This window comes from Xenococcus sp. PCC 7305, from assembly GCF_000332055.1.
GTDB lineage: Bacteria > Cyanobacteriota > Cyanobacteriia > Cyanobacteriales > Xenococcaceae > Xenococcus.
Genome location: NZ_ALVZ01000213.1, coordinates 1 through 57,671, shown reverse-complemented (window position 1 = coordinate 57,671; position 57,671 = coordinate 1). Strand labels below are relative to the sequence as shown.

Annotated in this window: 43 protein-coding genes, 1 tRNA gene and 1 other annotated feature (1 of these 45 running past the window's edge); of the genes, 25 read left to right on the top strand and 19 right to left on the bottom strand. The window is 40.8% G+C overall.

Features of this window, described 5'->3' with window-relative positions; all coding sequences use genetic code 11:
• Positions 1 to 1,018 carry the final stretch of a tetratricopeptide repeat protein gene (locus XEN7305_RS18315; protein ID WP_006510981.1) on the top strand. Its footprint begins 1,307 nt before the window's first position, so the window shows 1,018 of its 2,325 coding nt (coding positions 1,308-2,325); the start codon falls outside the window, past its left edge; the stop codon is at positions 1,016 to 1,018.
• A gap of 56 nt (positions 1,019 to 1,074) precedes the next feature.
• Positions 1,075 to 1,860, top strand: coding sequence for a hypothetical protein (locus tag XEN7305_RS18310; protein WP_006510980.1), 786 nt, complete (start codon positions 1,075 to 1,077; stop codon positions 1,858 to 1,860).
• Positions 1,861 to 1,966: 106 nt separating this feature from the next.
• On the opposite strand, the gene XEN7305_RS18305 is transcribed toward XEN7305_RS18310, so the two are convergent.
• Together XEN7305_RS18305 and XEN7305_RS26895 are read right to left on the bottom strand one after the other, a co-directional pair.
• Entirely contained in the window at positions 1,967 to 2,602 is a 636-nt protein-coding gene (locus tag XEN7305_RS18305) for a transposase (RefSeq protein ID WP_006510979.1), read from the bottom strand.
• Between the two features lie 282 nt (positions 2,603 to 2,884).
• A complete protein-coding gene (locus tag XEN7305_RS26895; RefSeq protein ID WP_006510978.1) occupies positions 2,885 to 12,112 on the bottom strand; it encodes an SdrD B-like domain-containing protein in 9,228 nt (3,075 codons plus the stop codon).
• A 554-nt stretch (positions 12,113 to 12,666) separates the two neighbouring features.
• On the opposite strand from XEN7305_RS26895, the gene XEN7305_RS18295 reads away from it, so the two are divergent.
• From XEN7305_RS18295 to grrM, 4 genes are all read left to right on the top strand, one after another.
• On the top strand, positions 12,667 to 14,925 hold the full coding sequence (locus tag XEN7305_RS18295) for an FdhF/YdeP family oxidoreductase (RefSeq protein ID WP_006510977.1): 2,259 nt from the start codon (positions 12,667 to 12,669) through the stop codon (positions 14,923 to 14,925).
• Between the two features lie 141 nt (positions 14,926 to 15,066).
• Positions 15,067 to 15,960: an extracellular substrate binding-like orphan protein GrrP gene (grrP, locus tag XEN7305_RS18290; protein ID WP_006510976.1), complete on the top strand. Its 894-nt coding sequence runs from the start codon at positions 15,067 to 15,069 to the stop codon at positions 15,958 to 15,960.
• 61 nt (positions 15,961 to 16,021) lie between these two features.
• Complete coding sequence (gene grrA / locus XEN7305_RS18285) at positions 16,022 to 16,342, top strand: GrrA/OscA1 family cyclophane-containing rSAM-modified RiPP (protein WP_006510975.1); 321 nt, start codon at positions 16,022 to 16,024, stop codon at positions 16,340 to 16,342.
• Between the two features lie 31 nt (positions 16,343 to 16,373).
• Positions 16,374 to 17,552 (top strand): cyclophane-forming radical SAM/SPASM peptide maturase GrrM/OscB, encoded by a 1,179-nt coding sequence (grrM, locus tag XEN7305_RS18280; RefSeq protein ID WP_006510974.1) that lies wholly within the window; start codon positions 16,374 to 16,376, stop codon positions 17,550 to 17,552.
• Positions 17,553 to 17,786: 234 nt separating this feature from the next.
• Here the strand turns inward: grrM and rplL are convergent, their stop codons facing one another.
• The 8 genes from rplL to rplS all read right to left on the bottom strand — a co-directional run bounded on the left by rplL (position 17,787) and on the right by rplS (position 21,951).
• Positions 17,787 to 18,170, bottom strand: a complete 384-nt coding sequence (rplL, locus tag XEN7305_RS18275) for a 50S ribosomal protein L7/L12 (protein ID WP_006510973.1) — start codon at positions 18,168 to 18,170, stop codon at positions 17,787 to 17,789.
• 68 nt (positions 18,171 to 18,238) lie between these two features.
• Positions 18,239 to 18,772 (bottom strand): 50S ribosomal protein L10, encoded by a 534-nt coding sequence (gene rplJ / locus XEN7305_RS18270; RefSeq protein ID WP_006510972.1) that lies wholly within the window; start codon positions 18,770 to 18,772, stop codon positions 18,239 to 18,241.
• A 36-nt stretch (positions 18,773 to 18,808) separates the two neighbouring features.
• Positions 18,809 to 18,978: a sequence feature (ribosomal protein L10 leader region), on the bottom strand.
• A gap of 23 nt (positions 18,979 to 19,001) precedes the next feature.
• Positions 19,002 to 19,727 (bottom strand): 50S ribosomal protein L1, encoded by a 726-nt coding sequence (gene rplA / locus XEN7305_RS18265; protein WP_006510971.1) that lies wholly within the window; start codon positions 19,725 to 19,727, stop codon positions 19,002 to 19,004.
• A gap of 136 nt (positions 19,728 to 19,863) precedes the next feature.
• Positions 19,864 to 20,289, bottom strand: coding sequence for a 50S ribosomal protein L11 (gene rplK, locus XEN7305_RS18260; protein ID WP_006510970.1), 426 nt, complete (start codon positions 20,287 to 20,289; stop codon positions 19,864 to 19,866).
• Positions 20,290 to 20,292: 3 nt separating this feature from the next.
• Entirely contained in the window at positions 20,293 to 20,910 is a 618-nt protein-coding gene (gene nusG, locus XEN7305_RS18255; RefSeq protein ID WP_006510969.1) for a transcription termination/antitermination protein NusG, read from the bottom strand.
• Positions 20,911 to 21,135: a preprotein translocase subunit SecE gene (gene secE / locus XEN7305_RS18250; protein WP_052035198.1), complete on the bottom strand. Its 225-nt coding sequence runs from the start codon at positions 21,133 to 21,135 to the stop codon at positions 20,911 to 20,913.
• Between the two features lie 289 nt (positions 21,136 to 21,424).
• Positions 21,425 to 21,497: transfer RNA gene (locus XEN7305_RS18245), tRNA-Trp, on the bottom strand.
• 91 nt (positions 21,498 to 21,588) lie between these two features.
• Positions 21,589 to 21,951: a 50S ribosomal protein L19 gene (gene rplS / locus XEN7305_RS18240; protein ID WP_006510967.1), complete on the bottom strand. Its 363-nt coding sequence runs from the start codon at positions 21,949 to 21,951 to the stop codon at positions 21,589 to 21,591.
• Between the two features lie 142 nt (positions 21,952 to 22,093).
• Here rplS and recR point away from each other — a divergent pair, with 142 nt between their 5' ends.
• Positions 22,094 to 22,687, top strand: a complete 594-nt coding sequence (recR, locus tag XEN7305_RS18235) for a recombination mediator RecR (protein ID WP_040898517.1) — start codon at positions 22,094 to 22,096, stop codon at positions 22,685 to 22,687.
• 45 nt (positions 22,688 to 22,732) lie between these two features.
• Here recR and XEN7305_RS18230 read toward each other — a convergent pair whose 3' ends face one another.
• Complete coding sequence (locus XEN7305_RS18230; RefSeq protein ID WP_006510965.1) at positions 22,733 to 24,229, bottom strand: AAA family ATPase; 1,497 nt, start codon at positions 24,227 to 24,229, stop codon at positions 22,733 to 22,735.
• A 124-nt stretch (positions 24,230 to 24,353) separates the two neighbouring features.
• Here XEN7305_RS18230 and XEN7305_RS18225 point away from each other — a divergent pair, with 124 nt between their 5' ends.
• Positions 24,354 to 25,058 (top strand): HpsJ family protein, encoded by a 705-nt coding sequence (locus XEN7305_RS18225; protein ID WP_006510964.1) that lies wholly within the window; start codon positions 24,354 to 24,356, stop codon positions 25,056 to 25,058.
• Positions 25,059 to 25,154: 96 nt separating this feature from the next.
• Complete coding sequence (locus tag XEN7305_RS18220) at positions 25,155 to 26,729, top strand: type II CAAX prenyl endopeptidase Rce1 family protein (protein ID WP_006510963.1); 1,575 nt, start codon at positions 25,155 to 25,157, stop codon at positions 26,727 to 26,729.
• 96 nt (positions 26,730 to 26,825) lie between these two features.
• On the opposite strand, the gene hemJ is transcribed toward XEN7305_RS18220, so the two are convergent.
• A complete protein-coding gene (hemJ, locus tag XEN7305_RS18215) occupies positions 26,826 to 27,410 on the bottom strand; it encodes a protoporphyrinogen oxidase HemJ (RefSeq protein ID WP_006510962.1) in 585 nt (194 codons plus the stop codon).
• A 222-nt stretch (positions 27,411 to 27,632) separates the two neighbouring features.
• Between hemJ and XEN7305_RS30140 the strand changes: the two genes are divergently transcribed.
• The 8 genes from XEN7305_RS30140 to XEN7305_RS18175 all read left to right on the top strand — a co-directional run bounded on the left by XEN7305_RS30140 (position 27,633) and on the right by XEN7305_RS18175 (position 38,202).
• Positions 27,633 to 29,042 carry a hypothetical protein gene (locus XEN7305_RS30140; protein ID WP_006510961.1) on the top strand — a complete coding sequence of 470 codons (1,410 nt, stop codon included), beginning with the start codon at positions 27,633 to 27,635 and terminating at the stop codon, positions 29,040 to 29,042.
• Positions 29,043 to 29,582: 540 nt separating this feature from the next.
• The gene (locus XEN7305_RS26890; protein ID WP_006510960.1) at positions 29,583 to 32,318 is read left to right on the top strand and encodes a carbohydrate-binding protein; all 2,736 of its coding nucleotides are present in this window, start codon (positions 29,583 to 29,585) and stop codon (positions 32,316 to 32,318) included.
• A 110-nt stretch (positions 32,319 to 32,428) separates the two neighbouring features.
• The gene (gene leuC / locus XEN7305_RS18200; protein WP_006510959.1) at positions 32,429 to 33,832 is read left to right on the top strand and encodes a 3-isopropylmalate dehydratase large subunit; all 1,404 of its coding nucleotides are present in this window, start codon (positions 32,429 to 32,431) and stop codon (positions 33,830 to 33,832) included.
• Positions 33,833 to 33,943: 111 nt separating this feature from the next.
• Complete coding sequence (gene rpsN / locus XEN7305_RS18195; protein WP_040898515.1) at positions 33,944 to 34,246, top strand: 30S ribosomal protein S14; 303 nt, start codon at positions 33,944 to 33,946, stop codon at positions 34,244 to 34,246.
• 194 nt (positions 34,247 to 34,440) lie between these two features.
• Positions 34,441 to 34,995 carry a hypothetical protein gene (locus XEN7305_RS18190; protein WP_006510957.1) on the top strand — a complete coding sequence of 185 codons (555 nt, stop codon included), beginning with the start codon at positions 34,441 to 34,443 and terminating at the stop codon, positions 34,993 to 34,995.
• A gap of 85 nt (positions 34,996 to 35,080) precedes the next feature.
• A complete protein-coding gene (locus XEN7305_RS18185; protein WP_006510956.1) occupies positions 35,081 to 35,854 on the top strand; it encodes an ABC transporter ATP-binding protein in 774 nt (257 codons plus the stop codon).
• 68 nt (positions 35,855 to 35,922) lie between these two features.
• Positions 35,923 to 37,137 (top strand): MlaD family protein, encoded by a 1,215-nt coding sequence (locus XEN7305_RS18180; protein ID WP_006510955.1) that lies wholly within the window; start codon positions 35,923 to 35,925, stop codon positions 37,135 to 37,137.
• A gap of 24 nt (positions 37,138 to 37,161) precedes the next feature.
• Positions 37,162 to 38,202, top strand: coding sequence for a WD40 repeat domain-containing protein (locus tag XEN7305_RS18175; protein WP_006510954.1), 1,041 nt, complete (start codon positions 37,162 to 37,164; stop codon positions 38,200 to 38,202).
• Positions 38,203 to 38,231: 29 nt separating this feature from the next.
• Here the strand turns inward: XEN7305_RS18175 and XEN7305_RS18170 are convergent, their stop codons facing one another.
• The gene (locus XEN7305_RS18170) at positions 38,232 to 39,707 is read right to left on the bottom strand and encodes a mechanosensitive ion channel domain-containing protein (RefSeq protein WP_006510953.1); all 1,476 of its coding nucleotides are present in this window, start codon (positions 39,705 to 39,707) and stop codon (positions 38,232 to 38,234) included.
• Positions 39,708 to 39,806: 99 nt separating this feature from the next.
• Between XEN7305_RS18170 and XEN7305_RS26885 the strand changes: the two genes are divergently transcribed.
• Positions 39,807 to 43,478 (top strand): PAS domain S-box protein, encoded by a 3,672-nt coding sequence (locus tag XEN7305_RS26885; RefSeq protein ID WP_006510952.1) that lies wholly within the window; start codon positions 39,807 to 39,809, stop codon positions 43,476 to 43,478.
• 12 nt (positions 43,479 to 43,490) lie between these two features.
• Here the strand turns inward: XEN7305_RS26885 and XEN7305_RS18160 are convergent, their stop codons facing one another.
• Positions 43,491 to 44,108 (bottom strand): Uma2 family endonuclease, encoded by a 618-nt coding sequence (locus XEN7305_RS18160; protein ID WP_040898513.1) that lies wholly within the window; start codon positions 44,106 to 44,108, stop codon positions 43,491 to 43,493.
• 179 nt (positions 44,109 to 44,287) lie between these two features.
• Positions 44,288 to 44,581: a hypothetical protein gene (locus tag XEN7305_RS18155; protein ID WP_006510950.1), complete on the bottom strand. Its 294-nt coding sequence runs from the start codon at positions 44,579 to 44,581 to the stop codon at positions 44,288 to 44,290.
• A gap of 269 nt (positions 44,582 to 44,850) precedes the next feature.
• Here XEN7305_RS18155 and argH point away from each other — a divergent pair, with 269 nt between their 5' ends.
• Both argH and XEN7305_RS18145 read left to right on the top strand, forming a co-directional pair.
• Complete coding sequence (gene argH, locus XEN7305_RS18150; RefSeq protein ID WP_006510949.1) at positions 44,851 to 46,236, top strand: argininosuccinate lyase; 1,386 nt, start codon at positions 44,851 to 44,853, stop codon at positions 46,234 to 46,236.
• 116 nt (positions 46,237 to 46,352) lie between these two features.
• Positions 46,353 to 46,808 carry an NUDIX domain-containing protein gene (locus XEN7305_RS18145; protein ID WP_006510948.1) on the top strand — a complete coding sequence of 152 codons (456 nt, stop codon included), beginning with the start codon at positions 46,353 to 46,355 and terminating at the stop codon, positions 46,806 to 46,808.
• An 87-nt stretch (positions 46,809 to 46,895) separates the two neighbouring features.
• On the opposite strand, the gene XEN7305_RS18140 is transcribed toward XEN7305_RS18145, so the two are convergent.
• Both XEN7305_RS18140 and XEN7305_RS18135 read right to left on the bottom strand, forming a co-directional pair.
• Positions 46,896 to 47,315 carry an FHA domain-containing protein gene (locus XEN7305_RS18140; protein WP_006510947.1) on the bottom strand — a complete coding sequence of 140 codons (420 nt, stop codon included), beginning with the start codon at positions 47,313 to 47,315 and terminating at the stop codon, positions 46,896 to 46,898.
• A gap of 219 nt (positions 47,316 to 47,534) precedes the next feature.
• Positions 47,535 to 47,858 (bottom strand): phasin family protein, encoded by a 324-nt coding sequence (locus tag XEN7305_RS18135; protein WP_006510946.1) that lies wholly within the window; start codon positions 47,856 to 47,858, stop codon positions 47,535 to 47,537.
• Positions 47,859 to 47,931: 73 nt separating this feature from the next.
• Here XEN7305_RS18135 and XEN7305_RS18130 point away from each other — a divergent pair, with 73 nt between their 5' ends.
• Positions 47,932 to 48,246, top strand: coding sequence for a TIGR03792 family protein (locus tag XEN7305_RS18130; protein WP_040898532.1), 315 nt, complete (start codon positions 47,932 to 47,934; stop codon positions 48,244 to 48,246).
• A gap of 10 nt (positions 48,247 to 48,256) precedes the next feature.
• The gene (locus tag XEN7305_RS18125; protein ID WP_006510944.1) at positions 48,257 to 48,616 is read left to right on the top strand and encodes a hypothetical protein; all 360 of its coding nucleotides are present in this window, start codon (positions 48,257 to 48,259) and stop codon (positions 48,614 to 48,616) included.
• A 13-nt stretch (positions 48,617 to 48,629) separates the two neighbouring features.
• Here the strand turns inward: XEN7305_RS18125 and XEN7305_RS18120 are convergent, their stop codons facing one another.
• Complete coding sequence (locus XEN7305_RS18120; protein ID WP_006510943.1) at positions 48,630 to 50,282, bottom strand: aminotransferase class I/II-fold pyridoxal phosphate-dependent enzyme; 1,653 nt, start codon at positions 50,280 to 50,282, stop codon at positions 48,630 to 48,632.
• Positions 50,283 to 50,986: 704 nt separating this feature from the next.
• Here XEN7305_RS18120 and XEN7305_RS18115 point away from each other — a divergent pair.
• Complete coding sequence (locus XEN7305_RS18115; RefSeq protein ID WP_006510942.1) at positions 50,987 to 51,319, top strand: hypothetical protein; 333 nt, start codon at positions 50,987 to 50,989, stop codon at positions 51,317 to 51,319.
• A 96-nt stretch (positions 51,320 to 51,415) separates the two neighbouring features.
• Positions 51,416 to 53,287, top strand: coding sequence for a response regulator (locus XEN7305_RS18110; protein ID WP_006510941.1), 1,872 nt, complete (start codon positions 51,416 to 51,418; stop codon positions 53,285 to 53,287).
• Between the two features lie 40 nt (positions 53,288 to 53,327).
• Here the strand turns inward: XEN7305_RS18110 and XEN7305_RS18105 are convergent, their stop codons facing one another.
• Positions 53,328 to 53,729 (bottom strand): hypothetical protein, encoded by a 402-nt coding sequence (locus XEN7305_RS18105; protein WP_006510940.1) that lies wholly within the window; start codon positions 53,727 to 53,729, stop codon positions 53,328 to 53,330.
• A 228-nt stretch (positions 53,730 to 53,957) separates the two neighbouring features.
• On the opposite strand from XEN7305_RS18105, the gene XEN7305_RS26880 reads away from it, so the two are divergent.
• The gene (locus XEN7305_RS26880) at positions 53,958 to 57,641 is read left to right on the top strand and encodes a PAS domain S-box protein (protein ID WP_006510939.1); all 3,684 of its coding nucleotides are present in this window, start codon (positions 53,958 to 53,960) and stop codon (positions 57,639 to 57,641) included.
• The last annotated feature ends 30 nt before the right edge of the window (positions 57,642 to 57,671 follow it).

Sequence of the window (57,671 nt, the reverse complement as noted above, 5' to 3'; positions counted from 1 at the left end):
CGCAATGCGATCGCAAATAGACCAGAGTCGGGAACAAACCTTACAAAATCTAGAGCAACTGCAAAGCAAAACTACTTCTGAACTATCCCAAATCCAATCAGAAGCCCAAACTCAGAAAACCCAAATTCTCGAAGATTTAGCCCAAATAACTCCCCAGGAGTTTTCTGCTACTGCCCTCTCTCAAATAGAGCAAGATATCCAAACTCTTCGCGAACCCCTCGAAATTCTTCAACAAAATCAACCCCAATGGTTTCAGAAGCCTGATGATTTCATTGCCCAGGGTAATCAGCTGCTAGAGCAGGAAAATTATCAAGAAGCGATCGCCTTATTTGACCAAGCGCTAGAACTTCAGCCCGAAAATGCCCAAGCTTGGAATCAACGAGGGATTGCCCTAAGAGATCTCAAGAGATACGAAGGTGCGATCGCAGCTTTTGGCAAGGCGCTCAAAATTCAACCTAGTTTTGCAGAAGCTTGGTGTAATCGTGGCATTACCTATTCTCGGATGAAGCGTTACCAAGATGCGATCGCCAATTATGATAAAGCGGTGGCAATTCAACCCGATTATTATCAAGCCTGGGTAGATCGAGGCGTTGCTTTTGGTATGTTGCGCCGACATGAACCGGCTTTCGAATCTTTTGATCATGCGGTAGAAGTTCAACCAGGCAATGCGGTCGCTTGGATGAATCGCGGCATGTCCCTAGAAATGCTGTCTCGCGATGAAGAGTCCCTAGCTTCTTTTGATAAGGCAGTAGAACTAAATCCCAAATTAGCTAAAGCTTGGAACTATCGAGGGAATATTCTCATTAAACTAGAAGAGTATGAAGCTGCCCTGGTAAGTTGCGATCGCACTTTGGAGCTACAATCGGATTATGCTCAGGCTTACTATAATAGAGCGATTTGCTATGCAATGTTCAATCAAGTGGAATTGGCCATCAAAAATTTAAAACAAGCTGTCAAGCTTAATCCTAAATATCGACAAGAGGCCAGAGTCGATCCCTATTTTGCTAATCTTGCCTAAGCACAATAACTCGATTAATATCTTGGGATTCTAATCTCTTCAGATTTCAAATAACAATGCAATTAAAAGTACCAATCAAACCAAGTTCTATCGTCAGATATTTAGCTATCGGGGCTATTATACTAATTATTTTGAGTACCGGAATCCAAATCGGGAAATATGTGTTTGATTATCGCGAAAGTTGGACGAGAATTCTTAATCTAGACCGCGAGATGAATGTCCCTACTTGGTTGTCTGCCTGGACTTTGGCCTTTTGTGCTTTGTTATTAAAAATCATTGCCCAGGGGAAAAAACAGCAGGGCGATCGCTCTGCAACTGATTGGCAGCTATTATCAACTATTTTTGTGCTAATGGCGCTCGATGAGGTTTTAAGTGTTCACGAAATTTTGATTATTCCCGAAGTTAGTAAAGCTTTGAATTTACCTTGGTTTTTACATTCATTATGGGTAATTCCTGGAGCAATATTTGTGCTTTGGTTTGGCAAGCGTTTTTGGAAATTTACGCAAAATTTGCCTTACAAATCCCGACGACATTTTTTCCTAGCAGCCGCTTTCTATGTGGGAGGCGCCTTAATTATGGAGGCGATCGGTAGTCATGTTGCCGAAGCTCAAGGACAACAAAACCTCACCTATGCCTTAATTGCAACGGTTGAGGAGGCCATGGAGATGACGGGAATGATTGTGTTTATTTACGGATTATTATTTTATCTTCAACAATGGTCGCCAAATTTATTGTTGCAGATTGATTTTGTTGAAGGCAAGGGACCAAAGCCAGCTCTCACCTCAAAGGAAGCACATTCAGATCAGAATCCCCCTCATTCGAAGATAAGCCGCGACCCATAATCCCAAAACATAAGACGATCTCACTGGTAATCTTTTGTTGATTAAGCTGAAGTTGGTGTTTCGTTAGTCAAGGATTGATAATATAGCAATATAATAGAAACTTAATTTAAAAGGGGAAGTCAATGGATTGATGATTCTGATTTTCTGGATCTTCATGCCAACAAAGAGGGTTGTTGATAATATATCGCCGAACATTATCCAGTTGTTGCCGATCGCGAATCACCGATTCATAATAATTACGTTGCCAAAGACGTAAATTTGGTTCTTGACAAATCTGACGAACTTGTTTGGTTACAGCAGATTTAAAACCAGCCACAAAAGACGACAAAGAACGAGGTTTCCGCATCCGTAGGGGCGCAAGACTTGCGCCCAAATGCGTGTCCAAATATGTACCCGAATGTGCGCCCGAATGTGCGCCCGAATTATTGGTTTTGGGATCTGTTAATTTACGAATATTTCCGTCATCATGGTTCTGATTGATAACCACAATCCCATGAAAATGATTCGGCATTACAACCCATTCATCCAATTCAATTTCCTGTCGTATTTCTGAAGATCGTAACCATTCTCGGGCTACAATTTTCCCAATTTGATTAAGACAGATTTTATCGTCACAAACTTCGCCAAACCAATTTAATTTTTGATAAGTACAAATGGTGACAAAATAAAGTCCAGATCGCGAATAATCGTATTTTGGTAACCGAATTGAACGACGATGATGATGTTGGGGATTATATTTCATTAAATTCAAATCTGCGATCGCGCTACAGACGAGGCGCTGCGCGATCGCGTACAATATTTACGCATGTGCCATGTTTGACTTTGTGTAATCTTTAATCTGTTTCGATAATTATTGGGCGCAAGCCTTGCGCCCCTACCATCAATTGTGATCTGTTGTTTTCTATTAACGTAAACTCTCATTTACGCGATCGCCTCTCCACAATGATCGCTCTTCACTCCACAAAAAAGATTGCATTCAACCTCACAAAAATTGATCGACCTATTGTTTCAGAGGGAAAAAAGATTATTCAGAGGGATTCCCATCAACACAAGCATCTAGTACATTAAACCAACCAAATCCTCCCCAAAATCCAGCTCCAGTTATTATTGCAAAAAATAATAATGTATTTCTCAAAGTTAAATATGCTACTTGCCCCAAAAATTCGCTTAAATAATCTGGACCACAATTAGGAATAACTGAATCAATAAATGCGGCTTGTAAAAATGAGTAAAAGACTATTCCCTGAAGTGAAAGTCTTGCATAAGTTATGTTTACAATTTCTCCACTAGGATCAGTATAATTCGCAGGATTTGCAATAGCATACAAATAATCTTGTAAAGTTGAGGGCTGATCATTAAACCCGTCAAAAAAATCCCTAGAAATAAACCTACCTGTATTAGGATCATAATATCTGGCTCTGTTGTAATTTAATCCAATTTCATTATCAAACTGCTCACCTGTAAATAAGTAGTTATTCTCTGTATCACCTACTTGATTAATCAAATTACCATAGGCATCAAAGGTATATTCAACTACTACGCCGCCATTGACATCAGTTATATTACGAGTGCTTCCTAAGCCATCTACATGATAGTAAACCCTTTCAGTACCATCGTCTTGAGAAATAAGATCCCAACCATGAACATAGGATTTATTACCCTCTCCGCTGGTGAGATATTCCTCAATCACTTGAGCAAATTGCTGTTGATGCTTATCAATTAAAAAGCGTGTTTCCGCTCCATCAATATTTATCGCTACGCGAATACTATCATGATCGTATTCATATTCAACACGTCCTGTAGAACCATTTTCAGTAGCTTCGACTGCGGTTAGTTCACCCTTGGCATTCCATTCATAAGTGGTTTGATTTTCACTATCAATCCTCTTAGTAATCAAATTACCCTCATCATCATATTCATATTGGGTAACTACATTATTGGTTGTTTCGCTAATTAAACGATCATTGTCATCATAGTTATAGGTTGTTAGACCATTAACCGAATCATCTTTCTGTAGTCGATTACCCACCGCATCATAGACATATTCAACAATGAAATTCCCATTGACGGCATCAGTAACCGATTCCTCAGTTAAACGATTAAGGACATCATATTCATATTCCACAACTCTGCCGTCCTCTTCCTCGATCCTAATCCGATTGCCGACCTCGTCTAATGTATAGCTAAAGCTGGATATCACACTACCGTTAACATTCTCCAGTTCTATCAAACGGTTGAGAGAGTCATAATCACGGTTTTCAACCACTCCATTGGGAAAAGAGGTAGTAATCAAATTACCTACCGGATCGTAATCATAGTCGGTTACTCCGTCATCAGGATCGGTTACGGTATCAATCCGATTCAGAACATCATAGGTATATTCAGTAACCCCAGAATCAGTACTTAAAGTAAGAATATTACCCGCAGCATCATAAGTATATTCAATCTTGCGACCATCAGGTTCCGTCCGAGATATCAACCTATCCCTTTCATCATATTCATGGGTTGTCGTGCCTCGATTATCTGTAACAGTTTCTAATTCTCCAGTTAAAGTATAGGTGAAGGTTTCAGTAGGCGTTCTATCAGAATAGCTACGAGCAATCAGACGATCTCGCTCATCGTAAGTGTAGGTCGTTACAACACCGTTGAAATCATTAGTTGTAGCAATATTACCCACCGCATCATAAGTAGTGGTAGCAATTTGTCCTAAGGGTAGAGTATTGGTGGCGACTTGGTTCAAATCATCATAGGTAAAGTTGATAATATTACCATTAGCATTGATTTGTTGAATAATATTAGCTTCCGTATCTCGGATATATTCAGTTTCACCACCTAAAGCGTCAATTACCTTTGTTAATGCTCCTAAAGCATCATATTCATAATTAGTGCTGACTCCAGCTTGATCGATTACCTCAATCAAATAACCGAGGGAATTATAAATTTGTTGCTCAACTGTACCATCGGCATATTCAATTTCGATTAACTGCCCTAAACCATCATAACTATATTCAGTTCGATTACCATTAGGATTAATCATAGCTTTCAGATTACCTACTGCATCATATTCAAAGATGGTTTCATTACCTAACGCATCCCTTTGAATGACTACATTACCGGCTTTGTCATATTCAAATTCAGTACGGTTACCTAACTCATCGATTTCAGCAGCCACTAAACCATCAGCATAATATTCGGTGAGGATAAAAGGATTATCGTCTAAATTATCTGGAGTGGCATCAGGATAAATAGTTTTCTCCAAACGACTGAGCGCATCATATTCATAATAAGTAAATCTTTCCAACTCATCTCTTGTCGCAATTAGACGATCTGACTCATCATATTCATTAATAATACGAGGATTATCATCAAGATTACCAGAAGTAGCATCAGGGTAAATGGTAGCAATCAATAAGCCTCTGTCATTGTAAACAAACTCAGTACGTCGCCCTAACTCATCAATTTCTGCTATTGTATCACCAAAACTATTATATTTAGTAAAACTGGTATTGCCTTCTGGATTAGTTACACTAATTCCCCTTCCTTCATTATCATAAGTAAAAGTGACGGCTTGATTTAAGTCATTAATTAGCGTTCTGACATTACCATTATTGTCATAGGTGAAAGTGAACTTAGCTCCAGAAGGATAGTTTAATTGGGTTAAATATCCTCGACCATCATAAGCAAAGGTGCCTTCATTACCTTCCGCATCAGTAATACTGGTTAATAGGCTATATAGTCCATAACCATAAGTTGTTACATTACCCTCTGCATCTTCTCTCGTTTTTAAATTACCATTAGCATCATAGGTATTAGTGGTAACATTACCTAGCGCATTTGTTTCCGTGAGGATATCGTTATTGGCATTATAGGTAAAGGTAGTAGTATTACCTTCTCCATCAGTTTCGGTTAAGACATTACCCTTATCGTCATAACTATAACTGATAGTATCTCCTTCAGGATCAGTTTCTGACTTTAAGTTGTTCTTATCGTCATAAGTAAGAGTAGTTAACCCACCTAAAGCATTAATCTCACTGATGATGTTACCACGATCGTCAAAGATAAAGGTAGTTTTATTATCAAAGGGATCGGTTATTGTTTGAGTAGAGCTGGCAGAATCATAATCAATATCTAGAGCATTACCATCAGCATCAAATATCTTGCTAATTTGACCATTTTCATCATATTCAGTACGAACTCCTATTCTTCCCAAAGGATCGATTAATTCTGTCAAATAATGCGCTCTATCAGATTCATACTTATGGGTCGTTTCATTCTCTTCGCGATCGCTTACCCCAACTAAATCATTATTCGCATCACGACGATATTCAATTGATTCTCCCTCAGGGTCAATAATCTCAGTGATTAGTCCTTGATCATCGCGAACGAATTCAATTCCCACTCCTGTAGAACTAGTAACTCCATCATCGGTAATGGTCAGTACATTGCCATTGCGATCTGTGACAGTTTGTAGCCCTACATTTTGGCTGTATTGGTACTCTGTTCCATCTTTAGCAGTTAATGTATATTCACTAGGATTATAAGTAAATCCAAATAAATAGAGACCAACTGAACCATCTCCATTGAGGCTCAAGGGGAAATCAGGCACTGTTAAAGTTTCATTGACTCCTGGATCTGGCACAAAGCTAGGAGCAAATCTTGCCCCTAAGAAACTACCTCCATTAGGCACAGGCTCGAAAGTAAAGCCCACTCTACGGCCATCGGGCGTAGTTAATTCAACCCTCGTTCCTTGGGTAAAGGAATTTCCACCAAAGAAATCATCTTGGGTGAGGTCAACTCCAGAAGGCGCAGATTCTACAATCCGAGGATCTCCTAATCCCAAAGTCCAACCAAATCCAAAATCACCAAGGATATTAGACTCCAAACTGCTGTAGTTCCGAGTTACTTCAATAGGTATGCCTGCCACTGGAATCGATAAGTCGGTGAATTCGAGGCTAAATTCTCCTGGTTTGTTCTGGGAATTAATTCCCACACCAAAGCCCTCTACATTCACATTTCCGTTGATATCCTGAACTAAAACCCTCAAGAAATAGTTGTCATTGGCATAGAGATTGGGATCTAAACAAGCTAAAACACCATTCTCAATATTGTCTGTACCTTCACCAACAGTTATGTAAGCTGGGTTTGGAGCCGCAGGATTGTTAAGGTCAATTAGACTAACAGGCGCAATTTCAACTCGATAAAATTCGAGATTTTCATCACTAACGGTACCAACAATATTAGTTTTCTCTCTAATTACTAAATCGAAAGGATCAAATTCACTCACATCGATTTCTACTTCTGGCGCTTCGGTATCATCAGGATCGAGCACCCGTATAGAAAGTGTCTCAGTATCGCTATTACCCCCAAGATCGGTAGCAGAGGCCACAATATCAAATACGCCTGGCTCAGTGAAGTTCACAGAAGAAGTATTAATTACCCCAATATCAGCAATATCTGGAGTTAGAGGTAGAGAATTACCATCAAAAGCAAGATCTAAATCTGATAAACCAGTATCATCTGTGGCGGCAATTTGCAGATTAATCGTATCCCCAATATTAAAGACCGTACCGCTAAACCCAAGGGATACATCTGGTGGTATATCATCGACTGGAGCCGCTACCACCTCTAAATTATAGGTTTGTGTAACAACTCCACCTCGACCATCATCAACTTGAACTACGACTTCATAGTTATCAACAGCGCCTGTATCCCAAGTAATCACTCCCGTATCTTCATTAATTTCCATACCGTCAGGAGCTGTAGGCAAGCTATAAGTTAGCTCATCCCGATTGCGATCTACCGCTGCTACATTATATTGATAGGGAATTCCCTCAAAAGCTGTAGTAATAGGCTCTGAAAGTATTTCTGGATCAAAATTAAGGTTGAGATCAGTCAGAACATTACCAAAATCAATATCGGTGGCAACTTCTCCTTCAGCTAGTTCGATATTGTAGAAGCCAGGATTGGCAATGCTGTTGGGCAGAACTTGGACGTTCAGCAGCTCAAACCCAGGAGTTCCACTGCCATCATTGAGGGCAACAATTTTAACTGCCCTGACAGGTTCTGTGAAGCTAATAGCAGCCAAGTCAAGAGCTGTTGTAGTGCCCCCATCGGCAATTCCCAAAGAAACAAAGTTTTCTTCATCTGAACTCACAAAAACTTCAGCTTGTTCATCCCGAGGGATCTCCTCTGCGATAAAAATATCGTCTCCTTCACCATCTACGACAACTTCATCAGTGAAGCCAACCGTAATCGATGAATCCTTGCGAAGAATCAAGAAATCTTTGTTCTCTTCATCACTGCCTAGGACAACGCTCGTATCCACAGGTGATTCGAGAGGAATATTATCGCCACCACCTATCGGTCCCTCGCCGGTGCTATCAAAGAAATCTAGAACAACATCGGCAAATCCATCTCCAATTTGCGTGCTGCTGCCAAGAGGGAACGTCTGCTCGAATCCATCAGGAACAACTTCACGAACTATATAGTTACCAGCTTCTAAATCTCTGAATTCATACTGCCCCGTCTCATCAATATTGGGAGTATCAGGATCGTCGTTGGCTGTTACTTGAATTGGTTCACCATGATCTGCTTCTAAAATACCATTATTATTAAGATCTAAATAAACTGTAACTCCGCCCAAACCAGGCTCAGCATCATCCCGTTCACCATCACCATCTAGATCTTCCCATTTCGTACCACGAATGATTCCCGAAGCAACCTGCGCATTACCAAAGTCAATATTTTCAACAACTTCTCCTTGAGCTAGGTCGACAGTATAAAAATCAGGATTAGTAATACTTTCAGGTAAACCTTGTACGCTAAGAAGATCGAAACCTGGGACTGAACCTCTATTATCTAGTCCTACAACTTTTACAGCTCTTACTGGCTCTGTAAATTCAATAGAACTCAAATCAAAAACTGAAGTATTGCCTCCATTGCCAATACCTATGAAGGTAAAATTTTCTAAATCAGAACTAACAAAGACTTCCGCTCTGTCTCCTGCTGCTCCTAACTCTGAGACAAAAATATCATTTCCAGGTCCATCAATAATAATTTCATCAGTAAAACCTACTGTCACAAAAGAGTCGGTCGGCAAAGCTAGAGATTGATTATTATTTCCCAAGACAACATCTACTGATACTGGGACATTGCCATTAACCCCGTCAAATCCATAAGGCCCAGTAATTGGTCCTGAACCACTATCAAAATATTCTAAAACTACATCAGCAAAACCATCTCCTGTAGTTCCTTCTCTATCAACAGGGAAAGTTTGCTCAAATCCCTCAGGAGCTATTTCTCGAACATCGTAAATTCCATCAGCAAGATTATTAAATTCATATTGTCCTACTTCGTCAATATTAGGAGTGGTTGGATCGTCTTCCGCTGTTATTTGTACTGGCTCTCCTGGATCTAGAACCCCATTTTTATTACTATCTAAATAAACAGTAACTCCAGCTAAACCTGGTTCTGAATCATCGCGATCGCCATTGCCATTTAGATCGTCCCATTTAATACCTCGAATAATACCCGAAGCAACCTGTGTATTACCAAAGTCAATATTTTCAACAACTTCACCTTCCTCTAGCTCGACAGTATAAAAGTCAGGATTCGCAATACTTCCAGGAAGCACTTCCACACTTACCAAGTCATAACCTGGCGCTGAACCACGATTATCCAGTCCTTCAATGCGCACAGCCACCACAGGCTCTGTAAAGTTGATGTCGGCTAAATCAACTCCTTGAGAACCTCCTTGACCAATGGTTTCAAGAACAACAAATTCATTCCCATCTGCACTAACAGAAATCTCAGCGAATTCACCCGCCGAATCAAATAAACTTTCAATGAAAATGTCATCTCCTGGCCCATCAATAACTACCTCATCAGTGAAGCCAACGGTAATAAAAGTGCCTGTAGGCAAAGACAGAAAGTCACCACTTAAATCAGTCCGAGGTCTGAAAGGAGGTCCCAGAACAACATCCGTGCTAACAGGAATATTGAAGCGTGTAGTCCCAGGAGGTGAGCCGTAGGGCCCAGGAATCGGTCCGACTCCACTATCAAAGAATTCTAAAACAACATCAGCAAAACCGTCGCCAGTAGGAGCTGTCAAGCTACTGGGGAATGTCTGCTCAAATCCTACTGGAACAACTTCCCGTACAATATAAGTGTCAGCAGGAAGATTATTAAATTCATACTGTCCCGTTTCATCAATATCGGTAGTAGTTGGATCGTCTTCTGCTGTTACTTGAGTTGGTTCTTCTAGATCTAGAACACCATTATTATTACTATCTAAATAAACTGTAACTCCTGCCAAACCAGGTTCTGAATCATCGCGATCGCCATTGCCATTTAGATCATTCCATTTAATACCTCGAATAATACCCGTACCACCAACACCAGGCACTTCAACCGCAAACTCTTGAACATCCGTACCACCACGACCATCATCCACCTGCACGGTAAATGGATATGAAGGTTGAATAGTTCCTTCAGGAGTAAAGATAATTGCCCCATTTTCATTAATACTTGCCCCATCTGGTGCATCAAGCAAAATGTAATTGAGATTATCTTCATCTGGATCGACTGCCTGAACTTGATAACGATAACTATCCTCAGTTTCCGGCTCAAACACAGTTTCAGGAGTACTAGTAATCGTTGGAGCACCATTAACCCCAACCCGAGTTATATCCTTAGTAAACCTACCCTGATTACCCGCATCATCAACCGCTATCACAGTAAAAGGTCTAGTTCCCGCAGACTGAAGTGGCACATCAGTAAAAGTGAAATCACCATTCTCATCAGCAGTGGTAATTTCTCCCGTTTGTACCAAAGTTACCTGCAAATTAGGATCAGTTTGACCCACCAGATTTACCAACCGCTCCGTGGTAATCATATCGCCAACTTCGCCAGTATCACTTTCTGGAGCCAAATCAAAAGTGATCTCTGGAGGTGTGCGATCCAAAGTGAAACTAACGATAAATTCTGGTGTATCTTCCCCTGAAACATTAGTCGCCTTTAGACCTAACGTGTAATCCCCATCAGGTAAGTTGCCATCACTTAAAGCCTCAAACTCTTCAAAGATTTTAAAAGTACCGTCGCCAATTAAGGCCGTACTAATATCAATATATTCCCCACCATTAAGTCGTCCCATCAACGAGACAATTTCTTCTGGGGGAATCACCTCGCCATCTTCTGAGCTAATAATTTCTCCCGCCACCGTGGGATCAATAGTAATTCCATCACCATCAATTCCCGTATCATTCATCAAAGCCGCAGTCACTTCTGCTTCATTAACATCCGTAACTGTGATAGTGATATCCTGAACATCCTTTAAACCACCATAATCAGTAACCTTGCCCCGAATATGATAATTATTATCCCCATCGGCATCTCCAGGATTTTCAAAATCGGGAGCCTCTTTAAAACTAACTTCTCCCGTACGAGAATCAATCTCGAACTGCTCTTTATCAGTTCCCCCAGTCAAACTAAAAGTTAATCCAGAACCTTCTCCATCAAAATCGTCGATCGCATTAACATCTATTGCAGCTGTCTCATTTTCGGGGACTTCATTAAAATTTTCACTGGTAATCGTTGGGCCTTGATTGAAAATAAAATCATCGATATCTAGCAAATGTGGATCGACATTCCGTAGTAAAGCTAAAGTCTCGCCATCAAAATGTGAACCTGGATCATCGACACTAATCAATGTCCCCTTATGACCCAAGGGAGAAATCTCCAACTGATGGAAATTCAACTGATTAATCTGAATCTTATCCTGTCCATCGTGATAGTCGAGAACAATATCAAATCCATTCCCCGGACCCAGAACTACAGTATCAGAGCCACCCTTTAGCAATAGGTAATCATTACCTATACCACCATTAACAAAATCATCACCGGGTCCAGCATTGAGGATGTCAGTGCCCTTTCCTCCACTGAGATCGTCATCACCATCTTCGCCCCATAAAACATCGTCGCCCAGACGACCAAATAGCCAATCACTATTAGGCCCCCCCAACAAATTGTCATTTCCCTGACCACCGTCTAACTTATCGCCCCCGTCCAAGCCATACAAGGCATCATTGCCAATAGCTCCCAGTAATAAATCCTGACCATTTTGCCCGACTAAGGCATCATTGCCACCTAGGCCAAAAAGTTGATCGTTAAACTCCGTTCCCACCAGAATATTACTGTTTTTATTTCCAGCTAGAACTGTGCCATCAACTAGGGGATGAAAATCATTTGTGGACATAAGCTAAACAAAAAAGAATTACAGAATGACAAACTGTCTTATCTCAAGACAAAAAAACAGCCCAAAAAAAGAGGCGTGGCTGATCACCATAAATGGTAGAAATGCATTAGATAAAATTTTTGATAACAATTATCATTTTCAAGCAATCTATAGTAAAATTGACTAAGAAGCTTTCTACAGACTACAAGCAAGACTAAATGCATCTATAAATGATAATTCCCCAATAATATTGGCAAATATCATAGTAATTAAGAATAATTGAGCCGACAAATGACGACACTTCATTTATAGCAATCAGAAAAATGAATTGGGGTTTCGTAAATTAATATTAAGACTTTCATGATACAAGATTAAGGGGGTTTTATTAATTGCAATTAGGGGAGGATGATTTTTAGAGCCATTTTTTCTAATTTCCATAATCCAATAAGTTCAGACCGGGGTCAAAGTACAGTTTTTCTGTACCTTCAGATGAGACAATAGATACAGCAATAGATAAAGATATACATCTAAAATTTTCCTCAAACTCACCTTAATCAAGAAAGAGAGGTAGCAATGTGGATGAGAAGCTGATTCAACCCACTTCAGAAGAATTAGATTCCGAGCAAAAGATTCCCACCGCAGGAGGAGGCTTGCCAGTAATAAAATACTGGGCAAAACAGACCCTATCGCCAGAAGGCCCGAAAATCTGGCAGACCTTATTACATAAAAGTGCTTGTTTATCTTGTGCCTGGGGAACCGGTGGGCAGCTAGGAGGCTTCACCAACGAAGAGGGAGAAAAGCTCCAACGCTGTATGAAAAGTGTTGAGGCCATCGCTGCCGAGATTCAACCACCAATTAAGAAGAATTTCTTTGAGCAACAAAGCATTGAACAACTTCAGCAGCTCACCTCTTTAGAAGCCGATAAATTGGGTAGGTGGAGTTTCCCCGTAATTTTTTCCAAAGGAAATAGTCACTATCAGAAAATAAGTTGGGATGAAATTTATCGGCTGGCAGAAGCAGCATTTAAAATAACCCCTGAAAGAGTAGCATCCTATAGTTCGGGTCGTTCTTCTAATGAAGCAGCCTTTTTGCTACAACTAATGATTCGTGCCTTGGGTTCCAATAATCTGGCAGACTGTTCTGATCTTTGTCATGCACCTTCGACTTGGGGACTCAAACGGATGTTTGGCACTGGGACCTCAACAGTTAGTTTGAAAAGCTTAAAAGAAACTGACTGTGTGGTGTTAGCAGGTTCTAATGCTGCCTATAATCATCCTCGTTTAATGAACGAATTGATTGAGCTGCGCGATCGCGGTGGCAAAGTGATTGTAATTAATCCAGTCAAGGAAAAAGGATTGGTTAAATTTGGCTCTCCTGCTTTTCTCAAATCTTTTCTGAGTGGCTCAGAGATTGCTTCTATCTATCTTCAGCCGATTCCCGGTAGTGATGTGGCCCTGTTTGTCGGTATCCAAAAGTCATTACTCGAACAGGAAAAAATCAACCAAGAATTTTTGCAAGAACATACCGAAGACTGGTCAGAAGTTTTGGCCCATGCTCGTTCTATATCCTGGGAGACAATTACCGAAACCTGTGGTGTTTCTCAAGCAGAAATCGAAGTTGCCGCCCAAATCATTAGTTCGTCTCCCCAAGTTGTCTTTGCCTGGGCGATGGGGATTACCCAGCAGCAAAACGGAGTGGACAATGTCAATAGTATTGCCAATACTGCTTTGATGACAGGAAATCTAGGCAAGTTGGGAGCTGGATTGATGCCGATAAGAGGGCATTCCAACGTTCAGGGTTTTGGTTCGATGGGCGTGACAGTTGACCTTAAAAAAGAAATTCAACAGTCTTTGGAACAGCTTTTAGATCGTCCTCTAAGCCGAGTACCAGGATATGATACCCATGCTTTAATTGAAGCAGCCGATGCGGGAAAGGTAGATACTCTAATCTGTTTGGGGGGAAACTTGTATGGAGCAAATCCTAATTCCCCAAAAGTCAAGCGAGCCCTGGGCAAAATCAAAACCATTATCTATCTATCTACCAAGCCCAATTTAGGTCATTTTCATGGTTTAGCACAGCAGACAATTGTGATTCCTGTTCTGAATCGTTTTGAAAACCCCCATAAAACTACAGTCGAGTCGGGGAACAATTTTGTCCGTCTTAATGATGAAGGCACAACCCATCTTGCAGATTCTGACCTGATTGCAGAGGTAGATTTTCTCACCGAACTTGCCCATCGTGTTCATGGAGAAGATCCTGTTGACTGGCGACAATTGCAAGATACCAAATATGTTCGACAGCTAATCGCTCAAACAATTCCTGGCTACGAGAAAATAGCAGAGATTGATGAAACCAAAGCAGAGTTTACTATTAGTGGGCGAATTCTGAATCAACCTCATTTCCCTACGCCCTCTGGCAAAGCATCGATGTTTGTTACGCCCCTGCCTCAGCTATCTTTGCCCCAAGCCCAAGACTTTGGTGTGACTAAATATACTCACGGTTTAGTGCTGTCATTGATGACAGGACGCGGTTATGCTCAGCATAATACTGTAGTTTATCGGACTGAGGATAAATACCGAGGACTATCCCATCGCAACTGCATTTTGATGAATCAAGTTGATGCGGAAAATGCTGGGTTGAGAGAACATCAACGGGTAACAGTCAAAGGGAACGTTAGTCAGCTGGAAAATATTGAGGTTATTTATGGCGAAATCCGTTCAGGGGCTGCGTTGATGTTTTACCCTGAAGTTAACGTAATTTTTGATGCTCCAGTAGATACTCGCTGTGGAACTCCAGCATTTAAACGAGTACCTGTATTAGTTTATACGAGTTAATGGATACTGATTTGATTAATTCTATATTTTCGTCGATAGATTGATTTGCAGAGAAAATCGTCGTAATGTCCAAATAATTTAATCCTTAACTCTGACCAACTAAGGTAAAATTCACTTTATCAAGAGGAATTACTGAATTGAATGATTAAAAAAATTTCACTCACTCTTCTTAGTGCGTTGTTGTTGGTTTTCGGAGTTAAACCAGTCGTTGCAGAAACCGTATTAGAATCTGTAGCTAAGACTGGAAGATTGGTTGTGGGAACTTCTTTTGATAGAGTGCCCTATGCTTATTACAATCAACAAGAAGAATTAGATGGTTACTCCATAGACATCGTCAAACTGATCCAAAAGCAACTAGAGCAGGAATTAGGGAAAACTATTGAAATAGATTTTGTCGAGGCAAATAGCATTACTGAAGTTTTGCCCAAACTCACCAGCGGCGAGATCGATGTTGCTTGTAATACAGTTTTTACATGGGAAAGAGACCGCCATGCAGATTTTACTATCAGATATAGTTTGTCTGGCATCAGACTTTTAGTCCCAGCAGGAAATACCTCAGATTCGGTTGCCAATAAAAAAATTGGGGTTCCCCCTGCTACCTTTGTTCAGGATGCAATGAAGTTAGCTTATCCTCAAGCTACATTAGTGACCATGTCAACTCTTGCCGAAGGGGTTGCAGCTTTTAAAGCAGGACAGGTTGATGCCCTAGCTGGAGATAGTTTGATTCTCGATGGAGTGCGCCAGGAAATCGCTCCTGATGACTATGAAATATTTCCTAAATTAACAGAAAAGCCCTATGCCCGTTACGGCGTGGCTTGCATGGTTCGGGAAAATAACTCTGGTTTTCTCAATATTGCTAATTATGCGATCGCGAAAATGATGGAAGGTTATCTTGTCGGAGACCAACAATCATTAGAGATGCTCAATAAATGGTTTGGACCTGAAGGGGTGATTGAAATTATCGACCCCGAATTGGTTAAAGAGTTTTATCAAAATACAATTACTAATCACGAACAAATTCCTTTTGACAATTAAATAATTAGTAATTTTGAAATTAGAGTGGCAATTATAAATAAGGATAAATAAGGAGCAGATATTGAAATTAACAAAAATCACTTGGATTAGTTTTATAGTTGCCCTAGCAACTTTGAATTCTCCCGCAAAAACTAAGGCTTATCCAGTTGACTCAACCTCCTCGGAAAATACCCAAATGCTGGAAAGTCGTTTGGCAAAAATTGCAGCCACCCTCAAAGAACGAGAGACGAAAGTGCCTACATCTTCTGCCTTGAAAAAAAACTTAGACATTGCCAGTTGGATAAAAGGTCGGCGGGGAGGTTTTGCTGATGGTGGTGGAGGTAGTTTCCTAAATAGAAGAAGTTGGGGTGATGGCGGTGGCTTTTTAAATCGTCGTTACTAGAAATAATGAGTCATACCCAAATAAGTGAAAAATGATATTTTCTCAAGCCGAAGTTGCAGCAAAAATTCCTGAAATCTCACAATTTGGCCCAATTAGTCTGATCGTAATTCAGCCTACTTCTTTTTGTAATCTCAATTGTGATTACTGTTATTTACCAGACCGTCATCTCAGAAACTTATTATCCCTTGATTTAATCGAACCTATCTTCGAAAAAATCTTTACCAGCAGCTTTTTTCGGGGTGATCTTAGCATTTGCTGGCATGCTGGAGAACCATTAACTGTCCCTATTTCTTTCTATAAGTCTGCGTTTGCCAAAATTCAAAAAATCAACGCTCAATATAATATACAAAACTTCGTTGTCGAGCATTCTTTCCAGACTAATGCGACCTTAATTACCCAAGCTTGGTGTGATTTCTTTAAAGAGTATCCAGTTCATGTTGGTGTTAGTTTAGACGGCCCAGCTTTTCTCCATGATGCCCATCGTGTAAATCGTCAAGGTGACTCTTCCCATGAAATGACCATGAGAGGTCTACGATATCTGCAACAAAATGAAATATCCCATAGTGTGATCTGCGTAATTACTAAGGATTCCCTTCACTATGCGGACGAGCTATTTGAATTTTTTGTCAAAAATAAAATTACAGATGTTGGCTTCAATATGGAAGAAACAGAAGGAGTCAACCAATCTTCTTCCCTAGACGGTACAGAAACTGAAGCAACTTATCGTCACTTTATCAAAAGATTTTGGGAATTAACCAGCCAAAGTAAGGGTGAGTTTCAATTAAGAGAATTTGAAACCTTGGGTAGTTTGATATATAACGAAGAGCGTTTGCAGACTACAGAAATGAATCATCCTTTTGCCATTGTTAATGTTGATTATCAGGGAAATTTCTCGACGTTCGATCCCGAATTATTATCAGTTAAAACCCAAGATTATGGAGACTTTATTTTGGGAAATTTACGGCAGGACAGTTTGGAATCTGTTTGCCTCAGCGAGAAGTTTCAACAAATTTATCAGGATTTGGCTGCTGGAGTTACATTATGCCGTAACACCTGTCCTTATTTTGGGGTTTGTGGTGGTGGTGCAGGAAGTAATAAATATTGGGAAAACGGAACATTTAACTCGGCACAAACCAATAGTTGTCGCTATCGTATTCAGATTTTAACGGATATCGTTGTGGAATCTTTGGAAAATTCCCTAGGTTTATGAATTATGGCACTATAGAGAATAGTTAGATCATGTAGGTTTTGGTGAAAGGCAACAGGGAACAGGGAACAAAAAAACGTCCTAACAAAAATGCCTAGTGCTATAACTCTTCCAAGAAATACAAAAATGTTTTGTCCTGCCCTGACAAAGAATAAAAATAGGGAATGTAACTTTTACATTCCCTATCAAAAAGGTGGAATATTATCCACCTGAATTATTCAATTACTGGCAGGAAAATTACTTAACAGCAACTTTTGCTCCAGCTTCTTCCAATTTTTTCTTGGTGTCTTCGGCGTCTTCCTTGGGAACTCCTTCTTTGATTGCTTTGGGAGTTTCTTCTACCATTGCTTTTGCTTCTTTTAGACCCAAACCAGTAATTGCACGAACCACTTTAAGGATCGCAATTTTCTTGTCTTTGGGTACATCTTCAAGAACAACGTCAAATTCAGTTTTCTCTTCAGCAGCTTCACCACCAGCAGCAGCACCAGGAGCAGCCATAACTACGCCAGCAGAAGCAGCAGCACTAACGCCAAAAGTATCTTCAATTTGCTTAACTAATTCAGCAGCCTCTAGAAGACTTAGAGACTTTAGCTTTTCGAGAATTTCATCTACAGCAGACATATTTGGTTACTCCTTAAATCACAATGAACAATTAACAATAAATATCGAACGAACAAAAACGGACAAATCTATGCCGCTTGATCGTCTTTTTCGGATACAGCTTTGATTCCTCTGGCCAAAGATGCTGGAACTTCCTTTACTCCGATCGCAATCTTGGTCGCTAAACCGTTGATTGCACCAGCAATTTGAGCATAGAGCTGATCTTTGGATGGTAAATCGCCTAAGGCTTCAACCTGTTGCTTGGTCAAAGCACGACCTTCCATCACCCCACCGCGTAATTCGGTTTTTTTGGTGGCTTTTTGGAATTCCTTATAGGCTTTGACAGCAGCACCCACTTCTTCTCCTACCAGAAGAAAAGCAGAGGTGTCACTTAGAAATTCCTGCATGGGTTTCCAGTTTTCATCGCCGTCAACCGCAATCCGCATCAAGGTGTTTTTGGCAACTTGACAAGTACCTCCAACAGGACGCAGACGGTTACGAAGATCGGTGATTTCGGATACTGATAACCCTTTATAATCAATAACAAAGGCCAATTGAACATCCTTCAAGTCTTCCTTGAGTTGCTCAATAATTACTCCTTTGTTCGCACGGGTTCTCCCCATTCGGTTGTCACCTCCTGTGTTTGACGGGTTGTATTAACCGCCATAAAATAAGACCTCCAGCTAGTTGCCAGAGGTCATGCCTTGATAAACTCTTTTCCTGCTTTTTGTGTCGCTGGGAAAAAAGATTTAAAACTCAATGGACACGAACCTCGGCAGGAAATTAAGCATTTAGCACCTGCTGTCTTCGGTATCAGTCACTTAAACCAAAAATATTTAATTGTTAGCCTTATTAGGCTTCGTCCTCTGATTGTAAATCTCTGAGGGCACTTATGTCTACCTCAATCGAAGGCCCCATGGAAGAAGATACATACATACTTCTCCAGTAACGACCTTTGGCTCCAGTTGGACGGTTACGATCTACTGTTTCCTGTAAGGCTTTGAGGTTAGTCAACAAGTCTTCAGGTTTAAAGGATGCCTTGCCAAATTTGACATGAACAATCCCTGTGCGATCGGCCCGAAACTCTAATTTCCCACCTTTGAAGTCGGCGATTCCTGCCGCCAAATTATCGGTGACAGTGCCCCCTTTAGGTGATGGCATTAAGCCTTTGGGCCCCAACATCCGACCTAAGCGAGCTACTTTAGGCATCATATCAGGGGTTGCAATCAAAACATCAAAGTCCATCATGCCCTTTTGGATATCTTCGATCAATTCTTCAGAGCCAGCAACATCAGCTCCTGCATCTTCAGCCTCTTTAACTTTCTCTCCACGAGCAATAACTGCTACCCTCACGGTTTGACCAGTTCCCTTGGGAAGGCTCACAGTAGTTCTGAGTTGTTGGTCAGTATATTTGGGGTCGATTCCCAATTTGATATGAACTTCTGCCGTTTCATCGAATTTGGCAGTGGCAGTCTCCTTGAGCAGAGTGACTGCTGCTAGGGGTTCGTAAGCTTTTTCTTCTACCTTCGCCAACAACTCTTTCATGCGGCGAGATATCTTATTCTTTTTCTTTGGCATTTATGTATCTCCTTGGGTAATTACGAAGCGATCGCCTCTCCCCTTTTCAGTTATCAGTTATCAGTTATCAGTTGTTGCAGTAATAATCAAAAAGCTAAGCAATTAATACTCATTACTTATTACTTATTACTTAAATTTAGCCTGAGATGGCAACACCCATATTTTTCGCTGTCCCAGCAACAATTTTCATTGCGGCTTCAATGTCGTTAGCATTGAGGTCAGGCATTTTGGTCTCAGCGATTTCTTTGAGTTGAGCGATCGTAATACTTGCGACAGTTTGTTTATTGGGTTCACTCGCACCTTTTTCAATTCCTGCTGCCTTTTTGATCAAAACTGATGCTGGAGGCGTCTTCAGAATAAAAGTAAAACTTCTATCTTCAAAAACAGAAATCTCAACAGGAATTACGAGTCCTGCCTTATCAGCAGTTTTGGCGTTGTATTCTTTACAAAACGCCATGATATTTACCCCGTGTTGACCTAGTGCAGGCCCGACAGGAGGTGCAGGGTTAGCCTTACCGGCAGGTAAAGCTAGTTTAATAAGGGCGACAACTTTTCTTGGCATAATTTAGTTTTGTTTCTCGACTTGGTTAAATTCCAATTCTACTGGAGTATCTCGTCCAAAAATAGATAATAAAGCTTTGAGCTTACTTCTTTCTGGGCTAACTTCAATTACTTCTCCGCTAAAGTCTTTAAAGGGGCCAGACAAAACTATAATCTTGTCTCCGATGGCCATATCGACTTCGACAACCGGCTCTTGTTCTTCTACTTGTTTAAAGATCCGCTCGACTTCGCTAGGAGAAAGGGGCAAAGGCTTAACATGACCTCTTCCTCTGCCATAATTGCGCTTTTGTTCAGCTCCCACGAAATTAATCACATGGGGAGTGTTTTTAACAGCTTGCCAAGCATCATCATCCATGATCATTTGCACTAGCACATAACCAGGGAAAACTTTCTCTTGACCATGTAAGCGCGAACCATCCTTACGGATTTTGACTGTTTGAGATTGAGGTATTTGAACCTTCAGAACGCGATCTGCCACTTCTAAAGTATGAATACGCTGTTCTAAATTGGCTTTTACCCTTTTCTCGCAGCCCGAAGCAACCTGTACGGCATACCATCGGGGACGACCTACAGTTACTTTCTTGGGCTGATTATCTTCTGGTATATCGGTAGTATTGTCCATTTAAAATACCTTGCCTGATCCCCAAGCGAAGAAATTATCCACTAAGTAAATGACAGTTGCAACTAAGATTACCATCAAGATCACAGCAGTCGATTCGCTCAGCAACTGCTGGCGGGAAGGCCAGGCCACTTTGCCTAACTCCTCTTTTGTTTCTCCCACAAAGCTGGTCAAATTAGAGCCCTTGTCGGAGCTTTTTTGCTCTGATGATTCTGGTTGTTTGCTCACTGCATTTTTTTGTTTGGCATTTTTTTGTGTCAAGGTTTTCTACCTCCAATCTGGACGCAAAATTGCGATCTCTTATTTCTTAAATAATATTGCTTGTTTTATTTTTTACACTGAAAGACTTTTACAATAGCTTGCTTTTTATTATAAGAGGTCTCAGAAACAGTCTTGACATGTATTTTGGTACTTAGAATATGATCTAAATATCACTTTGACCGCATGGGCCTCCAGAATGAAGACAACAAACCCCGCAAGACAACATTTGATGCTGAGATAGTAATTATTTAGGTGACGCGCCCTGAAGGACTTGAACCCTCGACATCCGGTTTTGGAGACCGACGTTCTACCAACTGAACTAAGGACGCATTAGCAGACTTTTTAAGCTCTGTTAAACCTTATCATACCGCATCTTTGTAATCTTTTTTCGCAACCAAGCAAAATGCTTAATTGCTCATTTTAGAGGGGCCTGTCAAAACGTTGCTTGATGCGGGTTGCCTTACCTACGCGATCGCGTAAATAGTACAATTTCGCACGACGCACCCGGCCACGACGCTCAACTTTAATGTAAGAAACCAAGGGGGAATTAAGGAGAAATACTCTCTCCACGCCTACACCTTGGAAGGTTTTTCTCACGGTAATAGTTTCGTTGATTCCTCCATTGCGCATAGCAATGACAGTACCTTTATAGGGTTGAACCCTTTCTTTGGCCCCTTCTTTGATTTTGACCCCAACTTCTACGCTGTCCCCAACGTAAATTTCGGGTAAATCTGACTTGAGGTATTCAGCCTCTATAGAACGAATAATCGCTTCAGCATTCATAGCTTTGTTAAAAACTCACGATTTATCATCATAACTTTTTTTGTAGCGGTTGCAAATATAATTCTTGGAGCTTTGTCTCCCTTTAGCTGAGAGCTTTTGATAAAATGGGCGGGTTCAAATAACCTTATAGGAACCAAGAACTATTTATACTCCTCCTTTAGCTCGACTAATAGAACAATTACAATTGTTGCCTGGAGTCGGGCCCAAAACTGCCCAGAGGCTGGCTCTCTATCTCATTAAGCGTTCGGATAAAGAAGTAGAAGATTTGGCTCAGGCAATACTTAACGCCAAAAAACAAGTTGGATTATGCAGAGTATGTTTTCACCTTTCAGCTGAGCCGGTATGTTCGATTTGTAGTAATCCCCATCGCGATCGCAACATAATATGTATCGTCTCAGATTCTCGTGACGTCATTGCCCTCGAAAAAACTCGGGAATATCGCGGTTTATACCATGTACTAGGGGGAACAATCTCTCCCATGGCGGGAATTGGCCCGGAACAACTCCATATTGAAAGTTTGGTTCGACGAGTCACTAAAGAAAAAGTTGCGGAGATTATTATCGCTATTTCCCCCAGTGTTGAAGGAGAAACCACTACACTATATATTGGTCAATTGCTCAAACCCTTTACTAAGGTCACTCGGATTGCTTTTGGTTTACCCATGGGAGGAGATTTGGAATATGCCGATGAGGTTACTTTGGCCCGAGCACTAGAAGGCAGAAGAGAATTAGAGTAGACCAAACAAGCCATGACCTACAAAGAACGGCAAGTTAATAGTGTTTCAACTCATGGACAATCCACTCTTGCGTGATGCCATCCGAGCTTTACCTGCGGCTGCCCAATTTTGTAAAAATTGAATTTGTTCTTGGGCAGTTTTGGCTAAGGGTACAGTTTGACTGGCGGCCTCTAAAATGTCGTCTGTGGTAAAATCCCGGTTTTGACTGAAGCCAATATGCATTGCTTCAATGAGGGTTTGTTCAATTTCTGCTCCTGAAAATTCGGGGGTTTCGTAAGCTAATCTTTTGAAGTCGTAATTCTTGAGGTTGTGGGGGCGTAATTTGCCTAAATGCACTTGGAAAATGGCTTCTCTTTCTTCTTGAGATGGTAAACCAACAAAAAATATTTCATCAAATCTGCCTTTGCGCAACATTTCTGGTGGGAGAGTCTGAATGTTATTGGCTGTAGCAACGACAAACACTGGTGATTGTTTTTCTGCTAACCAAGTAATGAAAGTTCCAAAAACTCGACTAGTTGTTCCAGAGTCGCCCTGAGCACTTCCCCCAGCAAAGGCTTTATCAATTTCATCAATCCATAAAATACAAGGTGCTAAGGCTTCTGCTAAGTTGATCATTTGTCTAGTGCGGGATTCGGATTCTCCGACTAGCCCGGCAAATAAGCGCCCGACATCTAGTCGCAACAGAGGTAAATGCCAGTTATGAGCGATCGCTTTGGCGGTGAGAGATTTCCCTGTGCCTTGAATTCCTGCTAACAGTAGACCACGGGGATTGGGCAAACCATAGGCTCTTGCCTGTTCACTAAAGGAGCCACCTCTTCTAACTAACCAATCTTTGAGATTATCTAATCCGCCAATATCGGAAATTTGCTCGGTTGCAGGGTAAAAATCGAGAATTTGAGTTTGTCGAATCGATTGCCGTTTCTCTTCGAGGATTAATTCCACATCTTCTGGTTTCAAGGTTCCGTGGGCTGCGATCGCCTTGGTCAAAACTCTTCTAATTCTCTCTAAAGATAAACCTTGAGCTCCACGAACCAATTCATTGAGCAATTTTGTATTCTGAATCCCAGCTGTTGCCGAGATTAATCGCGTAATTTCTTTTTTTATCTGAGCTGCCGTCGGTAAGGGAAAATCTAAGACCGTCAAGACTTCACTTAGTTCGGCAGGAATGTCTATTTGTGAAGAAATAATAATAATATTTTTGGATTGGGACTTGAGATCACGAGCTAAATTACGCAATTTACGAGAAACCGAAATATCCTCGAAAAAACGAGTGAAATCACGAAGAATAAAGACTCCTTCTGTTTTTGGAGGTAACTTTTCAATGAATTCTAAAGCCTGCAGGGGATTACGTTTGCCGAACCCTTGATTATTTGGGTTATCACCATAACCTTCGACAAAATCCCAAATATAAACATTGCGATTTCCCAAGGGACGAACAATTTCTGCGATCGCGTTTTCCAATCTTTCTTCTTCAGTTGTCGCTATATAAATCAACGGATAGCAGGCACGCAAGAGCAAAGCTAATTCTTCACTAAAGTTCATTCGTAATATTTTCTCTACTAGTACTCAAAGATTGATTTTATCTGATGTTCTATTGCCAAAATAGGATTCTTAATCGCTATACTGGACGGGTCTAATCCCCAATTTGAGTTAACTTTCCTAGTTTATGAAAGTTCCCACCGAACAACATATTTTAACTGTTTCGATTTTGCGAGTGGTTGGTTATGGACTACTAATGATGGCGGTAGTCGATTTTGTTAACCTCTTGATTCCTTTGGAATTGATGAACCCCGATTGGGAGTTTCAACTAGTGGGATCAATCATTGAGAGAATTCCCGTAACCTTTTTGGGGATTGTGTTTGTTTTTTATGAGGATACCAATTATCGCACTCCCATAGAAAAATTTCTCTTAAAAATAGTTTCTTGGTCATGTTTAGCTCTCGCCATTTTACTAATATTCACGATCCCTCTCAACATTAATAATGCTTTTCGGATCTATCGCACTTTTAATGCCAAAGTAAATTATCAACTCGTCCCTAGATTAGAAGTCATTAAAGATTTTCAAAATCAGATAGAATCTGCCAATTCCCCAGAAAGCATTACTAATATACTTCAAAAACAATCCTCGACAAGAATAGAATTGACTGATTCTCTAGATATTAATGATTTAAAAAATAATATTACGGCAAATCTTAACCAAGAATCCGATGCTTTGAGAAATAAAGCCCAAGATAGTCGTAGCAGAAAACGATATCAGATCTTTAGAAATGTTGTTAAATATAATTTGGGGGCATTAATTTCGATTTTTCTCTTGCTATTTATTTGGAAAAATACTTTCTGGGCCAGAACCGATTATTCTTGGGAGGAATAAATAATATCAAGCATTTTTGACTTCCTCATAGTTGATCTTCCCCTAGATTTAGCAGAGAATGATTCTGGAAAATGCTGAGAGGTTTTACAATTACGAATGATAGTTAAGCGGTTGGTTTTAGGTTTTTTGACGCTACTAGCGATCGCTAGAGTCTTTTTATCCCTAACAGTAAGTTTTTCAGAGCCTCAAATTCAAGGAAGGCTAGAGCTATACCAAACTAATTTGGTGCTTTATGCCTCTCAGCTCAAATTAGAGCCAGAGAATGAAGATTTAAATAAGGTAATTTCTTCGGCCTTGGGTGAAGAGCCCAACGTTGCGGCATTAGAAAAATATCAGGAAAATCGTCAAACGGCTGCGATCGCCAAGGAAAATCTGCAAACACAATTAGATCAACTAACGCAAATCATCGCGGTTGATAACCAATCAGATGTTTCTTTGGTAGAAACCCCCACCACTACAACTAATGTTTCGCCTCAAGCCCAACAATTACAAAAGCAAATTGCCGGAATCAAGACATTTATTGATGAGATCGATTTAAAACAAGGAATTCTGCTAGCAAAGGAAGGTAAAATAACCGAAGCTCTAGCTACTTGGGAGCAATTAATTACCAGTATTGATGAGCCTGATGATGAATATTCTCAAACAGCCATTGTCCTCACTAATCTTTGGCAAGAATCTTCTCAAGTCATACCCCATAGTCAAGATACTATTGAATACAACTTGGATAGTTGGTTTCGTGATCAATCCTTAGAGAAACTCTACCAAGTATCTAATGAAGAGGATAAATTGGCTCTGTTGCAAGAACAGGAACAGCTAGCTGCAACCAATGCTTTGTTTAAATTGGCTCTAATTAGTGGGATTCCTGTTTTGGGAGGATTCAGCGGTATTGTTTTATTGATTTTTCTGCTGGTTCAGTTATTTGTGAAGCAAGAAAATTCTATCTTGGCAACTAATAGTAATAAAACCTGGAATACGCCTTGGAATTGGGAAATTACTTGGCAAGTGTTAATCGTGGGATTCTTCTTTGTTGGTCAATTTGTGCTGCCTTTGTTCTTGGGAATTGTCGGTATTAATGTTGCTGGTGCCGGTTTAAGAACCAAGGCTTTATATGTTTTGTGTACTTATATTCTCATGGCGATCGGGGGCATTGGAGTTTTATATTATTCGATAAAATCCTATTTTCCTTTACCGAATGATTGGTTCAAAGTTAAGTTATTCGACAATTGGATTTTTTGGGGATTTGGCGGTTATTTATTGGCAGTTCCCGCGGTACTTTTTGTCTCTTTAATCAACCAACAAATCTGGCAAGGTCAAGGAGGCAGTAATCCTTTATTGTCTTTGGCCTTACAAGCTCAGGATCGGGTTGCTTTGCTGATATTTTTTGTGACGGCGTCGATCGCCGCCCCTGTGTTTGAGGAGATTATGTTCCGAGGGTTTCTCTTGCCCTCTTTGACTCGTTATCTCTCAGTCTCTACAGCAATTGTGATTAGTGGTTTTATCTTCGCGATCGCGCATCTCAGTTTATCGGAAGTCTTGCCTCTGACAACTTTGGGCATTATTTTGGGGGCAGTTTATACGCGATCGCGCAACATCTTGGCTCCGATGTTACTCCACAGTCTTTGGAATAGTGGTACTCTTTTGAGTCTGTTTATCTTAGGAAGCCCGATCTAAAAGGGATGAGGGATAAGGGATGAAGGATGAGGAGGTAGGGAAATAGGGCGCGCGCACTGCAAAGACCTAATGCCCCAAGTCCCCAAGTCCCAATCATTATTCAGCACCAGTCGAAGCAAGTTCTTGAGATTGTGCTAATTTCTCTTTATCCTGACGGCGTTTCTTCGCATAAAGCTGAATACTCGCAGCCATCGCAACTACTAAAGCAAAGATTACCCAAGTTGTGATATCCAAAGGGAGACTATTCTTGAACACCGCAAGTAAAACAATGATCACAAGTAAAACCGTTGGGGCTTCATTAAGAGCTCTAAATTGTTGACCTGTCCAGTTACATTCATCTTTTGCCAACTGATTCATAATTCTTTGGCAGAAAAAATGATAGCCAATCAAAATTGCCACCATGGTTAATTTGATGTGCAGCCAACCAGCTTTCATAATTCCTGGTTCAGTAGAAATCAAACCAATAGCACAGGCAACGGTGACAATCATCCCCGGAGTGGTAATAATCCCGTAGAGCCTTTTCTCCATCAATTCATATTGTTTTTTTAAAATGCTTTGAGCCGGTTCTGGCTCCAATTTCGCTTCTGCATGATATACAAAAAGACGCACCAGATAAAACAATCCTGCAAACCAAACAACCACTCCAATCAAGTGAAATGCTTTAAACCAATAATAAGCCATGAATAAATCAGTATGTCAATTTTCCAAAATATCTCTTGTTCTCTTCAGAAAAGTTTATAGTTTTATGGCACTGTAAAACCCAAGATGCAACAAAATTTAGGATTGTTCAACCTTGTGCAACTTACAATTCACTGTAAAATCACGAGTTATTTTAGACTTGACAAATCTCGAAAATATGTAATACAACTGGCGGGTGTCTAGTAAGGTTATAGCTCCTCAATCATGCCATTACGTTTTCTGGGAAAGACTTTTTCCCTTGCTTTTGTATTCCTGCTCCTCCCACAATTTGTTCCCGCAATTTCCTCTTCTCTTCTCTGCTCTTATTATCTCAAAGCTGCGGAACTTCATTCCTTTGGCAAAACCGGGGACGATTCACCCTCGGGACAAAAAGGACAAGATGGACGTGATAGCGATTCTCTAACAGTTTTTGCTGACGGTTCACCAATGACTTTAGATTTGTCTGGAGAAAATGGTCTTCCTGGAGAAGATGGTCTTCAAGGTGGGGAATCTCTTTGTGAAGAACAACCAGCAGATGCTACCAAAAATCTTCAAGCTTCCAACGGTGGCAACGGTGGTGATGGTGGTGATGGGGGAACAGGCGGAAATGGCGGTTCTCTGACAATTTACACGACAGACAAAAGCTATCTTCAACAAATATATGCGATCGCTGTTGGCGGAGAAGGTGGTGCTGGTGGAGAAGGTGGTATTGGTGGCGAAGGTTGCCAATGTTCTGTACCCTACTGGAACAAACAGACTTGCACTGGCAAACCTGGCAGCTCCAAATATAATTGCACCACTGAAGAGTTCCAATGCATTGATGGAATTTCTGGCAGAACTGGTAGAACTGGCAGAACTGGCAGAGAGGGCAGGCTAGGAACGCTAACTGTGATCAATCATGATAAATCCCTATCGCCAGATCAACCGCAAAAAACGATTAGTCTTAACGAGCTTAAAGATCGAGGTTTTACCCTTTCCCAAAACCATTGGGAAACTCGTAACGGGGCTACTGACTTGCTGGCTCCTGGATCAATCATTGCCGATCAATATCAAGAACTAGTCAAACGGCAAGAGCATACGGTCTTGTTAGTTTGGGATGCAGCTCAACCAGTGAGCGACTTTGCTAATCAAAGAGTTACTCTTGCCTTAGCAGGGGAAGATGATGTCTCAATCACTTTTTCTGAAGACTTATGGATCGAGACTAATGAGTTGAAACGCGATCAAATTACCGAAGTATTTGTCTTTAATGCCATTCTAGAAAAAGACGCTAGACAACTCAAAAGTGAAGGATTTTCTGGGGTAAGAGATAATTTGACCTTGGAATTAGTCGATAGGGCTAATAGATCAGATATTATCAACACTAGTTTTTCCCTAAAATATCGTGTGAGTAAGTCCACTGATGATGCTCGGTTCCGTCGAGTTACTGACTATAGAACCAAATACGAAGGGGAAATTCCTGCCAGCGCTATTGTTCAGGATCGCGATCGCTTTTCTCTGAACTTGGGCCAATTACCAATTCCCGCTCAAGATCTCGAAGCTGGGACCGCCGTTGAATTACAGTTAACCGCAAACCGCTCTTTTGGCGGAAACTCTACTGTCCAAAAAATTACAGTTCGAGATATTTTGCAGAGATAATTATTTTGATTGGTATAGGTTTTTCGTTTTCTGGAAATTACTCATACTGGGTGAAATACGACAATAAAACATTTGAAATACAGAGAAACTTATATTCTCTGACTTTTTTCCGTTATGTGCGATCTCACAGTGCTAGGTTTTGCCTGATTACCTTTAGTCCAAAAGTAAACTTATGATAACATCGTAAAATTTTCAACCAAAAAAGATAATTTTAAGACACAATAAAGGTAGGTAGATAAGCAGCCATTGTGTTTAATCTTCAATCTCTAAATCCAATGAACTCCCCACCTCATTAACCCAGTGATTGTTGTTAAGCATAAGGCCAATAAATGGCAGCTTAACTGAGATAATTGGATTTTTTATCACTTCTACCATTAACACTTTATATTGTAAAAAAGCGCGGATTCAGTTTAGTATTGCCAAGGGTGAATAGATAATTGGAAATCAGAAAAAACATGATTCAGATACTTTGTAATCTGGTCTTGCTTTGATTTGAACTATGACTTAGGCTGTCCTAGCGCAATCCGCCAGGAGGCTATAATGGCTATTTTTTCTCTGACGAATAATAATTTTGGTGACTCTGGTGCCGAAATATCTGGTAATAATGTAGTCTGGTCTGGTTATGACGGTAACGATAATGAAATTTATCTGTATAACTACCATAATGGTTCGGTTGTTCAACTAACAGATAATGATACCTATGACTCCAGCCCTCAAATATCAGGAAATAATGTGGTTTGGTCTGGTTATGACGGGAATGATAATGAAATTTATCTTTTTGATGGTAGTAATATCGTTCAACTAACAGATAATGATACCAATGACTCCAATCCACTAATATCAGGCAACAATGTGGCTTGGATTAACTATCTTGACTATGGCAGATATGGCCCCAGTGAATCAGAGATTTATCTTTATGATGGTAATAACACTATTCAACTAACTGATACTGATAGTTATCAGTCGAGTCTTCAAATCTCAGGTAACAATGTGGTTTGGTCTGGCTTTGATGGAAAAGACTCGGAAATTTATCTCTATGACGGGAACAACGTCACAAAACTAACTACCAATGCCACTAGTGACTATAGCCCGCAAGTCTCAGGGGATAATGTGGTTTGGACTAGTTATGATGGTAATGATAATGAAATTTATCTTTATGATGGCAGTCAGACTATTCAACTAACAGATAATACTACCAGTGACTCTGGTCCTCTAATTTCTGGTGATAATGTAGTTTGGACGAGTTATGATGGTAATGATAATGAAATTTATCTTTATGATGGTAGCCAAACTATTCAACTAACAGATAATACTACCTACGATTCGCTTTCTGAGATCTCAGGGAATAATGTAGTTTGGGCTAGTGGTTATGGTGATGATCGAGAAATTTATCTCTATGATGGCAATCAGACTATTCAGTTAACCAATAATGATACTGGTGACTATAATCCTCAGATTTCAGGTGACAATGTAGTTTGGTCTGGTTATGACGGCAACGATTCGGAAATTTATCTTAATTTCGAACCTTTTTTGATTCCTGGTGAAATCCAAGGTCGTAAATGGCATGATCTTAACGGCAACGGCCAGCAAGATCCTGGGGAGCCTGGGCTAGAAGGCTGGACTATCTATCTTGACCAAAACCAAAATTCTCAGCTTGATGGGGATGAAATCTCTACTACCACTGATGTGAATGGTTTTTATTCTTTTACTAATCTCAGATTTGGTACTTACACAGTCGCTGAAATTGTCGATTCAAAATGGCAACAGACTAATCCTTTGGTCATTGAATACCAATGGACTGACAGCAGCCAACTCAATGGGCCTAGTTTCGATTGGGTAGATATTTCTGCTGTGGGGACTGAAGTGCATTTGGGCGACGACGATGGTGTCGATGTCACTTTGCCCTTCGATTTTGCTTTTTATGGGGAATCACAAAATAATGTAAAAATTTCATCCAATGGATATCTCACATTCGGTGATGACGGAGCCAATTACTATAACAATTCGATTCCTAACTCTTATGGTCTGAATAACTTTATCGCAACCTTTTGGGATGATTTAAATCCTGGTGCTGGTGGTTCAATCTACTATTACAATGATGTTGCCGAAAATCGCTTCATTGTTCAATATCAAGACGTTCCTCGTTATGAAGAGGTCGGTTCTTTGACTTTTCAAACTATTCTGAATGCTGATGGCAGCATCGTATTTCAATATGACGAGCTTAATGCAATTCTTGACAATGCCACTATTGGATTAGAAAATGCTGCGGGAACTAGTGGCGTGGAAATCGCCTATAACGAGAACTATGTAAATAATGGCTTAGCTATTAACTTTGTTCCTGTCCAGAACCCTTTCAGTTACGAAGCCCATGAGGTAGTAGTTGGGACTGGCGAAATTGCAGGAGATGTTGATTTTGGTAATCGTTTAAGGGGAATTCGAGTCGAAGCGGAAGATTACACCGATTATTTCGATACAACTTCTGGTAACTCTGGTGGAGTCTATCGTGATGACGATGTAGACATTGAAGTAACTACTGATATTGGTGGTGGCTATAATGTGGGTTGGATCAATCAAGGCGATTGGTTGAGTTATGACCTTAATGTCCCTGAAAATAGTTCCTATCAACTTGTCGCCCGTGTGGCATCTGACCTTGATCGAGATCATAGTTTGGATATCACTCTGGACGGGCAAACTCATACCGTAAACTTTAATAATACTGGTGGCTGGCAGTCTTGGAATGACGTCATCATTGGCAATTTTGACGTGCAGGCTGGTAGTCAGGAACTACGTCTCGATATGGGTAGTTCAGGTTTTAATCTCAACTATATTGACTTACTGCCTTCAACAGCAATTCGAGTTGAAGCCGAGGACTACACCAACTATTCTGATCTTACTACTGGCAATAGTGGCGGCGTTTACCGTGATGATGATGTCGATATTGAAGTTACCACTGATGTTGGCGGTGGCTTTAATGTGGGTTGGATCGATGAAGGAGAATGGTTAGTTTATGATGTCGATATTCCCCAAGGCGGTCTTTATGCGCTGGTGGCTCGTGTGGCATCAGACGTAGATGTGAATCATAGCCTAGATATTTCTCTCGATGGAGAAACTACTAGCTTAGGTTTCAGTGGCACTGGTGGCTGGCAATCTTGGGAAGATGTGACAAATGGAGGTCTTAATCTAGCAGCAGGTAGTTACGAAATGAGATTGGATATGGGCTCTAGTCTTTTTAATATCAACTACATTGACGTTGTACCCTATGTTGGTGATCTTTAGAAGATCACTTGGTATCTGATTTTAAGATATTTTTGGTTTCCTTTTATACTTGTCCTGCCCAAAAACAGTAAAATGGTCACAAATACTAAAACTCGAAATCGTAGCAACTTATGAGCAAAGGAACTTTATTTGATAAGGTTTGGGATTTACATACTGTCGGGACATTACCTTCTGGTCAAACCCAGTTATTTATCGGCTTACATCTCATTCATGAGGTTACAAGCCCTCAAGCCTTTGCCATGCTGCGAGAAAGAGGATTAAAAGTATTGTATCCCGATCGCACTGTGGCAACGGTAGATCACATTGTGCCCACAGAAGATCAAGCTCGCCCTTTTGCTGATGTTTTAGCAGAAGAGATGATGCAAGCTTTGGAAGCAAATACCAAAGATTACGGAATTCGTTTTTACAATGTCGGTTCGGGCCATCAGGGAATTGTCCATGTGATTGCACCAGAACAGGGTTTGACTCAACCAGGAATGACTGTCGCTTGCGGAGATTCTCATACTTCCACTCATGGAGCCTTCGGCGCGATCGCCTTTGGTATTGGGACCTCGCAAGTCAGAGATGTCTTAGCTTCTCAAACCTTGGCCTTGTCCAAGCTAAAAGTGCGCAAGATAGAGGTAAATGGTCAACTAGCTCCAGGAGTTTATGCCAAAGATGTGGTGCTCCATATTATTCGGACCTTAGGCGTCAAAGGTGGTGTGGGTTTTGCCTATGAATTCTCTGGGTCTACCTTTGAGCAGATGAGCATGGAAGAGCGCATGACTGTCTGTAATATGGCGATCGAAGGTGGGGCACGTTGTGGTTATGTTAATCCTGATCAAGTTACCTTTGATTATTTGAAGGGCCGCGATTTTGCGCCTCAAGATGCAGATTGGGACAAGGCTGTGGCCTGGTGGACCAGCATTCGCAGTGATGATGATGCGGAATACGATGATGTGGTGACTTTTGAGGCAGCAGATATCGAGCCGACAATTACTTGGGGGATTACTCCAGGTCAGGGTATTGGTATTAGCGAGGATATTCCCGTTGCCGAAAATTTAGCTAACAGCGATCGCGCTTTGGCAGAAGAAGCTTATAAATATATGCAGCTTACCCCAGGACATCCCATCAAAGGAACCAAGGTTGATGTTTGCTTTATTGGCAGTTGCACCAACGGTAGATTGAGTGATTTGCAAGAAGCTGCCAAATTTGCCCAAGGTCATCATGTCAGCGCTGGCATTAAAGCTTTTGTGGTTCCTGGCTCGGAGCAAGTCAAGGTCGCAGCGGAAGCTGAAGGTTTGGATAAAATCTTTACTGAAGCTGGGTTTGAATGGCGCGAACCTGGATGTTCGATGTGTTTGGCAATGAATCCTGATAAGTTACAGGGAGATCAAATTAGTGCGTCTTCTTCCAATCGTAATTTTAAAGGTCGTCAAGGTTCTTCGACTGGCAGAACTTTATTAATGAGCCCTGCAATGGTGGTTGCCGCAGCTGTTAAAGGTGAAGTTGCCGACGTCAGAGAGCTTATTTAATGCTTTCTAGCTCTTTGTCACCTCGTGAGAGTGATTAATTAAATAGATAATTATTAAATTCACGATATAATGAGGGACTGTGCATTCAAATTATTGATACAAATAAAATTTATGGCCAAGAAGAGTATGGTCGAGCGGGAAAAAAAGCGCGCTCGTCTTGTAGAAAAATATGCAGCTAAAAGAGCAGAATTAAAAGAGCAGTTTCGTACCGCAACTAGTGCTGCTGAAAAATTAGACCTTCATCGTCAGATCCAAAGATTGCCTCGTAATAGTGCGCCTAGTCGGAAGCGTAATCGTTGTCTGGTCACCGGAAGACCTAGAGCCTATTACCGTGATTTTGGTCTATCTCGCAATGTTTTGCGCGAATGGGCTCATGAAGGATTATTACCTGGAGTAGTTAAGTCCAGTTGGTAGTTAAATAAAGTATTTGCAATTAGAGATGCTGAATTCTAAAACAACTTGTTTTGGTCTTCGGCTATTTTTTTGCGATTTATTCTTTTAATTAAAACACAAAAATTAATTTAGTACGCCCAGGATACATCAGGCTGACATCATTGTTATAGAATGATAATCTAACCGTCTTGAACTTTAATTAGGTTTCATACGTTATGAATAAACTAGTATTTCCGCTTCTCGCGATCGCGTTTTTTGCGAATCCCTTACTGGCAAATGCCGCAGAAAGAGAAGAGCCCTATGGTGGCAAATGTCTTTATATTAATGAGGAAAACGAAGAGCAATCATTCCAAAACTGTAAAGTTAATGTTCACCAAGGAAATATCATCATAAACTTTGACAAGGAACAATATCAGGGTGAGAATCAAAACATCGTAGCCAAAAGCGTTGCCGAAATCGCCTCGGGAGCCTATGCGACAAAACTACTTTCTGATTCTGGGAGTCTTGTGAGTGGTATCTTGCTAGGCCCGATTAATCTTGTTGGCAAAATATTTAAGCCAGACCGCGATTATCAGCAATATATTCTGCAATATGCTGGTAATGGGGGAGCGAAAACAGCTACAATTTTGAATATTAATCGTTCAGATGCCCCGGAATTTCAGCAAGAACTATCATTACTTACAGGCAAATTAATTACCTTTCGAGAAGGTCAAACTAGAACTACAGTTGATATCGGCCCTGATATTGACGATGTCAAGCATATTAAATAAATAGACATTAAAGTTAATAAATAACGAAAGAAGCTCCAGTATAAGCTATCAAGGTATGTTGAGAAATATTTAAGAAAAAATCAATATGGTTGAACCTATAGTTGAACTCAGAGGAGTTTCTAAGTCTTTCGGCCCCAAAAAAGTTTTGGATAATGTAGACCTCAAAATTTATCCGGGGGATGCTCTTGGTGTTATTGGCCCTTCCGGTTGCGGTAAATCGACGGTTTTGCGAGTGATTGCTGGGTTGTTGAAGCCTGATTCTGGAGATGTATATATAAATGGCAAAAAAAGAGAAAGTACCGTTGAAGAAGGTGCGGACTCTTTGGGGGTGGGCATGGTCTTTCAGCAATCTGCTTTATTTGACTCTCTAACCGTGGATGAAAATGTCGGGTTTGCTCTCTATCGCTACTCCAAACTCCCGCCTAAAAAAATTCGAGAACTGGTTAATCAGAAATTGGAAATAGTAGGACTTCCTGGTACTGGGGATCTCTATCCTGCGGAACTATCAGGAGGGATGAGGAAAAAAGCGAGTTTAGCTCGTGCCATTCTTACCGATCCTAGTAATTCTGATAATGATCTTTGTATGATTCTCTATGACGAACCGACCGCTGGCCTTGACCCGATCGCCTCAACTAGAATTGAAAACCTCATTCACGATTTGCTCTTCGACCAGGGGGTATGCCAGGCCTATGCGATAGTTACCCACCAAGCTAGCACCATCCAGCTCACGACAGAACGAATTATCTTTTCTTACCAAGGTAAGATTCAATGGGATGGCAAGAGAGATGAAGCCTATTGTTCTACCCATCCTCTCCTAAAACAATTCTTCAGCGGTAGTATCGAGGGGCCGATCCCTTAAACTTAATTGCGGAAGCTAAGCCATAAGTAATGAGTAATAAGTAATAAGTAATAAGTAATAAGTAAAAAATGACAAATTCTAGCGACAACCGAATGTCACCGTCGATGCGGCAAAGTATCATCGGGTTGATGCTTCTGGCTTCTCTAGGCTTATTGGGTCTACTAATCCTCTGGTTGAAGAATTTTAGTTTTGGGAATAGTAGTTACCAGGCGACAATTGTATTTCCCAATTCAGGAGGAATGACAACTGGCACGAGGGTCGCTTATCGCGGAGTTAAAATTGGTCAGGTTACTACCGTTGAGCCCACCCCAGAAGGAGTAGATATCGGAGTCGACCTCGATGTTAATCGTCTTATTCCGAGTAATGCCAGAATTGAAGCTACTCAAGCAGGACTAGTGGGCGAAACTTCAATTGATATTACACCACTCCAATCCTTACCCCCCAAGGAAAAAATTGCCACACCTTTAGATCCCAATTGTGATCACTCAATCATTATTTGCGATGGTTCGGTTTTGCAGGGACAAGGTAAATTGGACGTGAATACTTTGATTCGTTCCCTAGTAAGAATTTCTAATATATTGGGCGACCCTTCCACAACTACGGTATTTAGATCAGTTATTCAGAACGCAACTAATTCTCTAGGTGATATTTCCGAGTTATTAGAATCTGCCAATGAAAATGGTGGTTTTGATAATCTGAATGCAACTTTGTTATCGTTAAATCAGGCAGCTGATGAGGTCACAATCTTACTCCAAGAAGTTAGAGAAACAGAAAGTGTTGACAATATAAATTCTACTTTGGCATCTATTGGCGGCGCAGCCGAAGACATTAGAGTTTTTCTGGTGACAAATGATGCTAATTTAGCCACCACTCTAGCAAGTATTACTCAAACTAGTGACGAATTAAGATTAACTTTAGGTAGTATGACTCCGCTGATTCAGAAAGTTGAACAAGGCGCAATCATAGATAATTTTGAGCTATTATCTGCCAATGCGGTGGAGTTGACAGCTAACCTACGAGATCTTGCGGCAAATCTCGATGATCCACAAAACATCTTGCTCTTAGAACAAACCCTTAATTCTGCTCGCTCGGCTTTTGAGAATATTCAGAAAATCACTTCTGATGTTGATGAGCTGACCGGAAATCCCCAATTTCGCCAAGATATGGAGAGACTAATTCGAGGGTTAAGTAATTTGACTTCTTCAACCCAAATGCTCCAACAACAAGTGGAGTATGACAACACTTTGAAAAGCATCGCCTCGGAAATGGCAAAGATTAAATAAGTATCCTTTTAAACTTATGAATTTATGAGTTTCCTGACCGTTTCTACGAAAATTTCAACTCTGTTTGCGATCGCCATGGCCTTGGTTTTGAGCGGCTGTAATTCCTCTCGAAATACTGCTCCAGCCTCCAAAATAGAAGATCCTGTGATTGTTCAACCTGAAGCTCCCAGCCCCTGGGAAGAACTTCAACTATTACGCAACCTAGAAACCGATCCCACTTCCATTGTTTCACTGGCAATTAGTCCTGATAACAAAACTGTTGCGGCTAGTAGCTTTAGTGGGGAAGTTAAGATCTGGAATCTTAATTCTGGTGAATTACTCCTGAACGCCAATATTAATACAGAAATCAGATCAATTCGCTTTAGCCCCGATGGTCAAACTATTGCTTCAGGAGATGCCAATCGCGATGTCAAGCTCTGGGATTTTAAGCAGCGCCAGCTACTGCGAACATTTGACGGTCACCAATCCGTGGTTGAATCCTTAGATTTTAGTCCTGATGGCCAGACCCTCGTTAGTGGCAGCTGGGATCAGACTGTTAGGCTATGGAACATCGCAACAGGTGAGTTACTCCAGACCTTGACGGGCAACGAAGACGTTGTAACTTCTGTCGCCTTTAGTCCCGATGGCAAATTTGTTGTTAATGGTGCTTTCGACGGCAGCATCAAATTGTGGGATTTAAGTTTATCAGGCCCTCCCCGAGCTTTTGCTGGTCACTTTGACCCCGTTCAAGAAGTTCTATTTTCCCCCGATGGCAAGCTAGTTGCCAGTTGCAGTACCGACAGCAATATCAAATTATGGGAATTATCTAGTGGGCGGGTTATCCATGCTTTGATTGGTCACGGGGATATTGTCACAGATATTGCCTTTAGTGGGGATGGCAAAATCCTAGCTAGTACAAGTCAAGATCAAACTGTCAAAATATGGAATGTAGCCGAGGGAGAATTGATCAATAGTCTGTCAGGAAATATTGTTGAGGTCATAGCGATCGCATCGAATAATCAGTTTTTGGTTACCGGCGATCAAGATGGTCAAGTCCAAGTATGGCAAGCGGGTAAAGAGTTTTAGATAAGCTAAATATCTGAATTTAAAGCAGGTTAAAGTTCAAAGAGAGTTTTAATTCGTTGACGAATCCAGATGAGCGGATTTGGTTCAGCTGCTATTTCATTAGTGAGCAACCCTAAACTACGTAATGATTCCTGACGCTGAGATAATTCCTCGCAAATTCTATCGGCTAATCCCTGATGTTTTACTAAGAGATTTTGCAAGTTATATCGATCCACAACAAACAAGATAGTCTCCTCCAAGCTACGAATGCTAGCTGTGCGAGGAATCCCCATCAGCAAAGACATTTCCCCAAAAAATTCTCCTGCTGAACGGGTGACAATATATTTGCCAGTTTGTTCTGAGAAAACTTCGACTGAACCAGAGAGAATGATATAAAAGGCATCTCCTGGATCATTTTCTCGACAGATCATCTCTCCAGGGGGAAATACTTGTCGATATCCCTCCTCGATCAACTGCCGAAGTTGCACCGTACTACATTTTTCAAAATAGCTAACCTGTCGCAATAAATCACGTAAAGTCCAATTATTAAAAGGCTTCGAAATCGGTTTTTTTCTTGTGGGTAATGAGCTACTTTGGATGGGAACTTTGTCCTTTGTAATTTCAGTTGAGATATTTTGTTGCCAGAGCCCAGCTAAAGCTTCGGGATTTTGGATATGCAAATCTCTTTGAGGAAAGGGGATTTGAATCGAGCGATAACGTAATTCCGCTTCAATCAAAAAATTCAAAGAACTAATGATGAGAAACTGCTCCCGAGGATTGTTAATCCAGACTAGAAGTTTAAACTCTAAAGCATTATCGCCAAACCCAGTAAATAATACTTTGGGGGAAGGATAGGATAGGACCTGGGGTTCTTTTCTCGCAGCCGCTAAAAGAGCTTCTGTGACCAAAACAGTATCGCTACCATAGGCAATGGTGATAGGTATATTGATACCTGATCGCGAATCTTGATAGCTCCAGTTAACAATCTCATTTTCAATGAAACGAAAATTCGGGACAATGATAAAAACGCCAGTAAGATTACGGATCACAGTTGAGCGAATAGAAATTTTTTCCACTGTGCCCAAGATGTCCCCAACTTCAACTAAGTCTCCTACTTTAATCGGCTGTTCAAATAATAATGTGATGCCACTGATAAAATTACTAACGAGATTTTTGAAGGCAAAACCGACACCGATTCCGATCGCTCCAGCAATCACAGTGAGAGAACTCAGATCAAACCCGACTTTTTGCAGGACAATTAAAAATCCGAAGATCGCCAGAATATAGCCAGTGACAGATGAGATAGCTTCCCGGCTACCGCGATCGAATCCAAAGCGTACCAAAAGCCAACGCTTAACCCATTCTTTAATGACCCGGACAATGAGCCAGGCAATCAGAGTGAAAAAAATGATTTCAATCAGCAAAAAGATTGTAATTTTTTGACCGCCCAAAAGAAATATATCAGCTGTAAATATTTCAGATAAGGCTTTGAATAAACTTTGTGCCTGTTTTACAATCCAGTCCATTAGGTGTTTAGTATTGATCAGATAATCACTTTAAAATTAATAGTACCTAATAACTATTGATGATTTAAGCGAAGCAGACCTCCGTTTGAAAATTAAATTATGAGCGATCGCCAAAAATCCCAGAAAAACAATCCTCCCAAGGTAAGCAAACAAGCGCAAGATTTAGAGCAACTGCAAACTAGAATTCAGGAATTAGAAGCCAAAAATCGAGAATTACAACAAGAATTTGACAAACGCAAACAAGCGGAGGTCGCGCTACGCCAAAGTGAGGAGAAATTTCGCAACTTAGTGGTCAATATTCCTGGGGCTGTTTATCGTTGTGCCTGTGATGAACATTGGACTATGGAGTTGCTCAGTGATGTAATCTTGGAAATCACAGGATATCCGGCCTCAGACTTTATCAATAATCAAGTGCGATCGCTGACTAGTATTATTCATCCTGAAGATCAAGAATTAGTTGCACAAATGGTCGATGATGCGATCGCAACCAAACAATCCTATCTGATTGAGTACAGAATGATTCATCTCGATGGTAGTATTCGTTGGGTCTATGAAAAGGGCCAGGGGATTTTTGATGCTGAAGGTCAACTCCTCTGGCTCAATGGAGCGATTTTTGATATCAGTGAACGAAAAAAAGCGGAAGAAGCACTCAAACAAGAACAAAACTTAATGCGCTCTTTAATTGACAATATCCCTGACTTTATATTTTATAAGGACGCCAAGGGTATTTATCAAGCTTGTAATAGCGCGATGGAAAAGTTGGTGGGACGTCACAAAGCAGACATTATCGGTGTTAGCGACTATGAGCTATTTCCCCAGGAACTAGCAGATTTCTTTAGAAAGCAAGACCATTTAATGATGAACCTAGGTAAGTTGCGACGCAATGAAGAATGGGTTGAATATGCCAATGGAGAACGCCGACTCCTCGATACACTCAAAACTCCTCTATTTAATGCCGAAGGCGACATAATGGGTATCATTGGGATTAGCCATGACATTACAGAGCAAAAAAGACAAGCAGAGACTCTTCAGAAAAAAGCTCAAAAAGATAATTTACTCCGTAGTATTTCCCAAAAATTTCTCAACCAAGATATTGATTCTGCGATCAATTTTGCACTACAAGCATTGGGCGAGTTTAGCAATAGCGATCGCATTTATGTAATTCGCTTCTCCAAATGTCAGAAATTATTATGGATGACCCACGAATGGAACCATGATGGCATTAGATCCATAACCGAAGAGTTTCAGGAATTGCCGATCGAGAATTTTCCCTGGTTCTCTCAGCAACTTTTGGGAGGTAAATATGTTCATCTTGATTCCCTTGATGATCTGCCAACAGAAGCGACAGTTGAAAAGTTGCAATTGGAATCTGATGGCACCCAGTCTATGCTAATCGTTCCGATGATCAATGTAGATAAAGCAATTGGCTATCTCGGGCTCGATGTCCTGCGCTCAACTAAAGTCTGGACAGAAGACGATATTAATCTGGTTAAATTAATTGGTGAGTTCATTGCAATCGCCCAAGCTCAACAACAAGCAGAGTTGGCCAGACAAGAATCCCAAGCTCGATTAGCTGGCATCTTAGATAATGCCAACGAAGCAATTATCTCAGTAGACGAAAAACAGCGAATTACCCTTTTCAATCATGGTGCCGAACAAACCTTTGGTTATACTGCCTCAGAAATTATCGATCAGCCCTTTGAGTTGCTTTTGCCCACTCGCTTTGCGGTGAACCATCATCAGCATATGATCGATTTTGCTCAAACTGCCGAAAAAGCTAGGAAAATGGGGGGAAGAAGTCCCGTGTTTGGTCGTCGGAAAGATGGCAGTGAATTTATGGCAGAAGTTTCCATTTCTCAACTCAATTTGGGGAGCAAGAAAATATTTACGGCAGTGGTTCGCGATATCACCGCACGCAAAGCCGCAGAAGCTGCATTATGTCGGGGAAATGCATTACTAAAAGCACAACAAGAAGCTGCTCTAGATGGCATTCTTGTCGTCGATGAGAATCGCAAAATAGCATCTTATAATCAGCGCTTTTGTGAATTATGGCAAATTCCGGAGCAGCTAATTGAGACAAGCAGCGATCTAGAATTACTGGATTTACTATTATCACAACTCAAAGAAGCGCAAGATTTTTCCGCCAAAGTAGAATATTTATCTCAAAATTCCCGGGAAATTAGCCGCGATGAAATTCTGCTGAAAGATGGACGCATTTTTGATCTTTATTCAGCTCCAGTAGAATCTGGTGAAGGAATTTACTATGGAAAAATTTGGTTTTTCCGGGATATCAGCGATCGCAAAAAAGCAGAGTCGGAACTATATAGGGCAAAAGATGCTGCCGAAACTGCCAACCGCGCCAAAAGCGAATTCCTCGCTAGTATGAGCCATGAACTACGCACACCGCTCAATGCAATTCTCGGTTTTACCCAAGTGATGAACCGAGATTACTCGCTAAGTAGGGAACAAAAACAGAATTTAGGCATTATTAGTCGCAGTGGCGAACATTTGTTGGAACTGATCAATGACATTCTAGAAATGTCAAAAATCGAAGCAGGGAGAACTACTATCAATGAGAATAGTTTTGATATTTATTGCTTACTAGATAGTTTGGAAGAAATGTTGCGGTTGAAAGCTGATGCCAAAGGTTTACAGCTCATAGTTGAGCGAACCCCAGATGTTCCCCAATATGTGAAAACTGACGAGGGCAAATTGCGTCAGGTTTTAATTAATCTAGTGGGTAATGCAATCAAATTCACCTCCGAAGGTGGTGTGATTTTGCGAGGGAAAACAATCGATAATCAACATTTACTCTTTGAAATTGAAGATACAGGCCCGGGAATTGCCGCTGATGAGATTGATAAATTATTTGAAGCTTTTGGTCAAACTGAGACAGGTCGCAAATCCCAGCAAGGAACGGGCTTAGGTTTACCAATTAGCCAAAAATTCGTGGAGCTTATGGGCGGAAATATCAGAGTTAGCAGTATTCTGGGCCAGGGAACAATGTTTGCCTTTGATTTTGAAGTAAGCGCAGCTGATGAGAGTGAGGTTAAAACAACGAATACAATTCGCAAGGTGATCGGTTTAGCTCCTGACCAGCCGGAATATCGTATCCTAGCAGTTGATGATCGCTTGGAAAGCAGGCTCTTGTTAGTTAAACTATTAACTCATCTTGGTTTTGCGGTCAGAGAAGCTGCTAATGGACAAGAAGCGATCGCGCAATGGGAAAGTTGGTCGCCACACCTCATCTGGATGGATATGCGGATGCCAGTTATGGATGGTTATGAAGCTACTAACCATATTAAATCAACTCTTAAGGGCCAGGCAACGGTAGTCATTGCCCTAACAGCTAGTGCCTTTGAAGAGGAGCGGACTGTTGTCTTGTCAGCTGGTTGTGACGACTTTATGCGCAAACCTTTTCGCGAAGAAGTGCTTTATGAAAAAATGGCAGAACATTTGGGTGTTCGCTATATCTATGACTCGGAAGGATTAGAAGTAAGTCAAGAGTCAAGAGTCAAAAGTCAAAAGTCAAGAGTCAAGAGCCAAGAGTCAAAAGTTGGAGCAGATAAGCCTTTAACAGTTTACCTTTCTCAAATGAGCGCTCAATGGAGAGAAGAGTTGCATCAAGCTGCTGTTGAATGTAGTGATGACTTGATTTTGGAGCTGAGTGAACAAATTCCCGAGGAGAATGCAACTCTCGCGATCGCGCTTCAAGAATTAGCAAATAACTTTCTTTTCGAGCAAATTCTAGAGCTCATAGCTAAAGATTAATACCTAATTGTTTCATGCGCCCGACTTAAAAATCTGGCTAACCGTTAAAGGTAATTCTGGGAAAGTGGAAGAAACAATCCTATCATTACCCCGAAACTGTTTTAGTTCATATTCTCCCTCCACTAAATTGCAAACCGTAAAAGTTGGCTGCTTAGGAGAGCCAATATAACGCCGACCACCGATACCCAAATAATCAACAACCCAATATTCTGAGATCCCAAAGGCTTCATAGTCTCCCAATTTGACAAGGTAATCATCGCGCCAATTGGTCGAGACAACTTCTACGGCAAGTTTAATCGATTGATTTAAGGTAATGATCGATTCTCGCTGCCAACGAGGTTCATTTACGAGTGATCTCTCATCTAAAACAATAATATCTGGCTCATAACCTGTATTCTCCGAGATTTTAATAATACATTCTTTGGGAATGAAATAGGGTTGATTTGCTTGTCGAAAGGCTGTACCCAAATCATAGGCCAAATCACCAGCTAACCTAGAATGCTGCCCTCTCGGTTTTGGCATTTCTATGACTACCCCTCGCCTCAATTCGTAACGATTTTCTGAATTCTCTGGATACCAATCTATGAATTCATCAAAGGAAATAGATGTTCTGTCAATTATTGCAATCATAAACATTACATCTCCTAATATAGTATTTCTGCTGCTTGTCTTAGATGTTCTTGGAGCTTCGCTTTTTCTTCTGGTGTCATGCTTAATTTAGATAATTTCTTTTTTGCTTTGACATCAATAATACTTTAAGCATTTTTACTTACTGCAAAATTGGGATGCTCCCGCCTTTATTTTTTAGCTTAATCGTCATTATTCAAAAATATTTTGTACCCAATAAAGGCAATAATACCTACTATAACTAGATGGGCAATCCAGGCTCCTAACCAAAATCCAGCTCTAATAAGGGCAATGCCAATAACTAAAAAGCCAGCAAATTTAACAAATTTTACTAATTTTTTGCTGAACCTTTGAAAAGAGCTTTCAGGGGGTTTGTGCTTTGTCAATTCAGACAAAGGTAGGGAAGAAGAATTTAATTCTCTGCGCCTTAATTCTTGCTCTTTTAACTTGTTCTCTCTATCTTCTGGAGTTATCATCTTCAATTATCAATTTTTCACGAGTATATTAGTAATTTAAGTAAAAGGTAAATACTAATCCTAAAATTCCCGAAAAATCCTTAAACACAACGTCCTAAATTAATATTTTAAACAAGAATAAGATGCGTTTTATTGCTGCTCAACTAAACATTGATCGCTATCTTGACTAATAGTCTATGATTTACTAGGTATGGTCAAAACGTCATTCATCATACATTGCCTTACCTCTACTGATAACTGATCACTGTTAACTGATAACTGAAAACCCTGTGACAAAAAAAACAACTTGGAGCGATCGCTTCGAATCTGCCTTACATCCCGCGATCGCGATTTTTAACGCTAGTATTGGTTTTGATATCGAACTAATTGAATATGACCTCACAGGTTCGATCGCCCATGCCCAAATGCTCGGCAAAACAGGTATTATTGCCACCGAAGAAGTAGATAAGTTAGTAGCAGGACTCGAACAAATCCGCACAGAATATCATCGAGGAGAATTTACCCCAGGAGTAGAAGCCGAAGATATTCATTTTGCCGTGGAGAGAAGGCTCACCGATATTGTTGGCGATGTGGGTAAAAAACTCCATACCGCGCGATCGCGAAACGACCAGGTAGGAACCGACGTTCGCCTTTATCTCCGAGAAGAAATTACTAATATTAGAGGTAAACTGCGAGAATTTCAGCTTGTTTTACTAGAATTAGCCGAAAATAATGTCGAAACCCTCATTCCTGGTTACACCCACCTCCAAAGAGCTCAGCCTTTGAGCTTGGCTCATCACTTACTTGCTTATGTGCAAATGACCCAACGCGACTGGGAAAGACTAGGCGATGTCTACAAACGCACTAATATTTCTCCTTTAGGTTGCGGCGCCTTAGCTGGAACAACTTTTCCCATTGACCGCCAATATAGTGCCCAGTTACTCAATTTTGAGGCAGTTTATGACAATAGTCTTGATGGAGTTAGCGATCGCGATTTTGCGATCGAATTTCTTTGTGCCGCTAGTCTCATCATGGTGCATTTGAGTCGTTTGAGTGAAGAAATGATTCTCTGGTCATCCGAAGAATTTAGTTTTATTAAGCTAAAAGACAGCTGTGCTACAGGTTCGAGCATTATGCCCCAAAAGAAAAACCCCGATGTTCCCGAATTAGTGCGAGGCAAAACAGGCAGAGTATTTGGTCATCTTCAAGCCTTACTGGTAATGATGAAAGGCTTACCCCTTGCCTACAATAAAGATTTGCAGGAAGATAAAGAGGGACTATTTGATGGGGTTAAAACAGTCAAAGCTTGTTTAGAAGCGATGACAATTCTTCTGGCGGAAGGGATTGAATTCAAGACGAGCAGATTAAATAGCGCTGTAGAGGAGGACTTTTCCAATGCTACTGATGTTGCGGATTATTTAGCAGCTAAGGGTGTTCCCTTTCGAGAAGCTTATAATTTAGTGGGGAAGGTTGTTAAAAAGAGTCTTACTGCTGGTAAACTCCTTAAAGATCTTAGTTTGGCAGAATGGCAACAACTTCATCCTGCTTTTGAGGAAGATATTTATCAAGAGATCGCACCGCAAACAGTAGTTTCTGCTCGCAATAGCTATGGGGGAACCGGTTTTGAACAGGTTAGATCTGCGATCGCCAGAGCCAAATCCCAACTAAGCAGTTAACAGTTCTCGATTTTCCAACTCGCGCGTTCCCTTGCGCCTGTCGGCGAAGCGGGGTTGGGACCCTTCGGGTAGAGCTCCGCAAGCGTCAATTTTCAATTTTTAATTTTCAATTAATTATGCGTGGTACTTGGCGATTTATCTCAACTGTTATCGGTATTATTTTCCGTCATCCGATCACCGGAACTACCATTATTCCTGTCTTGCCAGACGGTCGTATAGTTTTAGTCCAACGTAGTGACAACAAAAAATGGGGCTTACCTGGAGGCATAATTGACTGGGGAGAAGACATTCCCCACGCAGCCAAGAGAGAACTCAAAGAGGAAACAGGGTTAGATATGGTTAAAATCCTGCGTTTGGTGGGGGTTTACTCTGCCCCCGACCGAGATCCTCGTCTTCACTCAATTTCTGTAGTTATAGAAGCTCAAGTCACAGGAGTTCCGGTGGCAGAAGACAAGCTAGAAGTTTTACAGGTCAAAGCTTTTGCTCCAGAAGAGCTGCCCCGAGGAAATCTCTGCCACGACCACGATCTCCATCTCAACGACTATTTTAATGGCACAACAACAGTCAGTTAACAGTTAACAGTTATCAGTCAACAGTAGATTAAACTTCCTCATCCTTTATCCCTCATCCTTTATCCTTTATCCCTCATCCCTCATCCCTTACTTTTCGTCTTTAATACTAATCAAGGTATCCTTGGTGATTTTTGAATTAGTACGCTTATGTTTTATATTTTGAGACTCATCTTCTGCTGAATTTTGTCCCTCGGAAGACGAGTCTTCTGATTCGATTTTGATTAATATTTTGGGGCCAGAACTTGCGAGCCGGATGATCATGCCATCTATTGCCAAGGCCTGGTCAACCCTTGCCCCATTTATATATGTCCCATTGGCTCCTAGATTTACGACTTCCCATTCCGGCCCGGCTTTTCTGATTTCTACGTGATGACGGGAAACAACGGCACTATAAAGGACAACCTCATTACTGGTTGAGCGTCCAATTCTAATTTTGGGTTCTTCTTCAAATGTCCAGCTTTGAACTGGCACTGGTTGCAGAGGATGTAAGAGGGTTAATGTAATCACAGACTCGCCATCTTATATAAGTGTTCTAATTTTTGAGAGAAATCAGTTAATATTAAACTCAACCGCTTATTTTATCTAAAAGTTGTTTCTTTAAGAGAATCCCATAAATTTGCTTCTTTCTTTGATCTACGCAAAAGATATACATAAACAATATAGCCGATAATATAGCTAACTGGGACTATCCTTTTCTAGTTTATTAAAGTTTATTAAGTCTGTTTTTCAACGCCAGAGTTTATTTTCCAATTCCCGAACTTTTCTCTCAATTCTGTCAATGCGACCCCTTAATTCATCCATTTCTGATTGTTGAGGAACCCCTAAGTCCTCAAGTATCTTCTTCATTTGTCTTTCCATCTGCTGCTGCAAATTAACAGGTTCTGAGTTGAATTGACTCATGAAGTCATCAACAAAAGCTTTGGCTCCTTCTGGGTCTAGCTTGCCATCTTTAACCCATTGCTCGCTAACTTCTTTCATTTTCTCGGCAACTAAAGAGGTTGTGCCAATCCCAAGCATTAATAATTGTTTCAACCAGTCGTTATTATCCATTTACTTCTCTTAATTTTTGATACTAAATTATACAATGGGCGAAAATAAGTTGAAAGTTTTGCAAACATTCCTCATGATTATAGAATGGCTCGGTTTTTTGGTGAAACCTCAATTAAGAGAAAAATTTTTGGCAGAAGACCAGAAGATTTGGACTCCTATCCTAGCTGAGTCTGCTGGTTTTTTGGGGAAAGAAATTTGGCTTGACCCTGCAAGGGATGATCGCGTTTTTATTATCGTTCGTTGGCGATCGCGTGAGCAGTGGAAAGCAATATCCCCGGAACTTTTGGCGGAAATAGACCAAAAATTTGCTTTGGCGATGGGAACAGATAACTATCAAATGCTCGAATCGACAGAATATCAATCATCAAAATCTATTATATCAAGTTAATAGTTCAGAAATGTCTAAATGTCCCCGTTGTAATCAATCGGTAAAACTAGAGGCTTTGGTCTGTCCTTATTGCAAAAATCCCCTTAAGGCATTCGGACATGCAGGTATCCCTTTATATCAAGCGACCGACGAGAGTTTTTTATGCGATCGCTGTTTCTATCTTGAAGATGACAGTTGTAATTATCCCCAAAGACCCTATGCCAAATCCTGCACAATGTTTCATGACAAAGAGAAACCCTTAGTCGAAGAACCAATAAGTTCTCCTGCTAGAGGCTTCATCTCAGAAATTAAGTTTTGGCTAGGTCAGCATCAAGGACTATCGATAATCTTGATTTTGATTCTTATCAGTGTCCTACTTACTATCATTTGATCTAATAACTTACTCAAAGTTGCGCCAACTCTTGAGCTAAGGTTTGCACTGTAAAACGAATTTGTTCTTCAGTGTGATTACAAGTTACAAAGAATCTTAATCGTGCTTCATTATGAGGAACAGAGGGATGAATCATAAAGGGAACATTGATGCCTTTTTTAAAGAGATTTTGGGACAATTGAATTGATTTTAAAGAATCTCCGACAATAATTGGAATCACTGGAGAATCCTTGCTCATCCCTGTATTTAAATTATGTTCTTTTGCTAAAGCTAAAAACAACTTGGCTCGATCTTGAAGGCGAGTTACTCTTTCTGGCTCAGCTTGTAAAACCTCAATAGCTGCCAGAGTTGCTCCTGCATTAGGCGGTGACATACCCACACTAAACACAAAGCCGGGTGCTGTGTATTTGAGATATTCAACGATCGCCGCTGAACCTGCAATATAACCACCACAGCTAGCGAATGATTTACTCAGAGTTCCCATCCAAATATCGACATCGGTCGGATTTTCGCCAAAATATTCGGCAATGCCCCTGCCTGTTGTGCCGATTGTCCCCAAAGAATGGGCTTCATCGACCATTAAAAAAGTTTTATATTTCTTCTTGAGTTTAATAAAAGAGGGTAAATCTGCGATATCTCCATCGGTGCTGTAAACACCTTCGATGACAATCAGCACCTTTTGATAACGATGTCGACGCTCTAGGAGGATAGAATCTAAAGTTGCAAAATCATTATGGGGAAAAGCAACTAAACTAGCCCCAGAGAGAAAGCATCCCTGGAGAATACTGTTATGAGAGAGGGCATCATAAAGAACTAAATCATTCTTCCCGAACAAGTGCCCAATGGTCGTTACATTGGTTGCATGACCACCTACCATCACAATGCTGTCTTCTGTGCCTAGAAAAGCAGCTAGCTTGGTCTCTAATTCCCGATGGATGGGTTTTTCTCCTGAGATTAAGCGACTTGCGCAAGCAGAAGTCCCATAGCGAGCGATCGCATCTTGGGCCGATTTATCTACTAAAGGATCGCCACACATCCCTATATAGTTATAGGTTGCAAAATTAATTAGTTGGCGCTGATTGACAATTGTCGTGTCACTCGCAACTTTATCTTGGGGAATAAAGAAAGGATTGCCGTTACCCAGACTTTTGACCTGCTGCAATCTTAATTGCAATTTCTGGTATTCTGGGGTCTGGTCAAAACAATAATATTCCTTGGGAACGTCATTATTCTGTCCTGTCTCAGGGTTAAAGCTTTCCAGGGATGGTATATTTAATTCGGTCGTAGCGAAAGGAGAAATGACTTCTAATCCATCACTCTGAGAAGTATCTCGAAGATCTTCTGGATTCGTCGCGAGATACTCTGCTAGGGACGAGATATTTTGATAATCCCAAAGTAGAGTAGGAGACAAACGACACCCTAAATAATTTTCCAATTCTCCAGATACATTAATTGCCTCTACCGAATCTAAACCATAGTCACTGAACTCTTGATCAATGTCTATTTCATGGGGTTCGATTTTCAAAGATTCTGCAACCTTATCAATTAACCACCCCTCGATTACTTCTTGGCTAGGATAGGTATTAGAACTATACAGTCCATTATTCCTTACCAAAGAAGTATTTGTACTTGTTTTACCATTTAAGGTTTCATTTAATAGTGTCATTTAGTTCTCCTACACCACAATTTTGAGCCATCTTCTTGGTCTAGCTGACACTTTTCCAGACCACTTTATAGATATGATGGTTATTTTGCCATAAACCGTTGATTACAATCTACACAAAGATTTTGCGATAGACATAAAATAACGCTTAAAATACTAGTCTGCGAGCTGGGACTGCCTCTGAAATAGACTAAAAGCCAGGTTCTGGGGCTTGTTCTAAAACTCAAGCTAATAATTAATCACATAGCATAACCTTTAACTGAAAAAATATCATATATGGCAATTTTACTTTTGTGGTGAGAGCCAGATTAGAATTTTGTCCGATGCGAATGAGACTAGTGCCGCTTCGCGGAAGTAATAAGTAATGAGTAATAAGTCTTGATACATCGGCTTTTTGCTCTTCGTTGATAGATAGCTTATTTACTCCCGCATTCACTAGTCAAATAAAATTAATAATCGAAAATTAAATGATCGTATACTGCGGGAGCTCGCAAGGCTAGTCACTTTGCGATCGCGATTACAATCCTTTAGATATCATAAATGTCATAGCTCCTTTTCTTGCCAATCTAATTCGGTTGTTATGGGATCGCGATCGCCGATAATCTCTTACGGAAAATCCCCTGATAGATTACTTTGTGCCCAACTACTAAAATTGATTGCTAAGATGTCTCAGTGATAGATTGCACTCCCAGCAAAACTGATAACTGATGTTCCAACCACCAGACGACTTCGACACCAACCCTTTCGTCAATAGGGGAAAAAAACAGAAGAAATTTAATGACTTCTCCCCCGAAGAACTAGGAGATATCAATCCCGAAGATCTAGCTCGGCGCAAAAATGAGTTGAGTCGCATTTTGCTGTGGCTGGGGGGTTTTGGTTTGGGTTTAGGAATCATTGTTGCTATTATAGTTGCGATCGCATTGACTAAATTGGGTTTAACCAAAAGACCCGATGAGTTAAAGCCTAAACCTAAGAGACCGCAACCAGAACAAGTCGATCAAACTTGGATCGAAAACTGGGATGCAGTACAAAAGCGATAAGTTATCATAATTTAAGGGAATAGGAACGAGGAGAATTTCTTATGACTTTGAGTTTCCAATAACAAGTCCCGACAAACTAACTTCATTAACAGGCTAATGAGAATTTTATTAGTAGACGATGATGAACTATTAATGGAGGCTTTAGCCACAAACTTGATCGCCAATCATTATGCAGTTGATGTGGCGACCAATGGAGAAATGGGCTGGGAATTCGTCTGCTTATTTAACTATAGTTTGGTCTTGCTAGATTTAAATCTTCCTGATATTGATGGCATTTCCCTCTGCAAAAAATTGCGCACCCGGAATTATAAAATGCCAATTCTTTTATTGACAGCGAGAGATGATCAAGAAGATAAAGTCAGGGGTTTAGACGCTGGGGCCGATGACTATGTAGTTAAACCTTTTGATTTTCAGGAATTGACAGCCAGAATTCGCGCTCTGCTGCGTCGCGATAGTCAGAATATTTTGCCCATACTTAGCTGGAATAATTTGAGCCTTGACCCCAGAACTTGTGAGGTGAAGTATCAAGAACAACTTTTAGCTCTTACCCCCAAGGAATATGCTTTATTGGAGCTATTTTTGCGTTATCCTAAGCAAGTGTTTAGTCCTGGGGCAATTATTGAGAGTTTATGGGCCGGAGAAGATCCGCCTGGAGAAGAATCTGTCAGAACCCATATTAAGGGGTTGCGCCAAAAGTTCCATGCCGTCGGAATGGCCAAAGATACAGTGCAGACTGTTTATGGCCTGGGTTATCGTCTGAAAGCGGCAGAAAAAGAAAAACCTCTACCCCGCAAAAAAAAGTCTCAAAATCTTGCTTTATCTGGAGTGAACTCGTCCCCTAATGGGGATCGCTCTGGGAGCGTAGCTCATCGGCAAGCTACGACATCAGAAAGAATTGCTCAAGCATGGACAGAAAAATTCCAAGCTGTAACCCGCGAAAGAGTAGCTATTTTGGATAGTTGTGTGGCGACAGTTTTTGACAATCAAGGTAATGATGAATTCCATAGGAAAGCAAGAATGACAGCTCATAATCTGGCTGGCTCATTGGGAGGTTTTGGCTTTCCTGAAGGCTCGAAAATCGCTAAAAAAATTGAACAAATCCTGATTAACCAATCTTTTTCCAGTGAGGATAAAGAGCAATTTATCAAGTTAGTCCAAGAACTGCAACTGGAATTACAGCACCAACCTTTTCAGACTAATGGAAAGTCAAAAGTAGCTAGTGATATCTTATTGTTAACGATCAGCGATAATGTTGGGTTCACTGAGCAGTTGGCAAAACTAGCTCCTGAATGGGGAGTCAAAACTGCGATCGCAAGCACCGCTGCTGCCGCCAGAAAGTTACTACAACAAGAGCTTCCTGACGCGATCCTGCTCAGGATTGCTTTCCCCGAAGCAGAGGGCCTGGCTTTGCTCCAGGAACTACACTATCTCAAACCATCCCTGCCGATCGCAATTCTCCTCGAAGGTGGTACCTTAGAAAACCGGCTTGCCATTGTTCATGAGGGTGCGAATTTAGTCCTACCTGAGCCAGTTTCTTGTCAAAACGCATTAGCTTCAATAGTAGAGCTCGTGGCAAATTCCGGTTGGGGAGCCAAGATTATGATTGTTGACGACGACCCTCAGGCCCTACAGCTTTTGAAAATCGCTCTACAACCTTGGGGGTTTCAACTTACCCTGCTCGATGATCCAAAAAAGTGTTGGGATTTATTGGAGACTACCAATCCAGACTTATTAGTCTTGGATCTTGAGATGCCTGATTTCAATGGTATTGAGCTTTGTCAGGTATTACGCAGCGATCGCCGTTGGGGAAAATTACCGATTCTCTTCCTTTCGGCACATCAAGATAAACAAAGCCAAAACCAAGCCTTCGCGATCGGCGCGGACGACTACATCTGCAAACCAGTTAGAGGAGCCGAACTAGCCCATCGCATCCTCAACCGCCTTAAAAGGTCTAAAGTGACCACTTAAGAACTGTTAAATGGTTAATGTTAAATGGTCAATGATTGGATTAAGCCATCGTTTGGGGGCAATAACCCAGTTTAGACACTAACTGGTGGCGGAAAATTTCAATTTCTTCCTGCTCAGGCTGACCATTAGCCACAATTACTATTTTGTAGCGATTCATTACCTCTGTGGGCGACTCCCCTGCCTCTAATTGAAGCAGGGCCATCATTAGTCTTGGTGATGGCTGATGAACTATGCCCATCTCATTCAAAAAGGACTGAAAATCTTCAGCTAATTGATAATTAATATCATGCTTCAGTTTGATTTTAATCAGCCAGCGATCTATGAGATTTACAACAATCACCGAATCTACAGGGACTCTCTTTTGACTACGCAGATATTCAATAACTCTTAGAGTTAAACTGGCATTAGCAAAAGAGTAGAGATATTCTGTGTAAAGCTTCATTTGTCTTAATTATTTCCAACCAATCAACTATTTGTGTTCGTGACTTAGAGAAAAGCAATCTATACTTTAAGAAAACCATCCACAGCTAAATGAGCTATAAAATTCGGGTCTCCTGGTTTCAGTCAAGACCACTTTAAAGAATAAATCTGAAGAAGTTGTGAAGATGTAAAAAATTAATAGACAATGATTATGGGGATCAATCTTTGATTGCCTACAACTGAATTTACTATGGAGCAGGCAAAAAAATCAATTCAGACAATTGGCTGGGAAAAAATCTTGGCCCGCAATCTTTTAATTGTTGCTCCAGAAATCTCAGTCAGGAAAGCGATCGCCCTGATGAGTCCACCAAAGAATAAGGAGCATGGGATAGCGCAAAAAAGCAATCAAGGATTTGATGCTACAAAAGAGCATAGTTGCATTTTAATAGTTGAGAACAAAAAACTAGTTGGTATATTTACCAAAAGCGATTTACTAAGACTAGTGACTTCTCAAGGAGATTTCTTGACCCTCACTCTAGGGGAAGTCATGAGTCGGCCAGTGATTACCTTGCAAGAGTCGCAATTGGACAATTTAGCCCGAGTTTTATCCTATATGCAGCAACATTCTTGGAGCCATTTACCCGTTCTCGATCAGCAACAACAGATTCGGGGCATTATTACGCAAGAAAGTCTTTATCGAGTTCTGGTAAAGCAGAAAGCATTGGAGATTGCCAATCAGCAACAGAAACAGGAAGAACTAGAATCTTTTTTTGAAATTACGCCTAGTATGCTCTGTGTCGCAGGATTTGACGGGTACTTTAAACGCTTGAATAACAATTTTCAGCAAGTTCTCGGCTTCACCAAAGATGAATTATTGGCTCAACCTTTCATAAACTTTGTCCATCCCGATGATCGGGCTGCGACCCTAGCAGAACTTGACAATATTGAAAAAGGTAAAATAACAGTTTCTTTTGAGAATAGGTACCTTACTAATCACGGCTCGTATCGCTGGTTTCTCTGGAGCGCGACCGCCCATCGTCAAGAACAAAAAATTTACGCAGCGGCAAGAGATATTACCAAACGCAAACATATCGAATTGGAATTGCAAGAAAGCCAAGAAAGATGGCAATTAGCACTTCAGGGTTCCAATGATGGTATTTGGGATTGGAATGTTGTCAATAATGAGGTTTTCTTTTCCAAGCGATGGAAGGAAATGTTGGGTTACCAAGAAGATGAAATCCAGAATCATCTTGAAGAATGGTCAAAACGAGTTCATCCTGATGATATTGACTGGGTCAACGAACAAATTCAAAACCATTTTGCCAAAAAAACTCCCTCTTACATTTCTGAGCATCGAGTTTTATGCAAGGACGGCAGTTATAAATGGATTCTCGATCGCGGACAAGCTCTCTGGGATAAGGCGGGTAATCCTATTAGAATGACAGTTTCTTATGCCGATATTACAGATCGCAAACAAGCAGAATTAGAACTTAAACAGGAACGAGATTTTACAAAAGCTATCTTGGATACTGTTGGCGCATTGGTCACCGTGTTGAATCGAGAGGGGCAAATTGTTAGCTTCAATAATACCTGTGAAGAGGTTACAGGCTATGACTTCTCAGAAGTACAAGGTAAGAAAATTTGGGACTTTTTAATTATTGCCCAAGAAAAAAAATCTATTCGGGCAGTATTTGCGCAATTATTTGCAGGTCAATTGCCCAATCAATATGAAAATTATTGGTTAGCCAAAGATGGGAGTCGTCACCTGATTTCTTGGTCAAATACTGCTTTGTTTGATGATCAAGGAAAAGTGGAATTTGTGATTGCCACAGGAATTGATGTGACCCAACAGCGCCAAGTTCAAACCCAGTTAGAACATCAGTATCGACAAACTCAATTATTGGCAGAAGTTACGCGTAAGATTCGGGTTTCGATCAAACTAGATACAATCCTGCAAAATACCGTTACCGAAATCCAAAATCTTTTAGTATGCGATCGCGCTATGGTAGCGGAACTGACGGATGATAAACTTGTGAAACCAGTTAGTGAAGCTGTTCTGGAACCTTTTCCTGCCATGTTGGGTTACGAATTGGCCGAACCCTTCTTAATGAATCAATATTTGGCTGGATATCACCAAGGAAAAACCCTCGTGATTCCCGATGCCACAAGTTCGGCGATTCCCTATGATGTTCGAGAACTTTTTCAGCAATTCTCGATTAAAGCAATCTTAGTGGTTCCGATTCTTACTAAAGAGCAATTAAAAGGTTTGCTGATTGTTCATCAATGCAATAATACTCGTTATTGGAAAAAGAGTGAAATTAAACTTTTACAGCAACTAGCAGATCAAATTGGGGTCGCCCTATCTCAAGCAGAATTATTAAATAACCTGGAAGAATCAGTTAAGAAGCGAACATTAGAGCTGACCCTGACGAATCAGAGATTACAAGCAGAAATCGAAGAACGAGAACTAACCGAAATTTCTTTGCGGGAAAATCAGGAGAGGTTAGCAGGTATTCTTGACAACGCAGATGAAGCGATAATTGCGATTGATGAACGACAGCAAATTCAACTCTTTAATAAAGGTGCAGAAAGGATTTTTGGCTATAGAGCCAGTGAGGTTATGGGAGAAGAGTTGGATATTTTGCTACCAGAAATTTTTCGGGAAATTCATCGTCAACATGTCGAGGAGTTCCACAAGTCACCACAGCGATCGCGCACCATGTCAAATCGCAGTAGTCATGTTTATGGCCGCCGTAAACATGGGGAAGAATTTCCTGCAGAAGCTTCAATTTCGAAATTGCAAACCCAAGATGGTTTGATCTTTACTGTCATGCTGCAAGATATTACCGAACGCCAACAAGCGGCAGCCAAACTTCAGCGCAGTGAAAATCAACTCAAACTAATCACCGATTCTTTGCCCATTTTGATTGCCTATGTAGACCATCAACAACGTTATCGCTATATTAACCAAACCTATCAAACTTGGTTTCGCAAATCTCGCCAAGAATTTTTAGGATTGAGGATCGAAAAAATAGTGGGGAAAATCAATTATCGGAAAATATTACCCTATATAGAAAGAGCCTTATCGGGAGAAGAAGTAACTTTTGAAATTGAGCCGCTCTACGTTCCCGAAAACTCTCAAAATTCTCGCTGGATGAATGCAACTTATATTCCTGACATTAATGCCGAAGGTAAAGTCAAGGGATTTTTTGCCATGATTGAAGATATTACCGAACGCAAGGCGATCGAACAGATGAAGAGTGAATTTGTGTCGGTTGCTAGTCATGAAATGCGAACCCCTCTAACTTCGATTCATGGTGTCCTCAAACTTATGGCGACTGGTCATTTGGGAAAATTTTCGGATCGGGGTCAAGAAATGATTCAAATTGCTGTTAGAAATACCGATCGCTTAGTGCGGCTTATTAATGATGTTCTGGACATAGAACGTATGGAATCTGGGAAAGAAATCATCGAAACAGCAAAAATTACGAGTGCCGAGCTGATTAGCCAAGCAGTAGACACCGCTCAAGAAATGGCCCAACAACATCAGATTACGATTGAGACTAAACCTAATTCTATTGATTTACTAGTTGATAGCGATCGCATCTTGCAAACTCTGACCAATTTATTGAGTAACGCCATTAAATTCTCTCCCCCAGGGAGCAAAGTTTGGCTAACAGCAAAAAAACAAGGTAATGAAGTTATTTTTGCCGTCAAAGATCAAGGTCGAGGAATTCCTCAAGATAAGCTAGAAAACATTTTTGAACGTTTTCAACAAGTCGATGCTTCCGACTCCCGCAAAAAAGGTGGAACTGGCTTGGGTCTGGCCATTTGCCGTCACATTGTAGAGCAACATGGCGGTAGAATTTGGGCGACAAGCACCCTTGGCAAAGGAAGTAGTTTTTTCTTCACTTTGCCGCAAGTTAAGGGATGAGGGATGAGGGATGAGGGATGAGGGATGAGG

What these genes read in the sequence shown, in the direction of transcription:
- XEN7305_RS18310 (WP_006510980.1), top strand. Translation starts at nt 1,075, where the DNA reads ATGCAATTAAAAGTACCAATCAAACCAAGTTCTATCGTCAGATATTTA.
- XEN7305_RS18305 (WP_006510979.1), bottom strand. Translation starts at nt 2,602, where the DNA reads ATGAAATATAATCCCCAACATCATCATCGTCGTTCAATTCGGTTACCA.
- XEN7305_RS26895 (WP_006510978.1), bottom strand. Translation starts at nt 12,112, where the DNA reads ATGTCCACAAATGATTTTCATCCCCTAGTTGATGGCACAGTTCTAGCT.
- grrP (WP_006510976.1), top strand. Translation starts at nt 15,067, where the DNA reads ATGATTAAAAAAATTTCACTCACTCTTCTTAGTGCGTTGTTGTTGGTT.
- grrM (WP_006510974.1), top strand. Translation starts at nt 16,374, where the DNA reads ATGATATTTTCTCAAGCCGAAGTTGCAGCAAAAATTCCTGAAATCTCA.
- rplL (WP_006510973.1), bottom strand. Translation starts at nt 18,170, where the DNA reads ATGTCTGCTGTAGATGAAATTCTCGAAAAGCTAAAGTCTCTAAGTCTT.
- rplJ (WP_006510972.1), bottom strand. Translation starts at nt 18,772, where the DNA reads ATGGGGAGAACCCGTGCGAACAAAGGAGTAATTATTGAGCAACTCAAG.
- rplA (WP_006510971.1), bottom strand. Translation starts at nt 19,727, where the DNA reads ATGCCAAAGAAAAAGAATAAGATATCTCGCCGCATGAAAGAGTTGTTG.
- rplK (WP_006510970.1), bottom strand. Translation starts at nt 20,289, where the DNA reads ATGCCAAGAAAAGTTGTCGCCCTTATTAAACTAGCTTTACCTGCCGGT.
- nusG (WP_006510969.1), bottom strand. Translation starts at nt 20,910, where the DNA reads ATGGACAATACTACCGATATACCAGAAGATAATCAGCCCAAGAAAGTA.
- rplS (WP_006510967.1), bottom strand. Translation starts at nt 21,951, where the DNA reads ATGAATGCTGAAGCGATTATTCGTTCTATAGAGGCTGAATACCTCAAG.
- XEN7305_RS18230 (WP_006510965.1), bottom strand. Translation starts at nt 24,229, where the DNA reads ATGAACTTTAGTGAAGAATTAGCTTTGCTCTTGCGTGCCTGCTATCCG.
- XEN7305_RS18225 (WP_006510964.1), top strand. Translation starts at nt 24,354, where the DNA reads ATGAAAGTTCCCACCGAACAACATATTTTAACTGTTTCGATTTTGCGA.
- XEN7305_RS18220 (WP_006510963.1), top strand. Translation starts at nt 25,155, where the DNA reads ATGATAGTTAAGCGGTTGGTTTTAGGTTTTTTGACGCTACTAGCGATC.
- hemJ (WP_006510962.1), bottom strand. Translation starts at nt 27,410, where the DNA reads ATGGCTTATTATTGGTTTAAAGCATTTCACTTGATTGGAGTGGTTGTT.
- XEN7305_RS30140 (WP_006510961.1), top strand. Translation starts at nt 27,633, where the DNA reads ATGCCATTACGTTTTCTGGGAAAGACTTTTTCCCTTGCTTTTGTATTC.
- XEN7305_RS26890 (WP_006510960.1), top strand. Translation starts at nt 29,583, where the DNA reads ATGGCTATTTTTTCTCTGACGAATAATAATTTTGGTGACTCTGGTGCC.
- leuC (WP_006510959.1), top strand. Translation starts at nt 32,429, where the DNA reads ATGAGCAAAGGAACTTTATTTGATAAGGTTTGGGATTTACATACTGTC.
- rpsN (WP_040898515.1), top strand. Translation starts at nt 33,944, where the DNA reads ATGGCCAAGAAGAGTATGGTCGAGCGGGAAAAAAAGCGCGCTCGTCTT.
- XEN7305_RS18190 (WP_006510957.1), top strand. Translation starts at nt 34,441, where the DNA reads ATGAATAAACTAGTATTTCCGCTTCTCGCGATCGCGTTTTTTGCGAAT.
- XEN7305_RS18185 (WP_006510956.1), top strand. Translation starts at nt 35,081, where the DNA reads ATGGTTGAACCTATAGTTGAACTCAGAGGAGTTTCTAAGTCTTTCGGC.
- XEN7305_RS18180 (WP_006510955.1), top strand. Translation starts at nt 35,923, where the DNA reads ATGACAAATTCTAGCGACAACCGAATGTCACCGTCGATGCGGCAAAGT.
- XEN7305_RS18175 (WP_006510954.1), top strand. Translation starts at nt 37,162, where the DNA reads ATGAGTTTCCTGACCGTTTCTACGAAAATTTCAACTCTGTTTGCGATC.
- XEN7305_RS18170 (WP_006510953.1), bottom strand. Translation starts at nt 39,707, where the DNA reads ATGGACTGGATTGTAAAACAGGCACAAAGTTTATTCAAAGCCTTATCT.
- XEN7305_RS26885 (WP_006510952.1), top strand. Translation starts at nt 39,807, where the DNA reads ATGAGCGATCGCCAAAAATCCCAGAAAAACAATCCTCCCAAGGTAAGC.
- XEN7305_RS18160 (WP_040898513.1), bottom strand. Translation starts at nt 44,108, where the DNA reads ATGATTGCAATAATTGACAGAACATCTATTTCCTTTGATGAATTCATA.
- XEN7305_RS18155 (WP_006510950.1), bottom strand. Translation starts at nt 44,581, where the DNA reads ATGATAACTCCAGAAGATAGAGAGAACAAGTTAAAAGAGCAAGAATTA.
- XEN7305_RS18145 (WP_006510948.1), top strand. Translation starts at nt 46,353, where the DNA reads ATGCGTGGTACTTGGCGATTTATCTCAACTGTTATCGGTATTATTTTC.
- XEN7305_RS18135 (WP_006510946.1), bottom strand. Translation starts at nt 47,858, where the DNA reads ATGGATAATAACGACTGGTTGAAACAATTATTAATGCTTGGGATTGGC.
- XEN7305_RS18130 (WP_040898532.1), top strand. Translation starts at nt 47,932, where the DNA reads ATGATTATAGAATGGCTCGGTTTTTTGGTGAAACCTCAATTAAGAGAA.
- XEN7305_RS18125 (WP_006510944.1), top strand. Translation starts at nt 48,257, where the DNA reads ATGTCTAAATGTCCCCGTTGTAATCAATCGGTAAAACTAGAGGCTTTG.
- XEN7305_RS18120 (WP_006510943.1), bottom strand. Translation starts at nt 50,282, where the DNA reads ATGACACTATTAAATGAAACCTTAAATGGTAAAACAAGTACAAATACT.
- XEN7305_RS18115 (WP_006510942.1), top strand. Translation starts at nt 50,987, where the DNA reads ATGTTCCAACCACCAGACGACTTCGACACCAACCCTTTCGTCAATAGG.
- XEN7305_RS18110 (WP_006510941.1), top strand. Translation starts at nt 51,416, where the DNA reads ATGAGAATTTTATTAGTAGACGATGATGAACTATTAATGGAGGCTTTA.
- XEN7305_RS18105 (WP_006510940.1), bottom strand. Translation starts at nt 53,729, where the DNA reads ATGAAGCTTTACACAGAATATCTCTACTCTTTTGCTAATGCCAGTTTA.
- XEN7305_RS26880 (WP_006510939.1), top strand. Translation starts at nt 53,958, where the DNA reads ATGGAGCAGGCAAAAAAATCAATTCAGACAATTGGCTGGGAAAAAATC.